55 protein-coding genes and 1 tRNA gene (2 of these 56 cut by a window edge) are annotated in these 55,657 nt (G+C 64.7%); 26 read left to right on the top strand and 30 right to left on the bottom strand.

Features of this window, described 5'->3' with window-relative positions; genetic code table 11:
• From odhB to lpdA, 3 genes are all read left to right on the top strand, one after another.
• On the top strand, window positions 1-168 hold the 3' portion of the coding sequence (gene odhB, locus ACETPF_RS02145) for a 2-oxoglutarate dehydrogenase complex dihydrolipoyllysine-residue succinyltransferase (protein WP_373932618.1). 1,074 nt of this gene lie to the left of the window's left edge; only the last 168 of its 1,242 coding nucleotides appear in the window; the start codon falls outside the window, past its left edge; the stop codon is at window positions 166-168.
• Between the two features lie 71 nt (window positions 169-239).
• Window positions 240-503, top strand: coding sequence for a GIY-YIG nuclease family protein (locus ACETPF_RS02140; RefSeq protein ID WP_373932617.1), 264 nt, complete (start codon window positions 240-242; stop codon window positions 501-503).
• A gap of 49 nt (window positions 504-552) precedes the next feature.
• Window positions 553-1,953 (top strand): dihydrolipoyl dehydrogenase, encoded by a 1,401-nt coding sequence (gene lpdA / locus ACETPF_RS02135; protein ID WP_373932616.1) that lies wholly within the window; start codon window positions 553-555, stop codon window positions 1,951-1,953.
• Window positions 1,954-2,149: 196 nt separating this feature from the next.
• Here the strand turns inward: lpdA and rpoD are convergent, their stop codons facing one another.
• From rpoD to ACETPF_RS02115, 4 genes are read right to left on the bottom strand one after another with little or no spacing between them, the layout of a single operon-like run.
• On the bottom strand, window positions 2,150-4,204 hold the full coding sequence (gene rpoD, locus ACETPF_RS02130) for an RNA polymerase sigma factor RpoD (RefSeq protein ID WP_373932615.1): 2,055 nt from the start codon (window positions 4,202-4,204) through the stop codon (window positions 2,150-2,152).
• Between the two features lie 44 nt (window positions 4,205-4,248).
• The gene (gene dnaG / locus ACETPF_RS02125) at window positions 4,249-6,147 is read right to left on the bottom strand and encodes a DNA primase (protein WP_373932614.1); all 1,899 of its coding nucleotides are present in this window, start codon (window positions 6,145-6,147) and stop codon (window positions 4,249-4,251) included.
• On the bottom strand, window positions 6,144-6,542 hold the full coding sequence (locus ACETPF_RS02120; RefSeq protein ID WP_373932613.1) for an endonuclease domain-containing protein: 399 nt from the start codon (window positions 6,540-6,542) through the stop codon (window positions 6,144-6,146). Before ACETPF_RS02120 ends, dnaG begins: the two co-directional genes overlap by 4 nt.
• A 54-nt stretch (window positions 6,543-6,596) precedes the next feature.
• Complete coding sequence (locus ACETPF_RS02115) at window positions 6,597-7,049, bottom strand: GatB/YqeY domain-containing protein (protein ID WP_373932612.1); 453 nt, start codon at window positions 7,047-7,049, stop codon at window positions 6,597-6,599.
• Between the two features lie 157 nt (window positions 7,050-7,206).
• Between ACETPF_RS02115 and carA the strand changes: the two genes are divergently transcribed.
• From carA to ACETPF_RS02090, 5 genes are all read left to right on the top strand, one after another.
• Complete coding sequence (carA, locus tag ACETPF_RS02110) at window positions 7,207-8,370, top strand: glutamine-hydrolyzing carbamoyl-phosphate synthase small subunit (RefSeq protein ID WP_373932611.1); 1,164 nt, start codon at window positions 7,207-7,209, stop codon at window positions 8,368-8,370.
• 53 nt (window positions 8,371-8,423) lie between these two features.
• Window positions 8,424-8,822, top strand: a complete 399-nt coding sequence (locus tag ACETPF_RS02105; RefSeq protein WP_373932610.1) for a hypothetical protein — start codon at window positions 8,424-8,426, stop codon at window positions 8,820-8,822.
• Window positions 8,823-8,828: 6 nt separating this feature from the next.
• Window positions 8,829-12,164: a carbamoyl-phosphate synthase large subunit gene (gene carB, locus ACETPF_RS02100; protein ID WP_373932609.1), complete on the top strand. Its 3,336-nt coding sequence runs from the start codon at window positions 8,829-8,831 to the stop codon at window positions 12,162-12,164.
• 83 nt (window positions 12,165-12,247) lie between these two features.
• On the top strand, window positions 12,248-12,724 hold the full coding sequence (gene greA / locus ACETPF_RS02095) for a transcription elongation factor GreA (protein WP_373932608.1): 477 nt from the start codon (window positions 12,248-12,250) through the stop codon (window positions 12,722-12,724).
• A gap of 5 nt (window positions 12,725-12,729) precedes the next feature.
• Window positions 12,730-13,395, top strand: coding sequence for a rhomboid family intramembrane serine protease (locus ACETPF_RS02090; protein ID WP_373932607.1), 666 nt, complete (start codon window positions 12,730-12,732; stop codon window positions 13,393-13,395).
• Between the two features lie 43 nt (window positions 13,396-13,438).
• Here the strand turns inward: ACETPF_RS02090 and ACETPF_RS02085 are convergent, their stop codons facing one another.
• The 5 genes from ACETPF_RS02085 to ACETPF_RS02065 all read right to left on the bottom strand — a co-directional run bounded on the left by ACETPF_RS02085 (window position 13,439) and on the right by ACETPF_RS02065 (window position 15,728).
• Window positions 13,439-13,660: a DUF4170 domain-containing protein gene (locus ACETPF_RS02085; protein WP_373932606.1), complete on the bottom strand. Its 222-nt coding sequence runs from the start codon at window positions 13,658-13,660 to the stop codon at window positions 13,439-13,441.
• Window positions 13,661-13,775: 115 nt separating this feature from the next.
• Window positions 13,776-14,351 carry a hypothetical protein gene (locus ACETPF_RS02080; protein WP_373932605.1) on the bottom strand — a complete coding sequence of 192 codons (576 nt, stop codon included), beginning with the start codon at window positions 14,349-14,351 and terminating at the stop codon, window positions 13,776-13,778.
• On the bottom strand, window positions 14,344-14,667 hold the full coding sequence (locus ACETPF_RS02075; RefSeq protein WP_373932604.1) for a hypothetical protein: 324 nt from the start codon (window positions 14,665-14,667) through the stop codon (window positions 14,344-14,346). The genes ACETPF_RS02080 and ACETPF_RS02075 overlap by 8 nt, the downstream gene beginning before the upstream one ends.
• Window positions 14,664-15,071, bottom strand: a complete 408-nt coding sequence (locus tag ACETPF_RS02070) for a phage holin family protein (RefSeq protein WP_373932603.1) — start codon at window positions 15,069-15,071, stop codon at window positions 14,664-14,666. The genes ACETPF_RS02075 and ACETPF_RS02070 overlap by 4 nt, the downstream gene beginning before the upstream one ends.
• A gap of 54 nt (window positions 15,072-15,125) precedes the next feature.
• Window positions 15,126-15,728, bottom strand: a complete 603-nt coding sequence (locus ACETPF_RS02065) for a hypothetical protein (RefSeq protein ID WP_373932602.1) — start codon at window positions 15,726-15,728, stop codon at window positions 15,126-15,128.
• A 224-nt stretch (window positions 15,729-15,952) separates the two neighbouring features.
• Between ACETPF_RS02065 and eno the strand changes: the two genes are divergently transcribed.
• The 4 genes from eno (at window position 15,953) to ACETPF_RS02045 (ending at window position 20,277) form a co-directional block, all read left to right on the top strand.
• Complete coding sequence (gene eno / locus ACETPF_RS02060; RefSeq protein WP_373932601.1) at window positions 15,953-17,227, top strand: phosphopyruvate hydratase; 1,275 nt, start codon at window positions 15,953-15,955, stop codon at window positions 17,225-17,227.
• Window positions 17,228-17,304: 77 nt separating this feature from the next.
• On the top strand, window positions 17,305-17,616 hold the full coding sequence (locus ACETPF_RS02055; RefSeq protein ID WP_373932600.1) for an FtsB family cell division protein: 312 nt from the start codon (window positions 17,305-17,307) through the stop codon (window positions 17,614-17,616).
• Window positions 17,617-17,830: 214 nt separating this feature from the next.
• Window positions 17,831-18,907 carry a pyruvate dehydrogenase (acetyl-transferring) E1 component subunit alpha gene (gene pdhA, locus ACETPF_RS02050; RefSeq protein ID WP_373932599.1) on the top strand — a complete coding sequence of 359 codons (1,077 nt, stop codon included), beginning with the start codon at window positions 17,831-17,833 and terminating at the stop codon, window positions 18,905-18,907.
• A complete protein-coding gene (locus ACETPF_RS02045; protein ID WP_373932598.1) occupies window positions 18,907-20,277 on the top strand; it encodes a pyruvate dehydrogenase complex E1 component subunit beta in 1,371 nt (456 codons plus the stop codon). Before pdhA ends, ACETPF_RS02045 begins: the two co-directional genes overlap by 1 nt.
• A 42-nt stretch (window positions 20,278-20,319) precedes the next feature.
• Here the strand turns inward: ACETPF_RS02045 and ACETPF_RS02040 are convergent, their stop codons facing one another.
• The 3 genes from ACETPF_RS02040 to ACETPF_RS02030 are packed head-to-tail and all read right to left on the bottom strand — an operon-like array spanning window position 20,320 to window position 23,275.
• The gene (locus ACETPF_RS02040; RefSeq protein ID WP_373932597.1) at window positions 20,320-20,955 is read right to left on the bottom strand and encodes a TadE/TadG family type IV pilus assembly protein; all 636 of its coding nucleotides are present in this window, start codon (window positions 20,953-20,955) and stop codon (window positions 20,320-20,322) included.
• Window positions 20,952-21,548, bottom strand: a complete 597-nt coding sequence (locus tag ACETPF_RS02035; protein WP_373932596.1) for a TadE/TadG family type IV pilus assembly protein — start codon at window positions 21,546-21,548, stop codon at window positions 20,952-20,954. Before ACETPF_RS02035 ends, ACETPF_RS02040 begins: the two co-directional genes overlap by 4 nt.
• On the bottom strand, window positions 21,545-23,275 hold the full coding sequence (locus tag ACETPF_RS02030) for a pilus assembly protein TadG-related protein (protein ID WP_373932595.1): 1,731 nt from the start codon (window positions 23,273-23,275) through the stop codon (window positions 21,545-21,547). Before ACETPF_RS02030 ends, ACETPF_RS02035 begins: the two co-directional genes overlap by 4 nt.
• Window positions 23,276-23,361: 86 nt before the next feature.
• Here ACETPF_RS02030 and ACETPF_RS02025 point away from each other — a divergent pair, with 86 nt between their 5' ends.
• Both ACETPF_RS02025 and ACETPF_RS02020 read left to right on the top strand, forming a co-directional pair.
• Window positions 23,362-24,018 (top strand): squalene/phytoene synthase family protein, encoded by a 657-nt coding sequence (locus ACETPF_RS02025; protein WP_373932594.1) that lies wholly within the window; start codon window positions 23,362-23,364, stop codon window positions 24,016-24,018.
• A 37-nt stretch (window positions 24,019-24,055) separates the two neighbouring features.
• Window positions 24,056-24,520 carry an EF-hand domain-containing protein gene (locus tag ACETPF_RS02020; protein ID WP_373932593.1) on the top strand — a complete coding sequence of 155 codons (465 nt, stop codon included), beginning with the start codon at window positions 24,056-24,058 and terminating at the stop codon, window positions 24,518-24,520.
• A gap of 51 nt (window positions 24,521-24,571) precedes the next feature.
• Here the strand turns inward: ACETPF_RS02020 and trmFO are convergent, their stop codons facing one another.
• The 3 genes from trmFO to ACETPF_RS02005 all read right to left on the bottom strand — a co-directional run bounded on the left by trmFO (window position 24,572) and on the right by ACETPF_RS02005 (window position 28,522).
• Complete coding sequence (trmFO, locus tag ACETPF_RS02015) at window positions 24,572-25,915, bottom strand: methylenetetrahydrofolate--tRNA-(uracil(54)-C(5))-methyltransferase (FADH(2)-oxidizing) TrmFO (RefSeq protein ID WP_373932592.1); 1,344 nt, start codon at window positions 25,913-25,915, stop codon at window positions 24,572-24,574.
• Between the two features lie 238 nt (window positions 25,916-26,153).
• Window positions 26,154-27,056: a hypothetical protein gene (locus ACETPF_RS02010; protein ID WP_373932591.1), complete on the bottom strand. Its 903-nt coding sequence runs from the start codon at window positions 27,054-27,056 to the stop codon at window positions 26,154-26,156.
• Window positions 27,057-27,202: 146 nt separating this feature from the next.
• Window positions 27,203-28,522 (bottom strand): dicarboxylate/amino acid:cation symporter, encoded by a 1,320-nt coding sequence (locus ACETPF_RS02005; RefSeq protein ID WP_373932590.1) that lies wholly within the window; start codon window positions 28,520-28,522, stop codon window positions 27,203-27,205.
• A 181-nt stretch (window positions 28,523-28,703) separates the two neighbouring features.
• Here ACETPF_RS02005 and ACETPF_RS02000 point away from each other — a divergent pair, with 181 nt between their 5' ends.
• The 6 genes from ACETPF_RS02000 to ACETPF_RS01975 all read left to right on the top strand — a co-directional run bounded on the left by ACETPF_RS02000 (window position 28,704) and on the right by ACETPF_RS01975 (window position 34,106).
• Window positions 28,704-30,071 (top strand): M20/M25/M40 family metallo-hydrolase, encoded by a 1,368-nt coding sequence (locus ACETPF_RS02000; protein ID WP_373932589.1) that lies wholly within the window; start codon window positions 28,704-28,706, stop codon window positions 30,069-30,071.
• A 106-nt stretch (window positions 30,072-30,177) separates the two neighbouring features.
• Window positions 30,178-30,756 carry an SRPBCC family protein gene (locus ACETPF_RS01995; RefSeq protein ID WP_373932588.1) on the top strand — a complete coding sequence of 193 codons (579 nt, stop codon included), beginning with the start codon at window positions 30,178-30,180 and terminating at the stop codon, window positions 30,754-30,756.
• Entirely contained in the window at window positions 30,756-31,943 is a 1,188-nt protein-coding gene (locus ACETPF_RS01990) for a zinc-dependent alcohol dehydrogenase (RefSeq protein WP_373932587.1), read from the top strand. Before ACETPF_RS01995 ends, ACETPF_RS01990 begins: the two co-directional genes overlap by 1 nt.
• A gap of 10 nt (window positions 31,944-31,953) precedes the next feature.
• Window positions 31,954-32,736: an SDR family NAD(P)-dependent oxidoreductase gene (locus tag ACETPF_RS01985; RefSeq protein ID WP_373932586.1), complete on the top strand. Its 783-nt coding sequence runs from the start codon at window positions 31,954-31,956 to the stop codon at window positions 32,734-32,736.
• Between the two features lie 114 nt (window positions 32,737-32,850).
• Window positions 32,851-33,738 (top strand): iron-containing redox enzyme family protein, encoded by an 888-nt coding sequence (locus ACETPF_RS01980; RefSeq protein ID WP_373932585.1) that lies wholly within the window; start codon window positions 32,851-32,853, stop codon window positions 33,736-33,738.
• Window positions 33,738-34,106, top strand: coding sequence for a response regulator (locus ACETPF_RS01975; protein ID WP_373932584.1), 369 nt, complete (start codon window positions 33,738-33,740; stop codon window positions 34,104-34,106). The genes ACETPF_RS01980 and ACETPF_RS01975 overlap by 1 nt, the downstream gene beginning before the upstream one ends.
• A gap of 221 nt (window positions 34,107-34,327) precedes the next feature.
• On the opposite strand, the gene ACETPF_RS01970 is transcribed toward ACETPF_RS01975, so the two are convergent.
• From ACETPF_RS01970 to ACETPF_RS01945, 6 genes are all read right to left on the bottom strand, one after another.
• On the bottom strand, window positions 34,328-34,639 hold the full coding sequence (locus ACETPF_RS01970; RefSeq protein WP_373932583.1) for a hypothetical protein: 312 nt from the start codon (window positions 34,637-34,639) through the stop codon (window positions 34,328-34,330).
• A gap of 78 nt (window positions 34,640-34,717) precedes the next feature.
• A complete protein-coding gene (gene treY, locus ACETPF_RS01965; protein ID WP_373932582.1) occupies window positions 34,718-37,087 on the bottom strand; it encodes a malto-oligosyltrehalose synthase in 2,370 nt (789 codons plus the stop codon).
• Entirely contained in the window at window positions 37,084-38,796 is a 1,713-nt protein-coding gene (locus ACETPF_RS01960; protein WP_373932581.1) for a 4-alpha-glucanotransferase, read from the bottom strand. Before ACETPF_RS01960 ends, treY begins: the two co-directional genes overlap by 4 nt.
• A complete protein-coding gene (gene treZ / locus ACETPF_RS01955) occupies window positions 38,793-40,493 on the bottom strand; it encodes a malto-oligosyltrehalose trehalohydrolase (protein WP_373932580.1) in 1,701 nt (566 codons plus the stop codon). The genes ACETPF_RS01960 and treZ overlap by 4 nt, the downstream gene beginning before the upstream one ends.
• Window positions 40,490-42,595, bottom strand: coding sequence for a glycogen debranching protein GlgX (glgX, locus tag ACETPF_RS01950; RefSeq protein ID WP_373932579.1), 2,106 nt, complete (start codon window positions 42,593-42,595; stop codon window positions 40,490-40,492). The genes treZ and glgX overlap by 4 nt, the downstream gene beginning before the upstream one ends.
• A 28-nt stretch (window positions 42,596-42,623) precedes the next feature.
• The gene (locus ACETPF_RS01945) at window positions 42,624-42,839 is read right to left on the bottom strand and encodes a DUF2934 domain-containing protein (RefSeq protein WP_373932578.1); all 216 of its coding nucleotides are present in this window, start codon (window positions 42,837-42,839) and stop codon (window positions 42,624-42,626) included.
• 231 nt (window positions 42,840-43,070) lie between these two features.
• Here ACETPF_RS01945 and ACETPF_RS01940 point away from each other — a divergent pair, with 231 nt between their 5' ends.
• Together ACETPF_RS01940 and ACETPF_RS01935 are read left to right on the top strand one after the other, a co-directional pair.
• On the top strand, window positions 43,071-43,589 hold the full coding sequence (locus tag ACETPF_RS01940; RefSeq protein WP_373932577.1) for a CinA family protein: 519 nt from the start codon (window positions 43,071-43,073) through the stop codon (window positions 43,587-43,589).
• Window positions 43,576-45,639: an NAD(+) synthase gene (locus tag ACETPF_RS01935; protein WP_373932576.1), complete on the top strand. Its 2,064-nt coding sequence runs from the start codon at window positions 43,576-43,578 to the stop codon at window positions 45,637-45,639. Before ACETPF_RS01940 ends, ACETPF_RS01935 begins: the two co-directional genes overlap by 14 nt.
• A gap of 6 nt (window positions 45,640-45,645) precedes the next feature.
• Here the strand turns inward: ACETPF_RS01935 and ACETPF_RS01930 are convergent, their stop codons facing one another.
• The gene (locus tag ACETPF_RS01930; RefSeq protein ID WP_373932575.1) at window positions 45,646-46,398 is read right to left on the bottom strand and encodes a Crp/Fnr family transcriptional regulator; all 753 of its coding nucleotides are present in this window, start codon (window positions 46,396-46,398) and stop codon (window positions 45,646-45,648) included.
• Between the two features lie 348 nt (window positions 46,399-46,746).
• Window positions 46,747-47,385: a Crp/Fnr family transcriptional regulator gene (locus ACETPF_RS01925; RefSeq protein WP_373932574.1), complete on the bottom strand. Its 639-nt coding sequence runs from the start codon at window positions 47,383-47,385 to the stop codon at window positions 46,747-46,749.
• 180 nt (window positions 47,386-47,565) lie between these two features.
• Here ACETPF_RS01925 and ACETPF_RS01920 point away from each other — a divergent pair, with 180 nt between their 5' ends.
• Window positions 47,566-47,805: a DUF6894 family protein gene (locus ACETPF_RS01920; RefSeq protein ID WP_373932573.1), complete on the top strand. Its 240-nt coding sequence runs from the start codon at window positions 47,566-47,568 to the stop codon at window positions 47,803-47,805.
• Between the two features lies 1 nt (window position 47,806).
• Window positions 47,807-48,595 carry a Crp/Fnr family transcriptional regulator gene (locus ACETPF_RS01915; protein WP_373932572.1) on the top strand — a complete coding sequence of 263 codons (789 nt, stop codon included), beginning with the start codon at window positions 47,807-47,809 and terminating at the stop codon, window positions 48,593-48,595.
• Between the two features lie 54 nt (window positions 48,596-48,649).
• Here the strand turns inward: ACETPF_RS01915 and ACETPF_RS01910 are convergent.
• The 4 genes from ACETPF_RS01910 to dapB form a co-directional block, all read right to left on the bottom strand.
• Window positions 48,650-48,726, bottom strand: a tRNA-Arg gene (locus ACETPF_RS01910).
• A 75-nt stretch (window positions 48,727-48,801) separates the two neighbouring features.
• Window positions 48,802-49,188: a hypothetical protein gene (locus ACETPF_RS01905; RefSeq protein WP_373932571.1), complete on the bottom strand. Its 387-nt coding sequence runs from the start codon at window positions 49,186-49,188 to the stop codon at window positions 48,802-48,804.
• Window positions 49,189-49,410: 222 nt separating this feature from the next.
• Window positions 49,411-50,085 (bottom strand): endonuclease III, encoded by a 675-nt coding sequence (gene nth, locus ACETPF_RS01900; protein ID WP_373932570.1) that lies wholly within the window; start codon window positions 50,083-50,085, stop codon window positions 49,411-49,413.
• A complete protein-coding gene (gene dapB, locus ACETPF_RS01895; RefSeq protein WP_373932569.1) occupies window positions 50,086-50,850 on the bottom strand; it encodes a 4-hydroxy-tetrahydrodipicolinate reductase in 765 nt (254 codons plus the stop codon).
• 544 nt (window positions 50,851-51,394) lie between these two features.
• Here dapB and ACETPF_RS01890 point away from each other — a divergent pair.
• Window positions 51,395-52,147 (top strand): sulfite exporter TauE/SafE family protein, encoded by a 753-nt coding sequence (locus ACETPF_RS01890; RefSeq protein WP_373932568.1) that lies wholly within the window; start codon window positions 51,395-51,397, stop codon window positions 52,145-52,147.
• Window positions 52,148-52,170: 23 nt separating this feature from the next.
• Here the strand turns inward: ACETPF_RS01890 and purC are convergent, their stop codons facing one another.
• The 3 genes from purC to ACETPF_RS01875 all read right to left on the bottom strand — a co-directional run bounded on the left by purC (window position 52,171) and on the right by ACETPF_RS01875 (window position 54,831).
• Window positions 52,171-52,953 (bottom strand): phosphoribosylaminoimidazolesuccinocarboxamide synthase, encoded by a 783-nt coding sequence (purC, locus tag ACETPF_RS01885; protein ID WP_373932567.1) that lies wholly within the window; start codon window positions 52,951-52,953, stop codon window positions 52,171-52,173.
• Window positions 52,954-53,083: 130 nt separating this feature from the next.
• A complete protein-coding gene (locus tag ACETPF_RS01880) occupies window positions 53,084-53,503 on the bottom strand; it encodes a hypothetical protein (RefSeq protein ID WP_373932566.1) in 420 nt (139 codons plus the stop codon).
• 53 nt (window positions 53,504-53,556) lie between these two features.
• Complete coding sequence (locus ACETPF_RS01875) at window positions 53,557-54,831, bottom strand: aminotransferase class V-fold PLP-dependent enzyme (RefSeq protein WP_373932565.1); 1,275 nt, start codon at window positions 54,829-54,831, stop codon at window positions 53,557-53,559.
• Between the two features lie 110 nt (window positions 54,832-54,941).
• Here ACETPF_RS01875 and ACETPF_RS01870 point away from each other — a divergent pair, with 110 nt between their 5' ends.
• Window positions 54,942-55,657, top strand: partial view of a L,D-transpeptidase family protein gene (locus ACETPF_RS01870; protein ID WP_373932564.1) — the 5' portion only. The gene runs 385 nt beyond the window's last position; only the first 716 of its 1,101 coding nucleotides appear in the window; the start codon lies at window positions 54,942-54,944; its stop codon lies off the right edge, out of view.

Raw genomic sequence — 55,657 nt, 5'->3', positions numbered from 1 at the left:
ATCGAGGACCGCCCGGTCGTCCGCAACGGGCAGGTCGTGGTGCGGCCGATGATGTATCTGGCGCTCAGCTACGACCACCGCCTGATCGATGGACGCGAGGCGGTGACCTTCCTGGTGGCGGTGAAGAACGCGATCGAAGATCCGACGCGGCTGTTGATCGATTTGTGAGGCGCTAGTGCTCCTGCGAAAGTCGGAGCCCAGGCTGGAGACATGCAACGAAAGCCGGCTATGTCTGTCTTATGGCGAACAGGCGCAACGGCACTCTATATCTGGGTGTGACGAGTAACCTGGCTGCGCGAGCCTATCAGCACCGCAACGGGTTGGTCGATGGGTTTACGAAAGAGCATGGCTGCACCATGTTGGTGTGGTTCGAAGCACATGACGACCTGCAGGAAGCAAGACAGCGCGAACTGCGGATGAAGAAATGGAAACGCGCCTGGAAGATCGAGTTGATCGAACGGCAAAATCCGCGCTGGCTGGATTTGTTCGAGACTGTGTTCTGACGACGCCCTGGGTTCCTGCTTTCGCAGGAACACGAGAATGAGGTGAAAGATGGCAGACTTCGACTATGACGTCCTTGTGATCGGCGCTGGTCCCGGTGGCTATGTCGCCGCGATCCGGGCGGCGCAGCTGGGCCTCAGGACCGCGTGCGCCGAAAGCCGTGAGACGCTGGGCGGCACTTGCCTCAATGTGGGGTGCATCCCGTCCAAGGCGATGCTGCACGCGTCGGAACTCTATGACGAGGCCGCCAACGGCACGCTCGCGAAGCTGGGCGTCAAGATCGATGCGATGAGCCTGGACCTGTCCACCATGCAGGGTCAGCGGGTCGATGCGGTGAAGGGCCTGACGGGCGGCATCGAGTTCCTGTTCAAGAAGAACAAGGTGACGTGGCTGAAGGGGCTGGCGACCTTCACCGGCGCCAACACCGTCGAGGTGGCGGGCGAGAAGGTGACGGCGAAGAATATCGTCATCGCGACCGGTTCGTCGGTTGCGCCGCTCCCCGGCGTCGCGGTCGACAATGCCGGCGGCAAAATCGTTGATTCGACCGGCGCGCTGGAGCTGGACAAGGTGCCCGGCCATCTCGTCGTCGTGGGCGGCGGCGTGATCGGCCTCGAACTGGGCAGCGTGTGGCGGCGGCTGGGTGCGAAGGTTACGGTGGTCGAATATCTCGACCAGATCCTGCCCGGCATGGACGGCGAGGTCCGCAAGGAAGCCAACAAGATCTTCAAGAAGCAGGGCTTCGAATATAAGCTGGGCACCAAGGTCACGAGCGCGCAGGTCGTGGGTGAGGGCGTTACGCTGACCGTCGAGCCCGCCGCTGGCGGCGCGGCCGAGACGATCGAGGCCGACGTGGTGCTGGTGTCGATCGGGCGGCGTCCCAACACCGAGGGGCTTGGTCTCGACAAGATCGGGCTGGAAGTGAACCAGCGCGGCCAGATCGAGATCGATCACGACTTCGCCACCAAGGTTCCGGGCGTCTGGGCGATCGGCGATGTGGTGCCCGGCCCGATGCTGGCGCACAAGGCCGAGGACGAGGGCATCGCCGTCGCGGAGAATATCGCGGGCCTGACCGGCATCGTGAACCATGATGTGATCCCGTCGGTCGTTTACACCAAGCCCGAAATCGCGGGCGTCGGCCTCACCGAGGAAGCGGCCAAGGAAAAGGGCGCGGTCAAGGTCGGCAAATTCCCGATGATGGCGAACAGCCGCGCCAAGACCAACCATGAGCCCGAAGGCTTTGTGAAGATCATCGCCGACGCCGAGACCGACAAGGTGCTGGGCGTGTGGATCATCGCGACGCCCGCCGGCACGATGATCGCTCAGGCGGCGCAGGCGATGGAATTCGGCGCGTCGAGCGAGGACATCGCCTATACCTGCCACGCGCACCCGACCCACAGCGAGGCGATCAAGGAAGCGGCGATGGCGGTGACGGGCAAGCCCATCCATATGTGACAGGCGCGGCGATATCGTTGCAAGAAGGGCTGCCGGGAGACTGGCGGCCCTTTTTTGTCATGGGTTGTCAGCAGCGCCGGGTCTGGCGGATCGTCGTCGAGCGTAATGTGCGGCACCGCTACGGCGTGTCACCGACACGCCGTAGGGTATTTCGATGATGGATGCGGGCCGATCCGATGGCCCCCATCGCGCGCCCTCACTGGTCGAGGAAAGAGCGCATCTTCCGTGACCGGCTGGGGTGCTTGAGCTTGCGCAGCGCCTTCGCCTCGATCTGGCGGATGCGTTCGCGGGTCACGCTGAACTGCTGCCCCACTTCCTCCAGAGTATGGTCGGTGTTCATGCCGATGCCGAAACGCATGCGCAGCACGCGCTCCTCGCGCGGGGTGAGGCTGGCGAGGACGCGGGTGACCGTTTCCTTGAGGTTCGCCTGGATCGCGGCGTCGACCGGGATGATCGCGTTCTTGTCCTCGATGAAATCGCCCAGGTGGCTGTCCTCCTCGTCGCCGATCGGCGTTTCGAGGGATATCGGCTCCTTGGCGATCTTCATCACCTTGCGGACCTTCTCCAGAGGCATGGAGAGGCGCTCGGCCATTTCCTCTGGCGTGGGCTCACGGCCCTGCTCGTGCAGGAACTGGCGGCTGGTGCGGACCAGCTTGTTGATCGTTTCGATCATGTGGACCGGGATGCGGATGGTCCGCGCCTGGTCCGCGATCGAGCGGGTGATCGCCTGCCTGATCCACCATGTGGCATAGGTGCTGAACTTGTATCCGCGCCGATATTCGAACTTGTCCACCGCCTTCATCAGGCCGATATTGCCTTCCTGAATAAGATCGAGGAACTGAAGGCCGCGGTTCGTATATTTTTTCGCGATGGAGATGACGAGGCGCAGGTTCGCCTCCACCATTTCCTTCTTTGCGATCCGGGCCTCGCGCTCGCCCTTCTGCACCATGTTGACGATGCGGCGGAACTCGCTGAGCGACATGCCGGTCGCCTGCGCGATCTCGCTCACCTCGTTGCGGATGCGATCGACCGCGCGCCCTTCGGCAGCGGCAAAGGCGGCCCATTTCTTGTCGAGCCCCTGCACCTTGTCGAGCCAGCCATCGTCAAGCTCATGGTTGACATAACGATCCAGGAAATCCTTGCGGCTGACCTTGTGCCGTTCGGCCAGGCGCAGCATCTGCCCGCCCAGCGCGGTCAGGCGCCGATTATAGGCATAAAGCTGATCGACCAGATATTCGATCTTCTGCTGATGGAACTGGACGCTCTCGACCTCGGCGGTCAGGCTCTCACGCAGCGCCTGATAATCGTCCTCGGCCTTCTGTCCCAGCGTGTCGCCATTCGCCATCGCAGTGATGCGGGCTTCCTGCGCCTTGGAAAAGCTGCGGAAAATCTCGGTGATGGTCGCGAACTTCTCCAGCGCCATCGGCTTGAGCGTCTCTTCCATCTGGGCGAGGGAGAGGGTGTTGTCCTCCTCGTCATCCTCTTCCGTCCGGCGAGCGCGGCGCTCGGTCAGCCCGTCCTCGTCCTCGTCGGTGTCGGCAGGTTCCTCCTCGGGCTCCTCCTCTTCCTTGAAGCTGGGGCCGGCGGTCTTTTCGCTGATCTCGCCATCGTCATCCTCGGCGCCTTCCTCCAGGCTTTCCGGGGCAGGGTCCTTCGACAGCATCGCGTCGAGGTCGAGGATCTCGCGCAACTGCATCTCGCCATTGTTGAGCGCGGTCGACCATTCGATGATCGCGTTGAACGTGGTCGGGCTTTCGCACAGCCCCAGAATCATCGTGTCGCGACCCGCCTCGATCCGCTTGGCGATGGCGATCTCGCCCTCGCGGCTGAGCAGCTCCACCGCGCCCATTTCGCGCAGATACATGCGGACGGGATCGTCGGTGCGATCGACCGTTTCCTTCTTCTTTTCGGTGACCAGCTTGGGACCGCCGTCCTCATCGCCGGAATCATCCTCGGCGTCGTCGGCTTCTTCCCGCTCGCGCTGGTCCTCGCCGTCTTCGCTAGCTTCCTCATTCTCGACGATGTTGACGCCCATCTCGTTGAGCGCGGCCATGATGTCCTCGATCTGGTCGGTGGACATCTGATCCTGCGGCAGGGCGTCGTTCAATTCGTCATAGGTCAGATAACCGCGCTTCTTCGCGCGCGCGATCAGCTTCTTGACCGACGCTTCGTTGAGGTCGAGCAGGGGGGCGTCGCCGCCATCCTCCCCATCGCCCGCGCCGTTACTCTTGCTGTTCGCCTTGGTCGCCATCTATTCGCCTTAAATCCGCCGCCCCATGTCGGGGCGGTGCCATGTCATATATTCTCTGCGGGCTGTGCCAGTTCCGCCAGCCGGCGATCGTGATCCGCCTTCAACGCCCGGATGCGTTGTTGTTCGGCGAAATTCTCCTCGCTGAAGTCGCTCTCGAACCGCTTCGTCGCCTCCAACAGCGCCATGTCCAGCTCCGGCCCCTGCGCCATCACCCGAATAGCCTCCTCCAGATCGCGCGCGACGCGATCCGAATCGGCGGTCATCCTGTGTGGGGTGAGTGTGAACGTGTCGGCCCGGAGCATCCCCTTGGCCCTATTATACACTTCACCTTCGCCCAATATGGTAAGGAGGGCCTGCGTTTCAACTGTTTCTTTGTGGAAGGAGCAACGGATCATCGCGGCCAGCAGGTCCGCCAGCACCGGATCGGCGATAGTGAGCCCCGCCAGCATCTCGCGATGGGGCGCGATCTGCTCGGGATGGCGCAGCAGGCTGGCGAGCGTGGCGCGCAGCAACCGTTGTTCCATCCCGCTCTGCCCGATCGCGCGGGCTTCGGTTCCGGCAGGCGGGATGGGCGGCTTCCAGTTGCCGCGTTTGTCGCGCTGCCAGCGCTGGCCCGCGCCGACGTCGCCGCGCCGCGCGGGCGCCGTATCGCGTCGCGCAAAGAAGAGCGCGTCATAGCGTTCCCGAAATTCATGGGCATAGTGGGCGCGCACGTCGGGATGCTGGATCGAATCCGACAGGGCACGGAGCCGCTGCTTGAGCGCAGCCTTCTGCTCGGGCGTGTCGAGCGGCGCGGCGGCGACCTCATGGCTCCAGAGCCGGTCGATCAGCGATTGCGCCGCGCCAAGCACGCTCTCCATCGCCGCTGCGCCCTTCTCCCGAATGAGGTCGTCCGGGTCTTGCCCGGCGGGCAGCGTGGCGAAACAGAGGCTAAAGCCTGGCTGTAACAAGGGAAGCGCCCGAGTCGCGGCGCGAATTGCGGCCTTCTGCCCCGCGCCGTCGCCATCGAAGCAGAGGATCGGCACCTCGACCATCTTCCACAGGCGTTCGATCTGATGTTCGGTCAGCGCCGTGCCGAGCGGGGCCACAGCATCGGCGAAGCCCGCCTGCGCCAGCGCGATCACGTCCATATAGCCTTCGACCACGATCATGCGCCCGGTCTGGCGGCTGGCGGGCGACGCCTTGTCGATATTGTAGAGTGTACGCCCCTTGTCGAAGAGCGGCGTGTCCGGCGAATTCAGATATTTGGGTTCGCCCGACCCCAGGATGCGCCCGCCAAAGGCGATGACGCGCCCGCGGATGTCGCGGATCGGGAGCATGAGGCGGCCCCGGAAGCGGTCGTACGTGTCGCGCCTTTTGCTTTTACCGCCATCCGGTTCGGCGCCATCCGGGTCGATCAGCAGCCCGGCTTCGACCAGCATCGGCTCGCCAAATTCGCCGAGCGCGATTTTGAGCTTGCCGCGCGAGTCAGGCGCATAACCAAAGCCGAAAGCGCGCCGGGTTGCCTCGCTGATCCTGCGCTTCGCCAGATAGGCCCGCGCCTCGCCCCCGTCGATCCCGGCAAGCTGCGCCTCGAAGAAGCCCTGCGCCGCCGCCATGGCGTCTTGCAGCCCCTTTGCCTGCTCGGCCCGCTTCGCCGCGCGCGGATCGGGCGCCGGCACGTCCATGCCGGCGGTCGCCGCCAACTCCTTGACGGCGTCCATGAACGGCAGGCCGCGATGCTCGGTCATCCAGCGGATCGCATCGCCATGCGCGCCGCATCCGAAGCAATGGTAGAAGCCCTTTTCGTCGTTGATCGTGAAGCTGGGCGTCTTCTCGTTGTGGAAGGGGCAGCACGCCTTATATTCGCGCCCGGCTTTCTGCACCTTCACCGACCGCCCGATCAGCGTCGACAGCAATGTGCGCGCGCGCAGTTCGTCCAGCCATTGCGGGGTGAGGCTCATGTCTGATCACGAAGAAAACTCCCCTCCCGCTTGCGGGAGGGGTGGGGGGAGGGCATGTCAGCGATCACGCCGACAATCTGCGCGACGACGCCATCTAAATTGCCCAACACATCGTTGTTCCAAAATCGGATGACGCGAAATCCCTGAGCCTCGATATATCTTGTTCGCTCGGCGTCGACTTCATCGCTATGCTGTCCACCATCCACTTCGATCGCCAGTTTGATGGACCGGGCGACAAAGTCGCAGATGAAAGGGCCGATCGGCACCTGCCGGTTAAATCGAACACCGCCTATTTTTCGGGCACTGATCGCCCGCCATAGAGCGCGTTCGGCGTCCGTCGCATTACTGCGCAGCGCGCGCGCTTTCATGGTGGGGCGGGCATAGCCTTTATCCATCAAACCTGAACATGCCCTCCCCCGACCCCTCCCGCAAGCGGGAGGGGAGAAGCCTTACCCCAGCGCCGCCTTCACGAGCCCGCTCGCCTTGCTCATGTCGATGACGCTGCCGTGGCGTTCCTTCAGCACTGCCATGACCTTGCCCATATCCTTGACGCTGCTCGCGCCGACCTCGGCCTTGATGCCCTCGATCGCGGCCTTCGTCTCCTCCTCGCTCATCTGCGCGGGGAGGAAGCCTTCGATCACGTCCAGTTCGGCCTGCTCCCTGGCGGCCAGCTCGTCGCGCCCGCCGCTCTTGAACATGTCGATCGATTCGCGGCGCTGCTTCGCCATCTTCTGAAGCACGTCGACGACCACCACATCGTCGTCCGGCACATTGGACGCCACGCGCAATTCGATGTCCCGGTCCTTCAGCTTGGCGAGGATCAGGCGCACGGCGGCCAGCCGATCCTTGTCGCCGGCCTTCATGGCGGTGACCTGGGCGCTTTTGATAGCGTCGCGAATCATGAGCGATCGAATCCTGTCTTTGCGGGAAAGAAGCAGATATAGCGGCAAAAGAGATTTTTAACAGACGTTGACCTTGTAGGACCACACGCCTACCTGACCGGCCGTTTAACCCGCTTCAGACGGGCTTTTAGCAAAAGCATAAGAAGGACCGCAGACCATGGCTGACGCCAAGACCCTTACCGTGCCCAAAGGAGCGACAGGGGTCGTGGTTTTCGCCGATGGCAGCGCGGTGTTCGGCCGGGGCTTTGGCGCCGTGGGCGAGGCGGTGGGCGAACTCTGCTTCAACACGTCCATCACCGGCTATCAGGAGATCATGACCGATCCCAGCTATGCCGGGCAGATCATCAACTTCACCTTCCCCCATATCGGCAATGTCGGCACCAACCTGGACGATGTCGAGGCCGATAATCCTTACGCACTCGGCTGCATCGTGCGGCAGGACGTGACCGCGCCCAGCAATTTCCGCAACGTCGAGCCTTTCGATCAGTGGATGCGCGAGAATGGCCGCATCGGCGTCGCGGGCGTGGACACGCGGGCGCTGACGCGCCTGATCCGGGTCAAGGGCGCACCCAATGTCGTCATCGCGCACGATCCCGAGGGCAAGTTCGACCTGGAGGCGCTCGCGGCCAAGGCGGCAGGCTGGCCGGGGCTGGAAGGCATGGACCTCGCCATCGAAGTCACCGGCAAGGAAAGCCGCCTGTGGAAGGACGGCGTCTGGCGGCTGGGCTTTGGCTATGGCGCGGGCGAAGCGACCGACGACAGGCCCCATGTCGTCGCGATCGACTATGGCGCGAAGAACAATATCTTCCGCAACCTGGTGAAGGCCGGCGCGCGCGTCACCGTACTGCCCGCGACAGCCACCTATGAACAGGTGATGGAGCAGAAGCCCGACGGCGTGTTCCTTTCCAACGGCCCCGGCGATCCTGCCGCGACCGGCGCGTACGCCGTCCCGGTGATCGCGGCGCTGCTGACCGAGAATGTGCCCGTGTTCGGCATTTGCCTCGGCCACCAGCTGCTGGGCCTTGCCGTGGGCGCAAAGACGATCAAGATGCATCAGGGCCACAGGGGCGCGAACCATCCGGTCAAGCGCCTGTCGGACGGCCTCGTCGAAATCACCAGCATGAACCACGGCTTCGCCGTCGATGCCGACACGCTGCCCGACAATGTGCGCGCGACCCATGTCTCGCTCTTCGACGGCAGCAATTGCGGCATCGAACTGACCGACAAGAACGCCTTCTCGGTCCAATACCACCCCGAAGCCTCGCCGGGGCCGCAGGACAGCTTCTACCTGTTCAAACGGTTCGTGGAGGGGTTGCGGTGAGCAAAGGTTGGGCCATTGGACTTGGAGTTGGCCTTCTTCTAGCGTCATCCCCATTGAGCGCTTCCATACCTTGGAGCAAAAATTTTGGAGCATGGCAGGTTTCTGGCATCTCCAGCGTTTCAGGGATTGGCGGCGATGCTTCTGTTAGCATTCAGCAACAGCAAGCCGACATCAATCTGTCTGTACGATGGAATGAGGGCGGACCAATTTGGGTTTCGGCTGAGGCTAAATCCTGTGCGCGGGAAAACGATGAATTTAAGATGGCTTATGAGGTTAGTGTCAAAAAATGGCTAGAAAGCCATAGCAAGACTGAGCAGCGCATTCTCGAAGACTTTCATACTTGGATAAATCAAATTGCATTTGTGTGCGGCGATCATAAGGACGTCGCGCGCTTTGATCTCAAGAATTTGAAGCCTGCATTGCGCTTGTTTTCAACGTGGGTGAAAGAGTAAATAAACATGCCCAAACGCACCGACATCTCCTCCATCCTCATCATCGGCGCGGGGCCGATCATCATCGGCCAGGCGTGCGAGTTCGACTATTCGGGCACGCAGGCGGTGAAGGCGCTCAAGGAAGAGGGCTATCGCATCATCCTGGTCAATTCCAACCCGGCCACGATCATGACCGACCCGGAATTTGCCGACGCGACCTATGTCGAGCCGATCACGCCCGAAATCGTGGCGAAGATCATCGAGAAGGAACGGCCGGACGCGGTGCTGCCGACGATGGGCGGGCAGACGGCGCTCAACACCGCGCTCGCGCTGTTCAACGACGGGACGCTCGCCAAATATGGCGTCCAGATGATCGGTGCCGACGCCGAAGCCATCGACAAGGCGGAGGACCGGATCAAGTTCCGCGACGCCATGGACAAGATCGGCCTGGAATCCGCCCGCTCGCGCATCGCCCACACGATGGAGGAGGCGCTGGAGGCTCTGGAGTTCACGGGGCTTCCCGCGATCATCCGCCCCAGTTTCACCATGGGCGGCACCGGCGGCGGCATCGCGTACAACCGCGACGAGTTCGTGACGATCGTGCGCGGCGGGCTCGACGCATCGCCCACCACCGAAGTCCTGATCGAGGAATCGCTCCTCGGCTGGAAAGAATATGAGATGGAGGTCGTGCGGGATCGCAACGACAATTGCATCATCATCTGTTCGATCGAGAATGTCGATCCGATGGGCGTCCATACGGGCGATAGCATCACCGTCGCGCCGGCGCTGACGCTGACCGACAAGGAATATCAGATCATGCGCAACGCATCGATTGCGGTGCTGCGTGAAATCGGCGTGGAAACAGGCGGTTCGAACGTGCAGTTCGCGGTCAATCCGAAGGACGGCCGCCTGATCGTGATCGAGATGAACCCGCGCGTGTCGCGCTCCTCGGCGCTGGCGTCGAAGGCGACCGGCTTCCCCATCGCCAAGGTCGCGGCGAAGCTGGCGGTGGGCTACACGCTGGACGAGATCGAGAATGACATCACCGGCGCCACCCCGGCGTCGTTCGAGCCGACGATCGATTATGTCGTGACGAAGATCCCGCGCTTCGCCTTCGAGAAGTTCAAGGGCGCCGAACCGCTGCTCGGCACCGCGATGAAGTCGGTCGGCGAAGTGATGGCGATCGGCCGCAACATCCATGAATCGATGCAGAAGGCGCTGCGGGGGCTGGAGACGGGCCTGTCCGGCTTCAACGACGTCGATCATCTGGTCGGCGCGCCCAAGGACGACATCGTCGCCGCGCTCGCCCAGCCGACGCCCGACCGCCTGCTGATCGCGGCGCAGGCGCTGCGTGAGGGTCTGACCGTCGCGGAAATACACAGCATCGCGAAGTTCGACCCCTGGTTCCTCGAGCGCCTCAAGGAGATTGTGGACGCCGAGGGCGAAGTGCTGGAAAACGGCCTGCCGCAGGATGCGGACGGGATGCGCCGGCTCAAATCCATGGGCTTTTCCGACAAGCGCCTTGCCTATATCGCGCTCAAGTCCGCCAATCTGCGCGGCATGGAACGCGGCATTGCGCGCGGCTCGGGCCTGATCCACGAAGCGGTCAAGGCGATGACCGGCGGCGTCACCGAAGGCGAAGTGCGGGCGCTGCGCCACAAGCTCGGCGTCCGCCCGGTCTTCAAGCGGATCGACACCTGTGCCGCCGAGTTCGAGGCGAAGACGCCCTATATGTATTCCACCTACGAAGCGCCCTTGTTCGGCGAGGCGGAAAATGAGGCGCAGCCCAGCGACCGCAACAAGGTCGTGATCCTGGGCGGCGGGCCAAACCGGATCGGGCAGGGGATCGAGTTCGACTATTGCTGCGTCCACGCCTGCTTTGCGCTCAGTGAGGCGGGCTATGAGACGATCATGGTCAACTGCAACCCGGAGACGGTCTCGACCGATTACGACACGTCCGACCGCCTCTATTTCGAGCCGCTGACGGCCGAGGACGTGCTCGAAATCCTGAGCGTCGAGATGTCGAGCGGCACGCTGGCCGGCGTTCTGGTGCAGTTCGGGGGGCAGACGCCGCTCAAGCTGGCGCAGGCGCTGGAGGATGCGGGCGTGCCGATCCTGGGCACCTCGCCCGACGCCATCGACCTGGCCGAGGACCGCGAGCGCTTCGCCGCGCTGATCGACAAGCTGAAGCTGCGCCAGCCCGCCAACGGCATCGCCCGCTCGCGCGAGGAAGCGATCGCGGTCGCCAACCGCATCGGCTACCCCGTGCTTATGCGCCCGTCCTATGTGCTGGGCGGCCGCGCCATGGAGATCGTCGACGGTCAGGCGCAGCTTGAGGAATATATCGCCACCGCCGTCCAGGTGTCGGGCGACTCGCCCGTCCTCATCGACCAATATCTGCGCGACGCGGTCGAGGTGGACGTGGACGCTCTGTGCGACGGCGACGATGTCGTGGTGGCGGGCGTGCTCCAGCATATCGAGGAAGCCGGGGTCCATTCCGGCGACAGCGCCTGCTCGCTGCCGCCCTACAGCCTGTCGGCGGAGGTCATCGCGGAAATCGAACGGCAGGCCGATGTCCTCGCACGGGCGCTTTCGGTGCGCGGCCTCATGAACATCCAGTTCGCGGTCAAGGACGAGACGGTCTATCTGATCGAGGTCAACCCGCGCGCCAGCCGGACGGTGCCTTTCGTCGCCAAGGCGATCGGCACCCCCATCGCCAAGATCGCGAGCCGCGTGATGGCGGGCGAGAAGCTCAAGGACTTGCCGACCATCGACCGCAACGCGATTGCGCATGTCGCGGTCAAGGAAGCGGTTTTCCCCTTCGGTCGCTTCCCCGGCGTCGATCCGGTTCTCTCACCCGAAATGAAGAGCACGGGCGAAGTCATGGGAATCGATAGCGATTTTGCCACCGCCTTCGCCAAGGCGCAGATCGGCGCGGGCACCATGCTGCCGACCAGCGGCACCGTGTTCGTCTCGGTCAAGGACAGTGACAAGCCGGTGGTGTTGCCCGCCGTGCAGAAGATCGCGGCCATGGGCTTCACCATCATCGCCACGGGCGGCACAGCCTCCTACCTGGAGGCGGAGGGGATCGCCGTCCAGCGTGTCAACAAGGTCGCCGAAGGTCGCCCGCATATCGTGGACAAGATCACCGATGGCGAGGTGCAGCTGATCTTCAACACCACCGAAGGCTGGCAGTCGTTGAAGGACAGCAAGGCCATCCGCACGTCCGCCCTTCGGGCCAAGATTGCGAGCTTCACGACTGCGGCGGCCAGCGTTGCGGCGGCGGACGCGATCGAGGCGCTGCGGGGCCACGCCCTTGAAGTGCGCTCGCTCCAGTCCTATTATCCCCTGTCGCACGCTTGATCCCCTGCACAGGAATGACGCTGCGGGGCGGCTCCACCCATGGGGCCGCCGAAGGGACGTTTTTGACGAAGGAAGTTTAGGGAATGGCGACCGTCGAGAAGATGCCGATGCTCCAGGCGGGCTATGAGAAGCTCAACGCCCAGTTGCGCGAGCTGAAGGCGGAGCGCCCGCTGATCGTGGACGCGATCGAGGAAGCGCGCGCGCACGGCGACCTCTCCGAAAATGCCGAATATCACGCTGCAAAGGAACGGCAGGGCCAGGTCGAGGCGACGATCGCCGATCTGGAGGACAAGCTCTCCCGCGCGCAGATCATCGATCCGACCACGCTTTCGGGCACCAAGATCGTGTTCGGCGCGACGGTGACCCTGCTGGACGAGGACGACAAGCCGATCCGCTACCAGATCGTGGGGCAGGCCGAAGCCGACGCGAAAGTCGGCATGATCTCCTACAACAGCCCGCTCGGCCGTGCGCTGATCGGCCGCGAAGTCGGTGACGAGGTCGAGGTTTCGGTCCCGTCGGGTGACAAATTCTACCTGGTCGACAAGATCGAGTTCATCTGATCGCCGTGAAGCTGCCCTCCGGCCGCCTGACCGACGGGGTCGCGGCGATCACCATCGCCATTTTCCTGCTGCTGTATCTCTCCGGCCGTATCGATGACGCCGCCATATTGGGCGGCTTCATCCCGGCCCGGTTCGGAGAGCCGGACCTGCTGGAGGGGATGGCTGCCGTTCCGGTGTGGCTGACGCCGATCAGTTGCACCTTCCTTCATGCCGGGTGGATGCATATCGGCTTCAACATGCTGATGCTGCTGTTTTGCGGTCGGCAGGTGGAGCATGTGCTCGGCTGGAGCGGGACGCTCATCCTCTACGGCGTCGGCGCCTATGCGGCCTGTCTTGCCCAATGGGCGGTCGATCCGGCATCGACCAACCCGATGGTGGGCGCAAGCGGGGCGATATCGGCGATCATCGCGACCTATTCGCTGCTCTACAGCCAGCAACAGGTGCGCCGGATCGGCCCGCTTTCGGCCAGCCTCGTGCGGTCGCTCTGGCTGGCGGCGGCCTGGGTCGCGATCCAGCTGATGATCGGGATCGCGACCGCCGGCGGCGGGGGTGGCCTTGGGCAGATCGCCGTGGCCGCGCATATCGGCGGTTTTCTCGCAGGCCTGGCGCTGACCCGTCCGCTGCTGCGCTGGCGCTTCCGCAAGAAGCCGAAGCCGGTGCATCGAACATGACCCGGCCAATTCCTCCCCTGTCTCCCGATTAGGACAGGGAGCCTCATTCCCCCGGCAGGTGCGGCTCCAGCAGCCGGTGCAGATGCACGATGACATAGCGCATCTCCGCATCGTCGACCGTGCGTTGCGCCGCACCACGCCACGCCTTTTCGGCGGAGGCATAATCGGGATAGACGCCGACCAGGTCGACCTTGCTCAGATCCTGAAATTCCAGCGTCTGCGGATTGGTGACGCGACCGCCCATCACCAGATGCATTTTGCTCATGGCGCTATCTATTCTCCTTGGGATGAGCGGCGACACTAGCAGCGCCGCATCGCGTCTCCAAGGGGGCAGGGCGGCCGACCCTATCAGCTTTGGTCGGCCGCCATGAAATTTCCGCTCAATTTTTCGGCAGGCGTGCCTTGATCGCATCGCTCAGCGCATCGACCTTCGCCGCCACCAGCGACGCGACGTCATCGGCCAGCTTCGATGCCTTGGCAGGAAGGTCCGCGCCGACCACGCTGTCCTTGGCGCCGGACGCCGTGTCGGCGGCGGCGTTGATCGCGCTGCTCGCCCCTTGCTTGACGCTCTCCGCGCCCTCGGCCGCGACCGATCGCGCCGCGACCGCCGCTTCGACCAGCTTGGACCCGGCCGTGGCCGCAAAAGCGGGAAGCGCCTTCATGGCGCGGCGGCTCTTTGGGAACATCCAGGCGACGACCGCGCCGATCGCGACCGCGCCCGCCACTGCGGCGATCGGATGTTCCTGCACGATCTGGTTTGCGCGGGCGGCGGCCCGCTGGGTCTTGTCGCGCGCGTCGCCATAGGCTTCGCTCGCCTTGTTGCGGCCGGTCTGGATCAGGTCGCTCGCGCTTTCGCGCGCCTTGCCGGTGCCGTCCTTGATGATATCGGTCGCGCTGATCGCCGCGTCATTGGCGGCTTCGCGGACACGGGTGATTTGCGAGCGGATGTCAGCCATCGTCAGTCTCCGAATGTTCGGGGGAAGTCTCGGCCAAACGAACGTATAGCCGCCGGAAAAGGTTCAGCAGCGGCCGCCGCGCGAGATAAAGGCCGAACGCGGCCACCGCCCCGCCGATCGCATAAGGCCGCTCCCGCGCCTGCGCTGCGCCTTTGGCCACTACGTCCAAGGCCGCACCCTTGACCTTGTCCTTGGCGTCCTGCTTCAGTCGCGCCAGGGAAATCCGCGCCTTGGCCGCCTCTGCACTGTCCTGCAATCGCGCACGGGCGGCGTCCGCGCGAACCACCGCGTCCCGATAGGCCTGCTCCTGCCTCATGGTTTGATCGCCTTCATCATCCGGCTGATGCTTCCCTTCGCGAGCAACCCCAGCAGCAGCACGATCAACAACCCGCCACCAACGACGATCAACGTCGCCCAGAGCGGGTCCATATGCTGCGCGAGCGTCAGGATCAGCCCGCCCAGCAGCGCGATGATGCTGGCGAACGCCAATATCAGCGCCAAGCCGCCGAAGATCGCGGCATTGCGGACCCCGGCTGCGATGATGCCGGCCCGCAGTTTCTGCCGGTCGATCTCGGCGTTCGCATAGGCGCGTCCATCCTCGATCAGGCGCGCCACGGCGCCCTTTACACTTTCGTCGGGTGCGGCGGCGCCATCGGGCGCGCCGTCCCATCGCCCGTCGGTCTGCGGCGTCGCTGCCGTCTCCGCTGGCTCGTCTGTCAATTGCCCCTCCGCCCCGCCGTGCGGGTCCATGCGTCGGTATGGGAAAGCCGGTCGTCAGGCCTTGTCGTCAGATCCTTTGGCAAGCCGCATCAGCACATAGCCGACGACCGCCGCCGCGCCGATCGCCACAGCCGGGCTCTTGCGGACAAAATCGCGCGCTTCGGTCAAAAGCTCCTCGACCTCCTTGCCGTCCAGCGTGTTCGCGGCACCAGCCACCGATTCCGCCGCCTGCCGCGCATAATCGCCATATTGCGGGCCGAGTTTGGCGTCGACGGTTCCCGCAGTGTCGGCGATCAGCTTGGCGAGGCTCTGCATCGCGGTGCCCGTCTTTTCCTTGGCGACACCGGCGGCGGACAAGGCGGTCTTTCCGGCTTGCTCCTTGATCGGATCGATATGGGCCTTCCAATCGACGGTGTTCAGCTTGTCCGCCGCCGCCTTGGCGGCCTTCTCCGCCTGCTCCTTGATGGGTGCGATCTGAGCGGTCCAGCCCTGCGCCGCTGCGCCATTTCCCGCCTTGCGGGTCGTGGCCGTCTCGACCGGAGCGGAGGTGACGGGCGCCGGGGCAGCGCTGCGCTTGACCGGGGTAGCCTTGGCGGGCTTTTCGGCGGCGGGCTTCTTGCCGCGCTTGACGGGCGGCGTTTCGGGTGTGTCGGCCATCGTCCTGATCTCCCTCTTTTCAATCCATTGCCGGCTTTCGCCCGGCAGGTCTTGCCCCCCCAATGCTTCGTGCGGGCCAAGTGTTCCGTTGCCGTTACATTTAGAAGCATCGGCATTTTTCCGCCGCGCGCAAGCCCCGCATTGCCAATCAAAGGGCTGCTGGCTAAGCGGGGCGCGCAAAATCCGGCGTCCGCCGTCGCGAAGGCATATTCCAGGGAGCGATCATGACCGCCATTCTCGATATTCACGCCCGCCAGATTCTCGACAGCCGGGGCAACCCCACGGTCGAGGTCGACGTCATGCTGGAGGATGGCAGCTTCGGCCGCGCGGCCGTGCCGTCGGGCGCGTCAACCGGCGCCTATGAGGCGGTGGAAAAGCGTGACGGGGACAAGGACAAATATCTCGGCAAGGGTGTGCTTCAGGCCGTCGCCGCCGTGAATGACGAGATTGCCGAGCAGATCATCGGCCTCGATGCCGAGGATCAGGCCGAAGTCGACGCGGCGATGATCGCTCTGGACGGCACCGACAACAAGTCGCGGCTGGGCGCGAACGCCATTTTAGGTGTCTCGCTCGCTGTATCGAAAGCCGCCGCCGATGCGCGCGGTCTGCCGCTCTACCGCTATGTCGGCGGCGTATCCGCGCATGTTCTGCCGGTGCCGATGATGAACATCATCAACGGCGGCGAACATGCCGACAATCCGATCGACTTCCAGGAATTCATGATCATGCCGGTCGGCGCGGAAAGCATCGCCGACGCCGTACGGATCGGGTCCGAAATCTTCCATACGCTCAAGAAGGGCCTGCACGACAAGGGCCTTGCCACGTCGGTCGGCGATGAAGGCGGCTTTGCGCCCAACATCGCTTCGACCCGCGACGCGCTCGATTTCATCCTCGCCAGCATCGAGAAGGCGGGATACAAGCCGGGCGACGATGTCGTGCTCGCGCTGGACTGCGCCGCGACGGAATTCTTCAAGAACGGCAAATACGAGATTTCGGGCGAGGGGCTGTCACTCTCCCCGGTCGAAATGGCCGATTATCTTGCCGCGCTCTGCGCCGACTACCCGATCAAGTCGATCGAGGACGGCATGAGCGAGGATGATTTCGAGGGGTGGAAGGCGCTGACCGACAAGATCGGCGGGACGGTGCAACTGGTCGGCGACGACCTGTTCGTCACCAATCCCGCGCGGCTCGCTATGGGCATCGGCAAGGGGCTGGCCAATTCGCTGCTGGTGAAGGTGAACCAGATCGGCACGCTGACCGAGACGCTGGCGGCGGTCGATCTGGCGCACCGATCGCGCTACACCGCCGTCATGTCGCACCGTTCGGGCGAGACCGAGGACGCCACCATCGCGGACCTCGCCGTCGCCACCAACTGCGGCCAGATCAAGACCGGATCGCTCGCCCGGTCCGACCGGCTCGCCAAATATAACCAGCTCATCCGTATCGAGGAAGAGCTTGGCGACATCGCCGTCTATGCGGGGCGCTCGATTTTCCGCTGACACCGTAACGATTCGGCTGGCCGCAAAGACGCGATTTTTCGCTTGCGGCCGGCCGAATCCTGTGATTCATCAGGGCGATGGCGCATATCGCTAAACTTCGCCTCTTGCTCTTCTCGGCCTTCGGTCCGGCGATCGCGCTGCTGCTCCTGCTTTTCTTTGCGGGCTATGTCGTGCTGGGCTCGAACGGCGTGCTGGCCTGGGGTGATTATTCACGCCAACTGCGCGCGGCCCAGGGCGAGCTGCATCGCGTTCAACAGGCGCGCGCCGAACTGAAGAACCGGGTCGATGCGCTCGACCCGCGCCGCGTCGATCCCGATCTTGCCGACGAGTTGATTCGGCGGCAGCTGGGCGTGGTCCATCATGACGAGGTGGTCGTCCCTCTCGACTGACGCCGCATTGCGTAAGCTTGTGTCGTCAGGAAAAGCCGCACCGCAATTTTGATGCACCCGTTCCGGAAGGCTCGATCGGCACTAGCATCAACACCATCAAATTACGGCTCCCACCATAGGAAATGGCGGGTTTGCGGGGTCGGTACGGTTGCAATAACTGCAACCCTGCCGCTATATCGACCTTCCTTCCTACCCACGCAAAAGGACAAGAACCTTGGCGAAACCCACAACGCCGCGTCCGACGCGCGCAAAGGCTGAGGCGGCTGCACCCGCCGCCGGCGCGGACCATAACCGGCCGCGCCCGGACACTCCGGGCGATTACAAGGCGAGCAAGGAAGAATTACTGGAATTTTATCGGCAGATGGTCCTCATCCGCCGCTTCGAGGAAAAAGCGGGGCAGCTTTACGGCCTCGGCCTCATCGGCGGCTTCTGCCATCTCTATATCGGCCAGGAAGCTGTTGCGGTCGGCATCCAGTCGGCGCTTCATCCCGGCAAGGACAGCGTTATCACCGGCTATCGCGACCATGGTCACATGCTCGCATACGGCATCGATCCCAAGGTGATCATGGCCGAACTGACCGGCCGCGAAGCCGGCATTTCGCGCGGCAAGGGCGGGTCGATGCACATGTTCAGCGTCGAGCATAAATTTTATGGCGGCCACGGCATCGTCGGCGCGCAGGTGTCGCTGGGCGCTGGCCTTGGCTTTGCACATAAATATAACGAGGATGGCGGCGTGTGCGTCGCGTATTTCGGCGACGGCGCGGCGAACCAGGGCCAGGTTTACGAGAGCTTCAACATGGCCGAGCTGTGGAAGCTGCCGATCATCTTCGTGATCGAGAACAACCAATATGCCATGGGCACCAGCGTCAACCGATCGTCGGCGGAGGACCAGCTCTACCGGCGCGGCGAAAGCTTCCGCATCCCCGGCATCCAGGTCAACGGCATGGACGTGCTCGCCGTGCGCGGCGCGACCGAAGAGGCGCTCAAATGGGTTCAGGGCGGCAACGGTCCGATCCTGCTGGAAATGAAGACCTACCGCTATCGCGGCCATTCCATGTCGGACCCGGCCAAATATCGCTCGCGCGAGGAAGTGCAGGCGATGCGCGACAAGTCGGACCCGATCGAGGGCGTCAAGAAATATCTGATCGACGCCGGCGTCAGTGAGGACGAGATCAAGACGATCGACCAGGATATCCGCAAGATCGTCGCCGAAGCGGCCGACTTCGCCGAAACCTCGCCCGAGCCGGACATGGCTGAACTCTATACCGACGTGCTGGTGGAGCAATATTGATGGGTATCGAAATCAAGATGCCGGCCCTCTCGCCGACGATGGAAGAGGGCACGCTGGCCAAATGGCTGGTGAAGGAAGGGGACGAGGTGCGGTCGGGCGACATTCTCGCCGAGATCGAGACCGACAAGGCGACGATGGAATTCGAAGCCGTGGACGAAGGCACGATCGGCAAGATCATGGTGCCCGAAGGGTCCGAGGGCGTGAAGGTCGGCACCGTCATCGCCGAAATGGCGGGCGAGGGCAGTGACGCCGCGCCAGCCCCCAAGGCGGAAGAAAGCGCGCCGCCCGCCGCCCCGGAAGCGCCCAAGAAGGCGGAGAGCGGCACGTCAAAGCTCGCCGCCGAGACCAAGGCGTCGGTCAAGGATCCCGCCATCCCCGAAGGCACGGCCTATGTGAAGACCACCGTCCGCGAAGCGTTGCGCGACGCGATGGCGGAGGAGATGCGCAAGGACCAGCGCATCTTCGTCATGGGCGAGGAGGTCGCCGAATATCAGGGCGCGTACAAGGTTACGCAGGGCCTGCTGGACGAATTCGGGGCCAAGCGCGTCATCGACACGCCGATCACCGAATATGGCTTTGCCGGCATCGGCACCGGCGCGGCGATGGGCGGCCTTCGCCCGATCGTCGAGTTCATGACGTTCAACTTCGCCATGCAGGCGATCGACCACATCATCAACTCGGCGGCCAAGACCAATTATATGTCGGGCGGCCAGATGCGCTGTCCGATCGTGTTTCGCGGCCCCAATGGCGCGGCGAGCCGGGTCGCGGCCCAGCACAGCCAGAATTACGGCCCGTGGTACGCGTCGGTCCCCGGCCTCATCGTCATCGCGCCTTATGACGCGGCCGACGCCAAGGGGCTGCTCAAGGCCGCGATCCGATCCGAAGACCCGGTCGTGTTCCTGGAAAACGAACTCGTCTACGGCCGCAGCTTCGACGTGCCGCAGCTTGACGATTATGTCCTGCCCATCGGCAAGGCGCGGATCGTGCGCGAAGGCAAGGACGTGACGCTGGTCAGCTACTCGATCGGGGTCGGCGTCGCGCTGGAAGCGGCCGAGACGCTGGCGGGCGAGGGGATCGACGCGGAAGTCATCGACCTGCGAACGCTGCGCCCGCTCGACACCGACACGGTGCTGGAGAGCCTCAAGAAGACCAACCGCATCGTGGTGGTCGAGGAAGGTTGGCCGACCTGCTCGATCGCGTCGGAAATCGCCGCCGTCGTCATGGAAAAGGGCTTCGACGACCTCGACGCCCCGGTGCTGCGCGTCACCAACGAGGACGTGCCTCTGCCCTATGCCGCGAACCTTGAGAAAGCGGCGCTGATCGATGCCGCGCGGGTGATCGAGGCGGCGAAGAAGGTGACTTACAGGTAAAAGGATATGGGCGGTTCCGGTGGGAGCCGCCCTACACCGAAATCAGGCGTTGTAGCTGCCGGTGCCGCAGGGCGAATTGGTGCCGGAAGCATTGATGTCGTTGTTGGATCGTTCGCGCACACTCATGGCTGCAACCGCAGACATTTGCGGAGTGCCGAAAAAGGCCGCCGATACCAGGGGCCTATATGTGTAATATACCTCCACGAAAATCAGTTCATTGTCCTTGGTTGCCGCGATCTTGCGACCAGTGGCGCCTATGCCCGCCGTGCCCAGATCCGTGTTCACCGCATAGGGAGAGTCTTTAACGAGCGCGCCTGTGCATCGTTGCCAACGTACCCGCTGGTTCGTGACGTTGCCTGAGCTGTCGGTCATGGGACGCACGCTGGACACGATGATGCGGCCACGATTGCGCAGATCGATGGTGTCGCCCAAGATCTTGACGCCGCCCAGTGCATCGGTCACGTCGTTGTTGCTGATGCTGAGGCGGATACGCGACACGCTGTCGGCTGTCAGAGTTGCGATATCGCCCAGTTTCTGGGACGTGTAAGCCATGTTGGCCGCCTCCATGCCATACATGGTAAGGCCAACCAGCACAGGAAGCGCGAGAGCGAACTCGACCGCCGCCATTCCCGTTCGGTCGCGCCGCAGCCGGCCCAATAGGGTATCGCTTGTCATCATGCCTTGCACTTTGGAGTGGGGACTGTCTGAATCTCATAGGGCTGTCGGCGCATCATCGTTGACGCCGTCATCGTCACCGAGTTGCCGATCCCGATGAAACGGAACAGCGGCAAAATTCGGTTGTAGGTCACGGTCGTATTATACCGAACGATGTCGTCCGCGCCGCCAATGCCGTTCAGGCCGGTGCTGGGAACATTGCGCGTCCCACTATTATCGACATCTTCCCAACAGTCGCCGCTGTCGAGTGTGCCATTGCCGTTGGTGTCTTTCGTCAGCCGTTCCAGAACGTTGATATTGCTATACTGAAAATAGCTGCTCTTCGATGTGTTGATTGTGGCATTGGGTGCGATCCGCTTGATCGTCGCTTCTATGTCGGCCTCGACCGCCGTGCTATCGACGGTCTGCACAGTCGACAGCCTGCTCGCCCGTTCAAGCGCGCCCAGCATGATCGAGCGAACGTAGATCTGGTAGCCCATCTCCAGGCCGCCGAACAGAAGCAGCAATAACGGCATGAGAATCAACGCGAATTCCGGCACGGATGCCCCTCGCGCGTCCTCGGCCAGCAGCCGGTGCAGGAGGCGATCCTGCGTCACTGCGAAAGCCTCAGCGACCCGATATTCTCGCCGATATCGCGGAACACGTTGTTCAACTCGGCGCTGTCGTCAGCCTTGTAGGCGAATTCAGGATTGGTCGAGTTCGTGGAGGATGAACAATCAATCAGATCTTGGCTCAAGGTCGAGCCGGAACTGAATGAAATGGTGTATATCTTCGCATCCATGTTTTTTATGGCTGTGCACGTCAGCAGCATCCGTGCGGTGTGATTATCATCGCTCAAATCAGGATCACCGTTAGTCGTGACGCGTCTCCACGTCCATTCTTGAGCATAAGCGCCATAGCCATAAGCCTTCGCGTCCATGTTGCCATCTGTCATGAGGATAACGTAGCGGCTTACCGGGAATGTTCGATAGAGGGTGGGGTTTTCTGATGCCCAGTTTCCGCTACGTGACAACAGTCGTGCTGCCCATAATATTCCAAGATCAAGGTAGGTGCCGCCATTGGCGACAAATCCCTGATTGAAGGCGAAATAATTGTTGAAATCGGTTGTCGTCATCGTTTGCATTTCGCGCATAGGCTTCGGGCAGGCATATTGCGGGCTACCGGTCGATGCATCGGCTCCGACTTTCACCGGGTCGGCCACCGTCCATCGGGTCGCGGTGGAATTTGGCACAGTATTGAAAAGCAGGTCATAGGCGGTGGAGGGTATGGTACTGGACGTCGATGTAATCGAGTTACTGGTACTCTGCTCCTCAATGCATCCGTCCCATGTATTGGCTAACCAAGTCGTGTCATGAGCAACAGAACTGTTTGTCCTGTCCAACGTGCACGTCACAACGCCCCTGCTAGAGAGGCACGTCGTTTCGCGGTAGGTGCCTGTAGTGTTGAACCATCCAGGCTGACGGGCATAAAGCGTGGTGTTCGCGCTTCCTTTGCTAAAGCCTGCATTGACCATTTGTGAGAAGGGAATGATAGCCCAGCGTATACGCTTACGTTTGCTTTCTTCTGTCAGATTAAACTGCGATTCGATCGTCGCCATTTGCGATTGCAAGTTGGCGAGCGCGGTGCGTAGTCCTTGCATGCGCGAGATGTTGACGCCGCCGCTTGTTTCTTCATCAATATAGGTGACGGTCCTGCCATCGACTGTCATCGTCTTTTTTCGACCCGACGTGTTGGCGTAAGACGAACATTGTGAAGCGTCCCGCTCTGGCTTGCACGCCATCGAGCCAGTCACGTCGAGCACCAACACGATGTCGATGTTGGCATAATCGTTCCGCGCGGTGCACGTCGCAGTCGCCGTCATCGTATTTTTGCCGAACAGGCGCATCACCACGGTGGGGACGGTGGTCGTGACGGTCAGTTGCAACGTATCGTTCGCGCCCAGTGTGGGATTGACGCTGGTGGTCGGGCTCAACGCCGATCCAAGATAGGCGTCGGGGAAGTTGAAGCCGACATATTTGCGGACTTCATCGCGCACGGCATCGCTCAGAACACCGCTCGATCCCATAACCTTGCGTCCCGCCAGAACGCCAGCGTCGCACGCCTGCTGGAGACGGGTTTGGGCGAGATAGCCCCGGCTGATGTCGACCGCGCCGCCGACCATACCGGCCAGAGGCACCAGCGCAGCCGCGATGATGGCGATCGTATTCCCCGCCTGGTTCTTCCCCAGCCGCGTCATAATGCCGCAAAAATGTTCGATCGTCTTGCCCATCGCCTTGCAATCACCCATGTCGCGCCCGACACCCCCCAGTTCCGGGTCAGGCAACTTGCCGCCTATGCGGGCGGACCGGTTAGAATCTGTATGAGGAAGATGGTTAAAAGACCGATAACCACCCTGGACGTGGCGCGGCTATGCTGAAGCCGGACGTGCTGCCGCCGCTTGCCGCGTTGCTCTCCGCCCATGCCGGGGGGCGGGCGGAGCGGCATCGGGCGGTCTGGGCGTTCGATGCGCGGTTGGCGCAAGTCGCTCGCACGACCAGCGAACCCCGGATCGGGCAGATGCGGCTCGCGTGGTGGAATGAGGTCATTGACGACCCGACCGGGACCAAAGGGCGGGGCGAGCCGGTGGTCGATGCGTTGCGGGCCAGCGGGGCGATGGCCGCGCCGGGGCTGGCGGCGATGATCGACGGCTGGGAGGTTCTGGTGGTCGAGCCGGAGATCGATGCGGCGGCGCTCAGCGACTATGCCGCCGGGCGGGGCGGGGGGCTGTTCCGGGCGCTGGCCGATGTGGCGGAGGCTCCGGCCTGGCTTGACGCGGCTGGGGCGGTCTGGGCGCTCTGGGATCTGGCGGGGCATGTGGGAGACGCGGCGCTGGCGAAGGCGGCTCTGGCGGCGGCGCGGGACAGGGTGCGGGCGGTCGGACATGCTGGCTGGCCGGGTGAGTGGAGACCGCTGCGGATCGCTTTCACGCTGGCGCGGCAGGATGTGCTGGCCGGGCGCGGGGCGCCGCTGGGCATGCCGCGGTCGCTGGCGTGGCGGTTGCTGCGGATCGCGCTTGTCGGGCGGTAGGGGGTCGGGATAGGCTTGCTCCTTAGGAGGACGAGGCATGGGACGATCTCTGGCGGCGGGCATGGCGGCGTTGTTGCTGGTCGCGGGCGGTTTGTTCTGGTGGCAGGGGCGCGCCAGCCAGCAGCCCATCCCCCAGCTCGCCACCGCGCCGGCGCCGCCGCCTGCCATCGAGCCGCTGCCTGAGGGCGACTCGGACGCGGTCGGGGAAGCGCCGCCGATGCCCGGCGAGGCGAGCCCGCAGAGCCGGGAGGAGAAGCGCTTCGCCCGCTACGATCGCAACCGCGACGGCGTCATCACCCGGATCGAGATGATGGGGAGCCGCACCAAGGCCTTCAAGGCGCTGGACAAGGACGGCGACAACCTCCTGTCCTTTGAGGAGTGGGCGGCGGCGACGGCCGACCGCTTCGGCGGGGCGGATGCCGACAAGGACGGCAAGCTGACCCCGGCGGAGTTCGCGACCACGGCGCCCAAGCGGGCGGCCAAGCAAAGGTGCAAGTGCTGAAGCGTCGCGTCCCGGTTCTCGACAGGCTCGAACCGAACGGGGGTTGGGTGGTCACGCCAGCGCCATTTCCCCCATCCATTCGCCGAAGGAGGCGCGCGCCCGCGCGGTATAGGCTTCCTTGCGGCTCTTTTTCTTGACGTCGGTGAGCGGCGGGAAGAGGCCGAAATTGACGTTCATCGGCTGATAGTCGGCGGTTTCCACATTGCCCGTCACATGGCCGAGCAGCGCGCCGAGCGCCGTGTCGGCGGGGGGCGGCGCGAGCGGTTGGCCCAGCAGTTCCGCCGCGGCGAAGCGTCCGGCGAGGAGGCCGATGGCGGCGCTCTCGACATAGCCTTCGCAGCCCGTCATCTGGCCGGCGAAGCGGATATGGGGCGCGCTTTTGAGGCGCAGCGTGGCGTCGAGCAGCTTGGGGCTCTGGATGAAGGTATTCCTATGCAGCCCGCCCAGACGCGCGAACTCGGCATTTTCAAGGCCGGGGATGGTGCGAAACAGGGCGACCTGCGCGCCATGTTTGAGCTTGGTCTGGAAGCCGACCATGTTCCAGAGCGTGCCGCTGGCATTGTCCTGCCGCAACTGCACCACCGCATAGGGCCAGCGGCCGGTGCGCGGATCGTCGAGGCCCATGGGCTTCATCGGGCCATGGCGCAGCGTTTCGGGACCGCGCGCAGCCATCACCTCGATCGGCATGCAGCCCTCGAAATAGGGGGTGCTGGCCTCCCACTCCTTAAATTCGGTCTTTTCGCCGTCGATCAGCCCCTTGACGAAGGCCTGATACTGGTCCTTCGTCATCGGGCAGTTGATATAATCCTTGCCCTCGCCGCCGCCGGGGCCGACCTTGTCCCAGCGGTTCGCCATCCAGCATTTGTCCATGTCGATGCTGTCGCGGTGGATGACGGGCGCGATCGCGTCGAAGAAGGCGAGATGCTCCATCCCCGCCGCCTGCCCGATGCTGGTGGCGAGCGCCGGGGCGGTGAGCGGGCCGGTGGCGACGATGGTCATTCCCTCGGTCGGCAGCGTGTCGATGCGTTCGCGCACGATCTCCACATTGGGGTGGTCAGCAAGGGCGCGGGTGACGCCTTCGGAAAAGACATGGCGGTCGACGGCGAGGGCGGAGCCGGCGGGCACCTTGGCGGGCTCCGCCTCAGCCATGATGAGCGAGCCCAGCCGCCGCATTTCCTGATGCAGCAGCCCCACGGCATTCTTGTCCGCGTCGTCGGAACGGAAGCTGTTCGAGCAGACCAGTTCGGCAAGCCCGTCGGTCTGGTGCGCGGGGGTCGTGTCGCCGCTGCCGCGCATTTCGGACAGGCGCACGCGCACGCCCGCCTGCGCCAGCTGCCACGCCGCTTCTGTGCCGGCAAGGCCGCCGCCGATGATATGGACCTGATGATGGGGCACGATGATCTTTGGGTCTCTTGACTGTTACCGGGTCCGCGCAGGTGGCGCATCGCGGCGTTCGGGGCAAGACTTAGCGGATCGGCGGCGGGTAGGACAGGGGTGGTTGAGCGGGTTTTGGGTGCTGTGAAGGCTGCGAAGTATACAGTGTGGCAGAGTTTGAAAATGCGTGGGGAAGGGGTTGGCGAGGGGACTTTGCAATAGGAGATTTTTTGCGAAGTGGGAATACGGCGCCGCTGCTTTAGGTCCCTGCCCATCGGGATGGCGGATCATGGATATTTGTTACCGCAATATCCGTTCCAGCTATGTTTATCTTGGGCATGGTCACGATCTGCTTTTGACGACGAGCAATTCGACATGCAATATATCTGGGTTTATCAAGAAAATAAAAGCCTATTAACGCACTCGCATAACGTCCGCCGCTGAGAGACCATAACACTCCAGCTTTATCCATCGCATGTGCGAATTCCGGAGAGATAAAAACAAAGCGATTCCCAAGCAACTGGAAGGCCGCACTTTCTTGATATGGCAAAGCCCGCAATGACGATTTTTCTTTATTATTTACGTAGCTAAACCGTTGCATCGGAGAGCCCGGCAAATCACCTCGGGGATCTTCGACCCAATAGGGTTTTTTCTCGCTCTTCTCCCAATCGACCAAGTCGTAGCGATTATAGATATGCCACAACCAGTGCTGCCCCTCGACTACCGCGCCGCCGCCCAGTCTTTCGGGATCGTCACCATGTGGTCTATCGCGCACGTCGCAGTCGCGCAGCACCATGCCGACCGGGAAAAGCTCGGACTTGGGGATATCAAACGCATCGATCACTTTTTTCATCCGCGGCCCGACGATGAACGCCCCGTAAAGGGTCGAAAGAGCGCCCAGTTCCGGGACGTCCTCCGCCTGCCCAACCGTGGTGTAGGCATAAACCTTATCGGGCATCAGATGGGCGATCGAGCCATGCGCGATTTGATTGAACAACGGCGGCCAGTCGAACTGCTGACTGCCCCATTGTGGCGTCGTGGTGAGGACGCTATTGTCGATCATCGCCTCCTGGCGGCCTACCCCCGCTGTCAGTTCGAGCAGCGCGTCGATCGGCGTTGTGCAGTCGAGCGACGGGATTGCGCCCTTAGTCCGGTCCGTCATCGCGCACTACCCGTTTATGATCCGCCGCCGAGCGGGAGCATATTCCTGGGAAGGCTGAGAGCCAAGCCCTGCCGTCTGAACTGGGCTCCTGCTTTCGCAGGAGCACGTCAGCTTTTGGACTGAATCTCGCGGGAGACAGAGCGCCCTCATTCGGCTGGAACGGTCACGCCCTCCGAGCCGCGCGCCCCATGATAAGCCCCCTCGTCCAAAATCCCCTCGCGCTTTGCGACGATCACGCCGACCAGCACCTGGCCCGCGACGTTCACGGCCGTGCGGCCCATGTCGAGGATGGGGTCGATGGCGAGGAGCAGGCCTGCGCCTTCGAGGGGGAGGCCGAGCGTCGAGAGGGTGAGCGTCAGCATCACGGTCGCGCCGGTGAGGCCCGCTGTCGCCGCCGATCCCAGCACCGAGACAAAGACGATCAGCGCATAGTCGATGGCGTGGAGGGGTATGCCGTAAAAGCCCGCGACGAAGATCGCCGCCAGCGCGGGGTAGATGGACGCGCAGCCGTCCATCTTGGTGGTGGAGGCCAAGGGGATTGCGAAGGCGGCATAGCCTTTCTCCACCCCCAGCCGCTCGGTCACGGCTTCGGTCACGGGCAGGGTGCCGACCGAGGAGCGCGAGACGAAGCCCAGCTGGATCGCCGGCCATGCCTTGGCAAAGAAGGCGGCGGGTTTCAGGCCATTGGCGATCAGCAGCAGCGGATAGACGACCAGCAGCACCAGTGCGAGACCGAGATAGATGGAGGCGGTGAAGCTGCCCAATTGCGCCAGCGCGCTCCAGCCATAGGTGGCGATCGCGGTGCCGATCAGCGCGGCCGACCCGATCGGGGTCAGGCGGATGACCCAGCCCAGGATCGCGCGCACCACGGTCAGCAGGGACCGGACGAAGGCGAGGAACGGCTCGGCCTTCTCGCCCACTTTGAGCGTGGCGAGGCCGACCGCGATCGAGATGACCAGCAGTTGCAGGATGTTGAAGGAGACGGTCGTGGTGATCGCGCCCGTATCGCTGGTCTTGCTGCCGGCGGAGAGGGCGAGGCTGTTGCCGGGGACGAGACCTTTGAGGAAATCGAGCCAGCCGCCGATCGAATCGGGCTGCTTGGCGGAGAGCGCGGCGGTCGAGACACCGACGCCGGGCTGCACGATGACGCCGATCGCGATGCCGATGGCGACCGCGATCAGCGCGGTGATGGCGAACCAGAGCAAGGTCTGCCCGGCGAGCCGCGCGGCATTGTCGAGCGCGCGCAGATTCGCGATCGACGCGACGATGGCGGCGAACACGAGCGGCGGCACGATGGCCTTCAGCAGCGAGACGAAGATCGAGCCGACCGTCTCGAGCGTGGTGGCGAGCCAGTTGAGGTCGCCCTCCGGCCCCGCGCCGATCTGCCGCGCGAGAAGGCCAAGCAGGAGGCCGACGACCATGCCGGCGAGAACCTGAAATCCGAAGCTGCGATAGTTGAGGGCCATGATCTTCTCCGGGCGACCGGGGCATCATATCGGATGCGGGCCGGGCGATTGCGCGCAAGCAATTCTATCAAGGGGTGCAACGCGGATGAGGTGGCCCTCTTTCCAGCGTCCGTCCTGCTGCAAACGCATTGGCGGCGTCAACCCGCTATGCCAGATTGCGGGCAAGACAGGGAGGCGGCGAATGATGATGCGGGGCATAGTGGCGGGCGTGGCGTTGATGGCGGCGCAGGGGCAGGCGCTGGCGGCGGCGGACGCGGGGGAGGCGAAGGCGATCCTGATGCGCTCCATCGCCTATCGCACGGTCGGAGGGGCGGGCGAGGTGCCCAAGCTGGCGGCCTATTATGCCGGGTTGCTGAAGGCGGCGGGCTTTGCCGAGACGGATGTCGTCGTGACGCCGATGGGAGAGACGGCGACGCTGGCCGCCACGATTCCAGGGAGCGATCCCAAGCTCAAGCCCATCGCGCTGATCGGCCATATGGATGTGGTGGCGGCGAACCGCGCCGACTGGACCCGCGATCCCTTCGTGCCGGTGGAGGAGAATGGCTATATCTTCGGGCGCGGGGCGGAGGATAATAAATATGACGTCGCGATGATGGTCGCGACCATGGCGCAGCTGAAGAAGGAGGGATGGAAGCCGCGGCGGAGCGTCATCCTGCTGCTGTCGGGCGACGAGGAAACCGCGATGGTGACGACGCGGGCGCTGGCGAAACAATATAGGGATATCGAATTGCTGCTGAACGGCGATGGCGGGGGCGGCTTGCTGAACGAGGCGGGGGAGCCGGTGCTCTACACGCTTCAGGCGGGCGAGAAGACCTATGCCGATTTTGAGATCGGCTTTACCGATCCGGGCGGGCATAGCAGCACGCCGACGCCGGGCAATCCCATATACCGGCTGGCGAAGGCGATCGACCGGATCGCGGCCTATCAGTTTCCGCCGATGCGGAATGAACTGACGCGGGTGTCGCTGTCGCAATCGGCGGATCGTATCGGGGGTGAAGTGGGGGAGGCGATGCGGCGCTATGCGGCAAGCGGTGATCCGCAATCAGCGGCCCTGCTGTCCGCGCGGTCGGAATTTGTCGGGCAGGTGCGGACCACCTGCGTCGCGACAATGGCGCAGGCGGGCCATGCGCTGAACGCGCTGCCGCAAAGCGCCAAGGTGCAGGTCAATTGCCGCATCTTTCCCGGGGTCAAAATCGAGGATGTGAAAGCGCAGCTGGTGAAGCTGGTCGCCGATCCGGGCGCGACCGTGACGACGCTGGGCGATCCGGTGGCGAGCGACGCTTCCCCGCTGCGGGCTGACGTCATGACGGCGGTGCGCGATGCGGTCGCCGCGCGCGCGCCGGGCATAACGGTCATGCCCGGCATGTCGGCGGGCGCGACCGACAGCCTGCATTTCCGGGCGCTGGGCGTGCCCAGCTATGGCGTCGCCAGCCTGTTCATGAAGGCGGAGGACGGGTTCGCCCATGGCCTCAACGAACGGGTGCCGGTGGCGGGCATCGCCGGCGCGCTTGACCAGTGGGACAGTGTGATCCGGGCGCTCGCCCGGTAGAGGCGCGGACTTACACAGGTTATCGTCGTCGCTCTTTACCGTCGCTCCGCTGGAACGGGCGGCGGCGGGCGATGGTTGCCCCGCCATCCACATCAAGGAGGCAGGCATGGGCGACACCATGACGCCGGCGCGCGACGACGCGCCGGCCAGCACATCCAAGCATCGCGACGAAGCGGCGGCGGTCGCCAGCGGACCGGGCGACAGCGTCACCGCCAAGACCGTGACCATCAACCGGCCGCGGCAGGCGCTGTACGATTATTGGCGCACGCTCGAAAATCTTCCCGCCTTCATGGACAATGTCGAGGAAGTGCGCGCGCTGGGCGGCGGGCGCTATCATTGGGTGGTGAAGGCGCCGGCGGGTGCGACCGTCGAGTGGGTCGCCCGGATCACGCAGGATGTGCCGGGCGAGACGATCGCCTGGGAGTCCGAGGATGGCGCGGACGTGCCCAACAGCGGCCGCGTCGATTTCCGCGATGCGCCGGGCGGGCGCGGCACATGGGTGACGGCGACCATCGCCTATGACCCGCCGGCAGGCGTGATCGGCAAGATCGTCGCCAAGCTGTTCCAGCGCGAACCCGCCATCCAGGCCCGGCGCGACCTGCGCCGCTTCAAGCAACTGATGGAAACCGGCGAGATCGCCACCAGCGCGCGCACGCTGCGCCAATTGGCAGAGGAGATGGACTGATGCGCGCATTGACATGGCATGGAAAGCACGACGTCCGCGTCGACACGGTGGACGACCCTGAGATCGTCAATCCGCGCGACGCGATCATCAAGATCACATCGACCGCGATCTGCGGGTCCGATCTGCACCTCTATGACGGCTATATTCCGACGATGAAGGCGGGCGACATATTGGGCCATGAATTCATGGGCGAAGTGGTGGAGACCGGCCCCGGATCGACGTTGCAGAAAGGGCAGCGGGTCGTCGTGCCCTTCACCATCAGCTGCGGCAGCTGCTTCCATTGTTCCAAGCATCAATATTCGGCATGCGACAACGGCCTGCCCGCCGACAATCAGGATATCGCGCAGGCCGCCTATGGCCAGCCCATGGCGGGTCTGTTCGGATATAGCCACATGACCGGCGGCTATGCCGGCGGCCAGGCCGAATATGTGCGCGTGCCCTTCTCCGACGTGGGGCCGATCGTCATTCCCGACGGGATAGAGGATGACAAGGTGCTGTTCCTGTCCGACATCCTGCCGACCGGCTGGATGGCGGCGGAGAATGCGCAGATCGAGCCGGGCGATACGGTGGCGGTCTGGGGTTGCGGCCCGGTCGGGTTGTTCGCGGTGCAGTCCGCATTCCTGATGGGCGCGGAGCGGGTGATCGCGATCGACCATTTCCCGCACCGGCTGGAGCTGGCGAAGCGGTTCGGCGCGGAGACGATCAATTTCGAGGACAGCAAGACTTACGATGCGCTGATGGAGATGACCGGCGGCATCGGGCCGGACGCGTGCATCGATTGCGTCGGGCTGGAAGCGCACGGCTTTTTCGCCGACAATGTGTGGGACCAGATCAAGGTGTCGACCTTTACAGGCACAGACCGCACCCACTCCATCCGGCAGGCTATCCTGGCGTGCCGCAAGGGCGGGCGGGTTTCCATGCCGGCGGTCTATGGCGGCTTCGTGGACAAGTTTCCGCTCGGCGCGTTCATGGAGAAGGGGCTGACGCTCAAGACCGGGCAGACCCATGTGCAGCATTATATGCCCGGCCTGCTCAACGCGATCATGGAGGACAAGGTCGATACGACCTTCCTCATCAGCCACCGGATGCCGCTGGAGCAGGCGGCAGACGGATACCGGCTGTTCCATGACAAGCAGAATGAATTCACCAAGATCGTGCTGAAGCCCGGCATGGATCTGGCCGCCTGAGGAGAGACATATGGCGAACCCATTCGCGATCGTCACCGGCGCGTCCACCGGCATCGGATTTGAACTGGCGCATCTGGCCGCGCAGGCGGGCTATGACCTGCTGGTCGTGGCGGACGAGCCGCTGATCGAGGCGTCGGCGCAGGCGTTTCGGCGTCATGGCACCATGGTCGAAGCGCTGGAGGCAGACCTTTCCACCATCGACGGCGTCGATCGGCTGCTGGCCGAGACCGGCGGCCGGCCGGTCGATCTGCTCTGCGCCAATGCCGGGCGCGGGGTCGGCCATGGGTTCATCGAGCAGAACCCGGCCGATTGGCGGCGGGTGATCGATACCAATATCACCGGCACCCTCTATCTGCTTCAGCCCGTGCTGCGGCAGATGGTGGCGCGCAACGCCGGCAAGATCCTGATTACCGGATCGATCGCAGGCTTCATCCCCGGCGCGTTCCACGCGGTCTATAACGGCAGCAAGGCGTTCATCGACAGCTTCGCCGACGCCATCCGCAATGAGGTGAAGGATAGCGACGGCGTCACCATCACGACGCTGATGCCCGGCGCGACCGAAACCGAGTTTTTCGAGCGCGCGGATATGCTCGACACCAGCGTCGGCCAGGCCAAAAAGGATGATCCGGCCAAGGTGGCAAAGGATGGCTGGGACGCGCTGATGGCGGGGCAGGCGCATATCGTATCGGGATGGAAGAACAAGCTCCAGGCCGCCGCCGCCCATGTGACGCCCGCCGCCGTGCTGGCGGAACGGCATCGCAAGATGGCGGAACCCGGCACGGCGGACAGTTGAGCGGGGCGCATCCTTGGCCGTGATTTGCCGCGACTAATCTTTGTTAATGCGATTGTGCGGAACGGCCAGGGCGGCTGCCGGATTATCCTGTCAGACATATTGAGAGGTTACCCCGTGGCGACACAGCTGAATTTTGAAGGCTCGCAATTCCTTCGACAGGATTTCCAGGAGGAACTGAGCCGATGGAACCGACAGCGGCTTGGCCCCCAATTCCCCGACGCGCTGACCGCCAAGCGGTTCGAGGCCGACCGGCGGATGCTGCGGCTGGAACATGGGTTCATCGAGGAACTGCGCGCTGTCGTTCGGGCGGAAGCCGCTGCCGCGCCGACGGATGCGGATGGCTTCATCGCCTGGTTCGAGGAGTTGAAGGCCAGCGGTCCGGGGCAGCATGACCGGCTTTTCCCATGGCTCGCCGACCAGGCAAGCCGCGACGAGATACGGTGGTTTCTTTCGCAGGAAGCCGCGGGCGAGGCCGGCTTCGACGATCTGGTCGCCTTCACTCAGGTCAAGCTGCCCAACCGCGCCAAGATGGAGCTGGCGCGCAACTATTGGGACGAAATGGGGCGCGGCAATATCAAGGGGATGCACGGCCCCATGCTGGGGCAGCTGGTCGCGATCCTCGATCTCGACACGCGCATCGAAAACACGGTCTGGGAAAGCCTGGCGCTCGCCAATGCGATGACGGCAATGGCCTCATGCCGCCATTATGCCTGGCACAGCGTCGGCGCGCTCGGCGTCATCGAGCTGACCGCGCCGGGTCGATCGGCGCACACCGCGCGCGCGCTGCGGCGGATTGGCCTGTCCGACAGCGAGCGGCGTTATTTCGACCTTCATGCGGTGCTCGACATCAAGCATAGCCGCGACTGGAACGACGAGGCGATCCGGCCGCTGGTCGAGGAAGACCCGCGCCGGGCGACGGCGATGGCCGAGGGTGCGCTCATCCGCCTGCGCTGCGGCGAACGCTGTTTCGATCGCTATCGCGCGCGGTTCGGGATAGGCTGATGCGCGGGACGCCCCATATTTTACTGGTCGAGGATGACCCCCGGCTCGCCGCGCTGATCGTCGAGTTGCTGGAGGCGGCGGACTATGCCGTCGACGGCCCCTATGCGACTTTGGCGGAGGGTGCTGCCGCGGTGGCGCATCGCTTGCCCGGCGGCGCAGTGCTCGACGTGCGACTGGCGGACGGGGACGCGGGTTTGCTGGCGGACGATCTCGACAGCTACGACATACCGTATCTCTTCTGCTCGGGCGCGGGGGAGCACCCGGTCCTGGCCGACCATCCTGATGCGCCGCTGCTGCTGAAGCCTGCGATCGGAACGCGGTTGGTGACGATGCTGGACGCCGCGTTGGAAAAACGGGCGCTGCACTGACCTGGATCAGTGCGAGCGGCGGAACCTTGCCAACGGCCGCCGCTTATTTTTCGAACATGGACGAGGAGGATGCAGTGTCCGACAGATTGCGTAGTGTCAGGGCTGTGAGCAACAATGATGCCGAGGGCGGCGACGCAACGGCGCTGTTCTGTCGCGAGGAAGCGGCGCGGCGTCGCGCCTGGCTCGGCCTAGACGGCCAAGCCGAGGCGGAGAAGCCTCTGTCAGGCAGCCAGCGCGCTCGGCATTGAAGGCAGGAAGGTCGCGCGGGCGGTCTGGAGACACTGGTCGAGGGACGGCCCGCCGACATGGGCTTCGGTCCCGTCGCTCATACGGACGCTGAGTTCCCAAAGATCGTCGCTTTCGATGCAACGCTGGCGGAGCGCGGCGGTGCCGAACATCACCTGCTCGCCCAGTCGCTCGCGGTGCAGCAGGTGGCGCGCGACGGTGGTGGCGCTTTCCCGATGTGCGTTATGCTGAAAACGGAAGCTTTCGCTATGGACCGAAAGCCAGTCTATGATGCAGCTGTCCCGCACGGATGATCCTCTGGTAAAGTGGGCCGATCGCAACCGATGAGACGCGCCATTTCCCGAGTGGTTCCAAAGATTTGCGCGTTACTCACCTAGATCAATGAAAAAGGGCTGGCCGGTGAAGAGGGTGGCGGCGGACAGCCCCTCCTGCCCACCGATCCGGGTGCCGGCCCACCAGTCCGGGCCGGGCAGTCCGCGCGCCTCCACGATCGCGGCCACGGCGCGCAGCATCACCGCACACAGGAGTCGCTTGCCGCCATGACGGCGCACGAAGGCGAGGACATGCGCGGCGCGGGGGCCGGTGACGGGGAGGGGATGGTAGTCGCCCTGACTGAAAAACAGCGGGTTGGCCCCGCGCAGGGCGAGGGCGTCGCGTATGAGCGCCAGCTTGCGCGCGTCGAACGACCCGTCAGGTGCGCGCAGCAGCGCTTGCCGCCGGGCATAATCGACCGGGCGGCGGTTGTCGGGATCGACAAGGCTGAGGTCCGCCAGTTCCGCGCCCTGATAGAGGTCTGGGATACCGGGCAGCATATATTTGAGCGCGACCTGGACGAGGCTGTTGGCCTGGGCTGCGGGTGCGATCAGAGCGAGGAACGCGCCGAGATCGTCGCGGAAGCCTTTATGCGCCAGCAGGTCGCGGAGTAGCGCCTGCGTGGCGGCTTCATAGTGTGTATCGGGCGCTTCCCAGCTCGACCGGAGCCGGGCCTCGCGCAGCGATTTTTCTTGCCAGGCGGCGATGCGCGTAGCGAAGTCGGGCGCGGGCGCGCCGCTCAGGGGCCAGGCTCCGAACAGCGACTGGAACAGCTGATAGCGGTCGGCGGGATGCACGGCGTGACCGATCGTGTCGGCGATGGCGGACCATCGCGTCACCGCTTCGGTCCAGAGGTCGGGCACGGCGCTCAGCACCGCGAGCCGGGCGCGGACATCCTCGCCGCGCTTGTGGTCGTGGGTCGCTGTGGCGAGCATCGCGTGGAGCGGCCGGGCGGCGGCGCGCTGGTGGAAGTCATCGGGCGAGAGGGCGAATTGTTCGGGGTCGGAACCGACATCATTGGCGGAAAGCAGGGTGGCGTAGCGGTAGAAGGCGGTGTCCTCGACCCCCTTGGCGGCGATGGGGGCGGAAAGCTGCTGAAAGCGGCGGACGGCCTCGGCGGCAAGCGCCGGGTCGCCTTCGCCCGATCCGGCGAGCCGGTCGAGGATGCGGCGCGCGACCGGCGCTTCGCCGGGGGGCAGGTGGCGCTCGACCATGCGCCAGGCCCGGTCGCGCTGGGCAGCATCGGTTTCGGGCGCGGTCGCTCCGTCGCCATAGGTGCGATAGACGGGAAAGACCCAGAGCAGCCGCTCGATCGCGCGGCGGAGCATGGCGGGGGTAATCGCCTCGTCGCCAGCGAACAGCGCGGCCAAGGCGGCGACGCAGGCGGTGAGCTGCGCGTCGAACTGCCAGCTCAGCATGTCGCGGCGGGCATCGAGCACCACCTGCGCGGGATCGGCATGGTCGGGATCGAGCGCGCGCCATAAATCCCGCAAGGGCGCTTCGCCGGCGGGATCGTGGAGCAGGGCGGTGAGGTCGCGCATCGCGTCATAGCCGCTGGTGCCGTCGACGCCCCAGTCCGTCGGCAGCGTTTCGTCCGCGCCCAATATCTTTTCGACGATGATCCACGCGCCGGGCCGGATCGCGTCCAGCTCGCCACGCAGGCGGCGGCAATAGGCGGCGGGGTCGGTCAGCCCGTCGACATGGTCGACCCGCACTCCATCGATCAAGCGCTCACGATAGAGGTCGAGATAGAGGCGGTGGGTGGCGTCGAACACATCGCGGTCTTCCACCCGCAGCGCCGCCAGCTCGTTGATCGCGAAGAAGCGCCGCCAGTTGAGCCGGTCGTTGGCGGTGCGCCAGTGGACGAGGGCGTAATGCTGCGCGTCGAGCAGGTCGCGCAGGGGCAGGTCTGTGGATATATCGGGGCGCAGCGGCAGGCGCTGTTCGCCGTAGAGGAGGAGATGGGGTTCGCCCCCCGGCACCAGCGCGATGTCGCCCGCTTCGATCACCTCGCTCAGCGTCGCGCCCAGGATCGGCAGGATCAGCGGCCCCGCCCCCCAATCGATGTCGAACCAGCGCGCATAGGGACTGTCGCGGCCGAGGCGCAGCACGTCGTTCCAATAAAGGTTCTTGCCCCCTGCCACGCCCATATGGTTGGGCACGATGTCGATGACGATGCCAAGCCCGCGCGCGCGGGCAGCGGCGGCCAGGCTTCTGAATCCTTCTTCCCCGCCCAGTTCCGGGTTGATCCGGGTCGGGTCGGTGACGTCATAGCCATGGGTCGATCCGCCGCGCGCGGTGGTGACGGGCGAGGCATAGATATGGCTGATGCCAAGGTCGGCCAGATAGGGCAGGATCGCCTGTGCCGCCGAAAAGGGAAAGTCGCGGGTCAGTTGCAGGCGGTAGGTGGCGCGGGGGATCATATGTCTCTTTCGCTGTTCAACGCCGCGATGCGGCGTGCGACGTCGGGCCGGGCGAGCAGCTCGTCGATGGGCGCCGGCAGGCGACGACGCCAGTTGGGATGTTCGTCCACCGTGCCGGGAAGGTTGGGCTGTTCGACAAGGCCGAGCAGATCCTCCATTGGCACGATCGCAAGCGGGCAGGGGGTGATGGCGAGGAAGGCGAGGGCGGCGTCCACCACCGGGGCGGGATCATCATCGGCGGGCTGCGGCGCGCCCTTGCCGATGACGCGCCAGAGCGCCGCGCGATCCTCCGACCGTTTGGCCGGCGTGTCGCCGCCACGATCGAGCGCGGCGTTCCAATCGAGGTCGCGGCCGGTCCACCAGCCGGCGATGGTGGCGGTGTCATGCGTGCCGCTCATCGCCACGGCGCTCGCCGGATAGGCGTTTGCTGGCAGGAAATCGCCCTTGCGGTCGCGGGAGAAAGGCAGCACCGCCATGCCGTAGATGGCTGCGTCGGCCAGCGTATCGCTGAAACCGGGCGGCCGGGTGCCCAAATCCTCGGCAATGACGATGGCGTCGGCGCGCCACGCTTCGAGTTTGATGAGGCGCAGAAGGTCGGCGAAAGGATAGGCAAGATAGGCGCCTTCGCTCGCCGGGCGGCCTTCGGGGACGACCCAGAGGCGTTGCAAGCCGAATGCATGGTCGATGCGGATGCCGCCGCCCTGGGGAATATTGGCGCGCAGCATGGCGATGAAGGGTGCGAAACCACGGTCTTTGAGGCCATCGGGACTGTAGCTGGTGAGGCCCCAATCCTGCCCCTGCGGCCCGAGCGGATCGGGCGGCGCGCCGACGCGGAGGCCATGCAGGAACGCGCCCGGATCGTCGCGCACTTCTTCGCCAGCCGGATCGACGCCGACGGCGAGGTCGGCGATGAGGCCGATCGCCATGCCGGCGTCGCGGGCGGCCTGCTGCACGGCGTTCAGCCCGGCGCGGGCGCGGGCTTGAAGGAAGGCGGCGAAATCTTGCTGTTCGTCCTGGGAGGCGAAATGTGCGCGGAGGGCCGCTAATTTGGCGGGGCCCGCGGTCCGCCAGTCGATGAGGTCGGTATCGGGCGCACCGCAGCGCGCGTCGGCCAGCAGACCGTTGAGCGCCAGGCGGCTGGATGGCGAATAGGGCGCGAAGCGGCCGGGTTGGTGGAGCGATTGGGCGTGGGTGGGGCTGAGCGCCACGGCGTCCGCGCCGTTCCGGCCGAGTAGGGTCACGGCCTCTGTCAGCAGGGCGAAATCGCCGAAGGGACGGCCTTCGCCGACCAGCGAGGGAATCTGGATGGCGGCGCCCCAGCCGCGCTTCGGGATGGCGCGGCAGCGGGGCGGCGCGATGGCGAGGATTGCCTCTCCGTCTGAATGGCGCAGGCGGTAATAGCCGGGCCGGGTGAGCGCTTCGGCGGCGACGGTTGCGCCCGCTTCGTCCAGCAGAGCGAAATCGCCCAGACCTTCGGGCAGGGCCAAAGGTGCGCCGAAATCCATTGTTAGCAGCTTAGGCAGCGCTGCATTTCTCGCCTTCATCCGTTTGCGGCTTTCCGCAATGTCGGCGTCGCTCCCGGCAGGCAGGTCGAGCGCCGCGAGGATCGCGCGCAGGCTGTCGTCACTTACCTGCTGTTTAACGCGGTCGGCATCGGTCCAGAGACGCGCTATTCCCGCTTCGTCCGCGAGCGCGTGGAGCGGCGTCATGCCGGCACGAGCCATACGGTGCAGCTTGCTGGCCCGCCCGGTGCGCCGGTGGTGAATAGGGGCGCGCCGCTGTCCGCTGGAACCGGCTCCGTGCCGAGGTTGAGGAGGATGGTCAGAGTCTCCCCACCATCAAGAAGCCAGCGCGCCATTACCGCCTGGTCGGACAGCGCCCGCGCGCCGAGCGGACGGCATCCGTCCAACCCCGGCACGATATGGTCGTGACGCAGGTCGAGCAGGGTGCGATAGAAAAGCCGCCACGCCGTCGCGTCCGCGCCGGGAACGACGCGCGCCTGCTCGAAGGTCGCGATGTCGTTGGGATCGGGGATGTGCGTGCGCGCTTCATCTCTGGCGAAGGCGGCAAAGGCCGCAAATTCGCGCCTGCGCCCTTCGCGCACGATGTCCGCCAGATCATCGTGAAAATCGGTGAAGAAGAGGAAGGGGCTTTGCGCGCCGACCTCCTCGCCCATGAACAGCATCGGGATTTGCGGCATCAGCAGGAGGAGGGCGGTCGCGGCCTTCAGCCGATCGGGATCGGTCAGGCGGATGAGGCGATCGCCCAGCGCGCGGTTGCCGGTCTGGTCATGATTTTGGAGGAAGGCGATGAAGGCCGTGGGGGGCAGGTGGCCGCTCGGGCTGCCGCGCGTCTTGCCCTCCTGGTGGGGCGAGGGATCGCCCTGATAGATGAAGCCTTCGCCAAGGCAGCGGGCCAGCTTTTCGGCGGGGCTGTCGGCGAAATCCCGATAATAAGCGTCGGTCTCGCCGGTCAGCAGGACGTGCAGGACGTTGTGGAAATCGTCGTTCCACTGTGCGTCGTAGCGGTCGGGCGACAGGCGCGCCGCGTCGTTATGCTCATTTTCGAGCATGAGGTGGACATGGCGGCCCGGCGCTACGGCGGCGCGGATGTCGCGCGCGAGCTGGTCCAGGAAAGCGTCGTCGCCGATCGCATGGACCGCATCGAAGCGCAGCCCGTCAAAACCATAGTCGTTGACCCACATCAGCGCATTTTCGCGAAAGAAGGCGGCGACCGCTGGCCGGTCCACCGCGACCGCGCCGCCCCAGGGGGTCTGGCGCTCGGGATGGAAGAAGGACGAAGCATAGGCGCCGAGATAATTTCCGTCCGGCCCGAAATGATTATAGACCACGTCGAGAAAGATCATGAGGCCATGCGCGTGCGCGGCATCCACCAGCGCGCGCAGATCGTCGGGGCTGCCATAGGCTTCGGCGGGGGCGAAGGGCAGGACGCCGTCATAGCCCCAGTTGCGCGATCCGCTGAAGGCGTTGACGGGCATCAGTTCGACGGCAGTGACGCCGATATCCTTGAGCGCGGGCAACTGCGCCGCGACGCCGGCGAAGCCGCCGCACAGGCCGGCGTGGAGTTCGTAGATAACGGTCTCGCGCCAGGGCCGGCCCTGCCACGGCGTGGCAGGGGTGAGGGGCGTGACGACGCTCCAGCCGTGGACGCCGCCCGACTGGCGGCGTGAAGCGGGATCGGGAACGGCGAGGTCGGGATCGATGCGGAAGCGGTAGCGGGTGCCTGCCGCTGCTGGAGCGTCGGCGACGAACCAGCCATCCTCCGCCGCCGTCATCGGCACCGGCTGCTCGCCGTCCCGCTCCAGCGTCACCGCCTCGCGATCGGGTGCCCACAGGCGGAAGCGCCGGCGTCCCTCGCCAAGGTCGGCCGGTCCCCACAGGGTCATGGCGCGGGCTGATCCCCGATCCAGCAGACCAGCACCGCCGAATGCGCCTGCACGCTGTAATCGTCCCCGATCGCAAACGGTTCGCGATCGGGCTGGGCGCTGTCGATCAGCACTTCGCGCCTGGCGGATGGCGGCGGGAGAGTGAAGTCGACGGCCTGGTCGCCCGCATTGAGCAGCAGCGTCAGCGCCTCGACCCGGCCATCCTCGCGCAGCGTCGCGCGGCGCATGGTGAGGGCACGGGCTTCGGGATTATTCCAGTCCTCGGGGCTCAGTTGCTGGCCGCGCTCGTCCCACCATTCGATGTCGTTGACGCCGAAGCCGGGCGAATCCTGCCCGTAGAGGAAGGTCGCGGCGCGCATCACGGGATGCGCCTTGCGCAGGGCAATGAGGCGGGCGGTGAAGTCGAACAGCGCCTTGCCCTCGTCGGTGTCGAGCAGCGACCAGTCGATCCAGCTGATCTCATTATCCTGGCAATAGGCATTGTTGTTGCCGCCCTGGGTCCGGCCGAATTCGTCGCCCGCCACCAGCATCGGCGTGCCCAGTGAGGCGAGCAGGGTGGTGAGCATCGCGCGGCGCACCCGACCCCGCGTTTCGAGGATGCCCTCATCTTCGGTCGGCCCTTCCGCGCCCCAGTTGCGCGAGAGGTTATTGTCGTGGCCGTCGCGATTGTCCTCGCCATTGGCTTCGTTGTGGCGTTCTTCGTAGGACACGAGGTCGGCGAGGGTATAGCCGTCATGGCTGGTGAGGAAGTTGACGCTGGCCCAGGGCCGCCGCGCGCGCCGGTCGAACAGGTCGCCCGATCCGGAGAGACGCGCGGCAAGGTCCGCCCGCTGGCCCGGATCGCCGCGCCAGTAGCGGCGGGTGGTGTCGCGATACTTGTCGTTCCATTCGGCGAAACCGGGCGGGAAGTTGCCGAGCTGATAGCCGCCCATACCGACGTCCCAGGGTTCGGCGATGAGCTTCAGCCGGCCAAGTATGGGGTCTTGCCGCAATACGTCGAAAAGGCCCGCGTTGGGATCGAAGCCATGATCGGTGCGCCCCAGCGTCAGGCCGAGGTCGAAGCGGAAGCCGTCGACGCCGAAGCTGGTCGCCCAGTAGCGCAGCGAATCCGCCACCATCTGGATGACGCGGGCATGGGTCAGCTTGAAGGTGTTGCCGGTGCCGGTGTCGTTGAGGCAGTAACGCGGATCGTCGGGCAGCAGGCGGTAATAGGTGGCATTGTCGATCCCGCGCCAGGAGAGGGTCGGGCCCAGTTCGCTGCCCTCGCAGCTGTGGTTATAGACGACGTCGAGGATGACCTCTATCCCCGCGGCGTGCAGTCGGCGGACGGCGACCCGCAACTCGTCATGGGTGTCGGTCGAGAAATAGCTGGGTTCGGGCGCGAAGAAGCTGAGCGTGTTGTAGCCCCAATAGTTACGCAGCCCCTTTTCCTGGAGGAAGCGATCTTGGGTGAAGGCGTGGATCGGCATCAGTTCGATCGCGGTGATGCCCAAGCGCTTGATATGGTCGATGACCTTGGGATGCGCGAGCGCGGCGAACGTGCCTCGCTCCTGCGGCGGGGCGGCTTCCAGCAGCTTGGTGAGGCCCTTGGCGTGCGCTTCATAGATCACGGTTTCGGACCAGGGGATATTGGGCCGCACGTCGCGCGACCAGTCGAAGCTGTCGTGGGTCACCACCGCCTTGGGCATCGCCGGCGCGCTGTCGCGCTTGTCGAAGCCGAGGTCCGCGCGGCGGCCGCGCACCGGATAGCCGTGCAGCACATCGTTCCAGCGCAAACTGCCAGACAATTTGCGGGCATAGGGGTCCAGCAGCAGCTTGTTGGGATTGAAGCGGTGCCCCTGTTCGGGCGCGTAGGGGCCGTACACGCGATAGCCGTAGAGCAGGCCCGGCCGGGCATTGGGCAGGTAGCCATGCCATACCTCGTCGGTGCATTCGGGCAGGGTGAAGCGGGCGAGTTCGCGCTTGCCCTGCGGATCGAACAGGCACAGCTCGACCTTGTCGGCGTGGGCGGAGAAGAGGGCGAAATTGACGCCCAGCCCGTCGAAGCTGGCGCCCAGAGGATAGGGTGATCCGCTGTCGAGGCGGTCGGGGAAGTGGCTCAAGCGGCCTCCGATAGTGGGAGCGAGGGGGTCAGGCGGCGGACGGGGTCTTGCGCCGGCGCGGCTTTGCGAGCCGCTCAGCCGCCGCGCCGCTCGCCAGCGGGTTGGGCAGTGCGTCAGGGCCTTCCCCTTCGGCCAGTTCAGCCTCGGCCTGCCGCCAATGCGCGTCGGCAAGGCCTTCCGGGTGTCCCTGCGCTTCCCAGATGGCATGCGCCCGATCACGAATCCGCTCTTCTGCGTCGTTCACCCTGTTGCCTCCTCCATGCGCCAGCCGTGGCGAGCCAAGAATGCGCGGGAGGCCGATTGGATGCGGGGTTTAACCCATGTGAGGCGCTTTTTTCGCAAGCGCAACATTCGCGCGGCGGGGCAATCTATGTGAGCCGCGGCCGGAACACTCCATCATTTCCGAGCCTTGAGGGGGCGAGGAGATGATCATGAGGCCACTCAACCGTGCCACGTGCGAAAGCGCCACGACCCTATGAGCGAAGCTGAAACGCTTTCCCCCGTCCTGCCCGACGACGTTGAGACCGCCGCCGCCGATCTGCTGAAAGCGGCGTGCGACATGGATGTACGGCTCGCGACGGCGGAAAGCTGTACCGGCGGGCTGCTCGCCGCGTTGCTGACCGATGTCGAAGGGGCCAGCCATGCATTCGAGCGGGGATTTGCCGTCTATACCGAGGAAGCTAAGGCCGAGATGCTGGGGGTTCCATCCAGTCTGATCGACGCCCATGGCGCGGTGAGCGAGGCGGTGGCGCGGGCGATGGCAGAGGGGGCGGTCGCCCACTCGCGCGCCGATATCGCGCTGGCCATTACCGGCTATGCCTGCGCCGCCCCCGGCGACGAGGAGGATGGCCTCGTCCATTTCGCCTGCGCGCGGCGGGGCGGAGCGATCGAGCATCGCGTCGCGCATTTCGGGGGTATCGGTCGCGGGCCGGTCCGCATATCGTCGCTGCGGATCGCACTGGACATGATGAGGCAGGCCGTTGACCGCAACTGAGGCATTTTCTTCCCTTCACACCCATGGGTTCGTCCGGCTCGCCGCCGCCACCCCGCGCGGGAGCGTGGGCGACGTCGCCGCCAATGCGGCGGCGGTGCTGGCGCTGGCGCGGCAGGCGGGGGGCGAGGGCGCGGATATCGTGCTGTTCCCGGAACTTTGCCTGTCATCCTATGCGATCGACGACCTGCATCTTCAGGAAGCCTTGCTCGATCGGGTGGAGCAGGAAGCGGCCGCGCTGATCGCGGCGAGCGTGGACCTGCCGGTGCTGTTGGTCGGCGCGCCGCTGCGCCGGGCGGGGCGGGTGTATAATTGCGCGCTGGTCATCGGCGGAGGGCGGCTGATCGGCGTCGTGCCCAAGAGTTTCCTGCCCAATTACCGGGAATATTATGAGAAGCGCTGGTTCGCGCCGGGCGCGGGGCTGACGGGGCTGGAGATCGATGTAGGCGGGCACACCGCTCCGTTCGGCACCGACCTGCTGTTTGCCGCCGAGGGCCAGCGCGATTTCATTTTCCATGTCGAAATTTGCGAGGATTACTGGGCGCCGCTGCCGCCCTCGACCTTTGGCGCGATGGCCGGGGCGTTGATCCTGTGCAACCTGTCCGCGTCCAACATCACGATCGGCAAGGCGCGCGACCGGCATCTCCTGTCCGCGTCGCAATCGGCGCGCTGCATCGCCGCCTATGCCTATTCGGCCGCCGGGACGGGGGAGAGCAGCACCGACATGGCCTGGGACGGGCAGGCGATGGTGCATGAAAATGGCGAGTTGCTCGCCGAGTCCGCGCGCTTCGACGACGCGCACGAACTGACCTTTGCCGATATCGACGTGCAGCGGCTGCGGCTGGAGCGGATGCGGAACGGCACCTTCAACGACAGCGCGGTCGCCGCCGGCCATCCCGAAACCCGTTTCCGCACGCTGCCATTCCCCCATGCGCCAGCCACCACCGACCGGGGCCTGCGGCGGGCCGTGCGGCGCTTCCCCTTCGTGCCGGCCGATCCGCTCCAGCTCGACGCCGACTGTTACGAGGCGTTCAACATCCAGGTCGAGGCGCTGGTCAAGCGGTTCCGCTCTACCGCCGGCAAACATCTGGTGATCGGCGTGTCGGGCGGCCTCGATTCCACCCATGCGCTGATCGTTGCTGCCAAGGCGTGCGACCGGATGGGCCTGCCGCGCTCGACCATCCTGGGCTACACCATGCCCGGCTTTGCCACGGGCGAGCATACCAAGGGCAATGCCTGGGCGCTGATGAAGGCGCTGGGCGTGGCGGGCGAAGAGATCGACATCCGCCCCGCCGCGAACCAGATGCTCGCCGACATGGGGCACCCCTTCGCGGCGGGCGAGCCGGTGTATGACGTGACCTTCGAGAATGTGCAGGCCGGCCTTCGCACCGATTATCTGTTCCGCCTCGCCAACCATCATGGCGGCTTCGTCATCGGCACCGGCGATCTCAGCGAACTGGCGCTCGGCTGGTGCACCTATGGCGTGGGCGACCAGATGAGCCATTATGCGGTCAATGCCGGCGTGCCCAAGACGCTGATCCAGTTCCTGATCCGCTGGTGCATCGCGACGGGTCAGTTCGATGCGCCCACCGCGCAGGTCCTGGGCGCGATCCTCGACACCGAAATCTCGCCCGAGCTGGTTCCGGCCGGCGCCGACGGGGCGATCCAGAGCACGGAGTCGCGCGTCGGCCCCTACGCGCTCAACGACTTCTTCCTGCATCATATCGTGCGGCTGGGGCTGCCGCCATCGAAGGTCGCCTTCTTGGCCTGGCACGCCTGGCGCGACGCGGGGCAGGGGGTCTGGCCGTTCGGCTATCCCGAGGACGGCAAGATCGCCTATGATCTGCCGACCATCCGCAAATGGCTCGACAATTTCCTCTACCGCTTCTTCACCATCAGCCAGTTCAAGCGGTCGGCGATCCCCAACGGTCCGAAAATATCGCCGGGGGGCGCGCTGTCGCCGCGTGGCGACTGGCGCGCGCCGTCGGACGGGGTCGCGGGGCCGTGGCTGGACGAGCTGGCGGCTGCGCTTGGCCCGGCGCAGCAGGACTAAGCCCGCTCAGCCGGCGCTCGGTGCGCCGCCGTCCTGCCCCGCCGCCCAACGCGGCCGGTTGAAATCGGCGAGCCGCGCCAGCCGTTGCCGGTCGGAAACGACGATCCTGCGCCGCTCGCGCCGGATATAGCCTTCCATCTCCAGCGCGCGCAGGGTGCGGTTGACGTGGACCGTCGTCATGCCGGTCGCATCGGCCAGCACCGTCTGCGTCAGCGGCGGGCTGATGATCCATTCATCGGCCGCGCCGATCGGGCCGTGACGCAGCGCCAGTTCGCAGAAGAGATGCGCGAGCCGGCCGCGCGCGTCGCGTCGCCCCATATTGGATATCCAGGCGCGCACGGTCGACATCTGCCCGTCCACTTCCGCCCATAGCGCCTGGGCGATGCGGGGATGAGCACGGGCAACGTCCAGCACATTATCGATCGGCACCGCGGCGACCTGCGTCGGGGTGATCGCCTGTACAGCATCCTCGGCGGCCTGCGGCGGCAATATTGGCAGGTTCAATATGTCGCCCGTGCCGTGAATGCCGACGATGTGCCGCACGCCTTCGGTCGAGAAGCGATGCCGATGGCTATAGCCGTCGAGCAGGATGTGACAGGCCGACGCGCATTCGCCCTCCTGTACGACATATCCGCCGACGTCGACCGATCGCACCTGGTGCGGCAGCGCGCAAAGCGCCGCCCGGTCCGCATCGGACAGGTCGATCCGCCCGCCGAGCCGTGCGATCAGCGGGTGGAGGGGATGGGGTGAAGCATTCATGCCGGTTCGGGTCGATCGCGGCGGATGGAAGATCGAATGGCTGCGCGATCGGCGGCGGCCATGGCGTCGCCCGCCAACCGCGCGATCGCTGCCCCCAACGAAACGTGCAGCGCCCCGTTCGCATGCCCTGCTGCGACCGACGGCGTGACGGCCGCCTGTTCGCATTTCCCTGTTCTATCTGTTGTCATGGTCCGTCATTTTGATGGCGATAGGCTGTTATTGCTCCCGCTCCGCACCAGTTTGCGCGACCGAAGGCGGCGCACCTTGCGCCTAAGTCAGAAAAACCAGCGCCAACATATGCTAACTAGGCGGTAATTTTTGTCACATAATTGTCCGCCCGGTTTTCCATCATACCAGCGCGTCGGCGGGCGACATGGCGGCGGCCTGGCGCAATGCGGCCACGTCCGGAATGCGCAACCATTTGGATTGAAGCTCCACCAGTCCCTGGGACCGCATCGTCTGGAGCGTGCGGTTGACGTGAACCGGCGTCAGGCCGGTGAGATCCGCAATGTCCATCTGCGTCAGCGGCAATGCGCATTGCTGGCCGTAAGCGAGACCCGATTGGCGCATCCGCTCGAACAGTTCCAGCAGCAGGTGCGACAGCCGCTCCAGCGCGGTGCGCCGCCCCAGCGTCACCAGCCAGTTCGCCTGCCGCTCGCAGCCGTCCACCAGGCTTTTCCAGAAGCTCGGCTGATGGTCGGCAAGGCTGCCCGAAGGCACCTGACACGGCACCCGTTTCGCGCGGACGTTGGTGAGCGCCACGATCGGTTGCGAGGGCATGCGCCCGAGTGCCCAGTGCGGCTCGCAATAATCGCCCGGCAGATAGAGCGCCGTGATCTGACGCCGCCCGTCGGACAGCATGCGATACCGGCACGCCCAGCCTTCGAGCAACTGATAGAGGCCCGCTGGCGGCTCGCTTTCTCGCGCGATGAATTCATGTGGCCTGAAAAAGACAAGGTCTTCGTCCGGCGCAATCTGGCTCAACATGGAATTTCCCTGTTAAGCCCCCCGCGACTCACTTTAGCAAAACTGGGATAATCCGGATTCACATATGTTCTTTGGGGAAGAATTCCTGGTTCGGCTGGTAGCGGATCGGCAACAGTTTGTCGTAAATGTCTGATTTATGGAGGCGGCGGAACCGATCCGGGGCTGACGGGCTTAATCGCCATGGCCCGCTATCACCTGCACCTTTTCAATGATATAGACATAGTGGACGAAGAAGGTCGGGACTTTCCCGACCTGTCCGCCGCCGAAGCCGAAGCGGTCCGCAGCGCCCGTGACGTGATAGCCGATCATATATTGGGCGGAAGGCCCATCTGTTTGCATCACCGTATGGAAATCACCGATGGGGCCGGCACGCTTCTCAAGGTGATCACCTTTCAAGACGTCGTCCGCTTCGAGCCGTGACATGACCCAAGCCAAGGCTAAACCAGACCCAGAGGAGTTGATGCCCAGCGGCCACCCCGCCTTTCGCCCGTTTCTCCGCCGGCTGCTGCACCGCTCCGTCCTTAACGAGGAGGAGCAGCAGGCGATCCTTGCGCTCAATGGCCGGGAAGTCGAGATCGAGCCACATCGCGACATCGTGCGGCCGGGCGAAGTGACGGACTTTTCCTGCCTGGTCGTGTCGGGCCTCGCCGCGCGCTTCGGCCAGCTCCGCGATGGTCAGCGGCAGATCACCGCCATCCACATCCCCGGCGACATGTGCGACCTCTATTCGCTGATGCTGCCCAAGGTCGAATGGGCGCTTCAGGCGCTGTCGGCGCGGTTGACGGTCGTGAAGGTGCCGCATCGCGACTTGCTGGAGCTGGTGCGGACCTATCCCAGGATCGGCGAAGCCTTCTGGCGGGACACGACCGCCGACGGGTCGATCGTCGCGCAATGGGTGGTAAGCGTCGGCCGTCGCGATGCGCGTATGCGGACCGCGCATCTGTTCTGCGAGATCGGCGTGCGGATGGAGCGCGCGGGCCTTGGCCGCCGCACCGAGTTCGACCTGCCGGCGATCCAGACCCAGCTTGCCGACGCGCTCGGCATGACGCCTGTCCATATGAACCGGATCATCCGCGGGCTACGGCAGGACGGGCTGCTGATCCTGAAGGGGCGCGACGTGCAGATACCCGATTGGGAAGCGCTCGCCATGACCGGCCAGTTCGACGGCGGCTATCTGGAAATGGACATGCCGCCGCTGGGGCGGGTGTAGATCTCAAGCCCCGCCGCCTTCCATCAGTGCGTGTGGCTATCCCGATGGAAGTGGTGGCGCACCCTAGAGGATTCGAACCTCTGGCCTTTGCCTTCGGAGGGCAACGCTCTATCCAGCTGAGCTAAGGGTGCGTGACGCGGGTCAGGAGGGGCGGTTAGCAAAGTCCTTCGCGGCGCGCCAGCATCAAAATCGCGTCACGCCCAATCTTATGTCGCCGGTTTTTCCATCGGCTGGAATTGGCCGAGGCCGCAGCTGGCGCCCGGTTGCAGACCGGGGCCGGTGTTCCAGAGAACGGTGATGATGTCGACCGAGCAGAGCTGCGACAGGCTGGTGCGGTAGGAAAAGCGTTTTTCGAAGCCGAGGCTGGGGCAGCTGTAGGGCAGGGTGTTGCGGTAGATCTTGCGGTTGGTGGTGACGAAATCGATGGTGCGGTCGTCGCGCACGTTGGTCGAGCGGATCGCGCGGATCTGGATGCAGTCGACGGGCTTGCCGGCGGCGACGAATGGGTCCGGGCGATCGGCGGCGAGGACGGGAAGGGCGATGCCGGCGAGAACGAGGCCGGCGATCAGACGGGACGAACGGAAACGAACCATGGCTGCTCTCCTGCACTATGCCGGATAGACGGCGCGCAATTGCTTGATCCGTTGATCCATAGCACGGCCCGCCTGAACCGCGCGATAACGGATCATGGCCTAGGGCGGATCGACATTCAGCCCTGGCGGCCTGCAAATGGTAGCTTTCCGAGCTTCCGGTGCTCACGTACTTTTAGTACGCTGCGCTCCGGGTCTCAGAAATCCACCATTTTCGGCACGCCATCATCTGAATGTCGATCCGCCCTTGGGGCCCTTTGCGGGGGGCGGCGGCGTCTTGGGCTTGTAGCGGCACAGGTCGGCGACGATGCAGCGCCAGCATTCGGGCCGCCGCGCCTTGCATACATAGCGGCCCTGCAGGATCAGCCAGTGATGGGCGTCGCGGCGGAAGGGGGCGGGAACCCGCTTGTCGAGCTTCTGTTCGACCGCCAGCACCGTCTTGCCCGGCGCGAGGCCGGTGCGGTTGCCGACGCGGAAGATGTGCGTGTCCACGGCGAAGGCTTCCTGGCCGAAGGCGGTGTTGACGACGACATTGGCGGTCTTGCGCCCGACGCCCGGCAGGGTGGTCAGCGTGTCGCGATCCTGCGGCACCTCTCCGTGAAAATCGCGGACCAATATTTCGGACAGGGCGATGACATTCTTCGCCTTGGCGTTGAAGAGGCCGATCGTCTTGATGCGCGTTTTGAGCCCTTCTTCGCCCAGGTCGATCATCTGCTGCGGGGTCGTCACATCGCGGAAAAGCGCGCGGGTCGCCTTGTTGACGCCGACATCGGTCGCCTGCGCCGACAGGACGACAGCGACCAGCAGCTGATAGTCGTTGCCGTATTCCAGCTCGGTCTGCGGAGCCGGGTTCGTCTCCGCCAGGCGACTGAAGAAGTCGAAAATCTGCGCCTTGTTCATCTACAGCCCCAGCACTCCCTTCATGTCGTAGCGACCGACGGGCTGGCGGCCGAGCCAGAGCGCGCCCTTCACTGCGCCGCGCGCGAAGATGATGCGGTTTTCGGCGCGGTGGCCGATCTCGATGCGCTCCCCATCGGCGGCGAAGATGACCTGGTGATCGCCGGCGACCGATCCACCCCGCAAGGCGGCAAAGCCGATCGCGCCGGTCGCGCGCGCGCCGGTGATGCCGTCGCGGCCTCGTTCGCTATGGTCGGCGAGCGCGATGCCGCGCCCCCGCGCCGCCGCTTCGCCAAGCAGCAGAGCCGTGCCGGAGGGGGCATCGACCTTGTGCCGATGGTGCATCTCGACGATTTCGATGTCCCAGTCGTCGCCCAGGCTCGCGGCGGCGCGCTCGACCAAGGCGGCCAGGATGTTGACGCCCAATGAGGTGTTGCCGGTCTGGAGCACCGGGATATGCGCGGCGGCGCGATCGATGAGCGCGTGGTGCGTGGCCTCAATCCCCGTGGTGCCGATGAGGATGGGCTTGCGTGCGTCGACACAGGCGTCGAGATGGGCGGAGAGTGCGGAGGGGACGGAGAAGTCGATCAGCACGTCGGCCGCCTGCGCCAGCGCGCGCGGGTCGGCGGTCATGGCGATGCCGGGCGCGATTTCGCCGAGCGGCTCGCGGTCGGTGCCGCCGGCGAGCGGCGTGGCGGTTTCCGTCGCCACCTGCGCGATCGCGCGGCCCATGCGCCCCGCCGCGCCGAAAATGCCGATGCTCGTCATATCTGTTCACCCCGAATGTCGTGGGCCGCGCGATGCCAGAGCGGGGCCGCTTTGTCATCCCCGCCCCGTCCGCCCTGGGTCGCGGGGCCGAAGTATACAGTGTCGTGGGCTGTTCTGGGGGGAAAGCGCCTGCGACGCACCCGCGACGCGCCTGGAACGCGTCTGCCGGGTCATGACCGCGTCACTATCGGGTCACGGGGACGCGCCGGCAAGGTCACGGATAGGTGCCTGTAGCGCATCTGTAGCGCGTCGGTGGCCGTCAGGGCGGCGTAGGATGGGAAGGGTGGCATCGGCCAGTGTAGATCAGATGAAATCCAACATTCGAAGAGGGCATAACCGTTAAATTGGTCGCCCCGGTTCTGCCGACAGGCAGGAGAAGCGTGACACGAGGTCCGATTCCTCACCCGTCAAGAAGCGGGATGCCGGGTCAAGCCCGGCATGACGAAGGCGTTCAAGGCCGCTCTTGTGCCATGGGCCGCTCACCTCACGCCCGTTGCGGCCATTCACCATTTCCCTTCCGTGGTGCTTCCCCTAAGCGGGCGCGATGCAGATCGATCTTCTTTATATCAGCTGCGCCGTCATCGCAGTAGTGATTTCCGGGCTTGCCAAGGGCGGGTTTGCCGGGGTGGGGGCGCTGGCGATGCCGGTCATGGCGCTGGGGGTCGATCCGGTGCGCGGCGCGGCGATCCTGTTGCCGATCCTGATCCTTCAGGATGCGGTGAGCGTCTGGGCGTTTCGCAAAAGTTGGGACGCGGGCATATTGAAGGTCATGCTGCCCGGCGCGGCGGTAGGGATCGCGATCGGCTGGCTGTTCGCGGCGCGGGTCTCGGAGGTCGCGGTGCTGGGCGCGCTTGGGGCGATCTCCGTGCTGTTCGGGCTCCAGCGCCTGTGGGTGGAACGCGGCAAGGCCGTGGTGCTGCCGTCCAATTCGCCCGGCTGGGTCGGCTTTCTGTTCGGCATTGCGAGCGGCTTCACCAGCCAGCTCGCCCATGCCGGGTCGCCGCCCTTCCAGATGTGGGTGCTGCCCAAGAAGCTGCCGCGCGACATGCTGGTGGGCACGACCGCCATCGCCTTTGCCGCGATGAACTGGATGAAAGTGCCGGCCTATGCCGCGCTGGGCCAGTTCACGCGCGCCAATCTGCTGGCGACGGCGATGCTGGTTCCGGTGGCGATAGCGGCGACCTTCGCGGGCGTATGGCTGGTCCGCAGGATCGATGCGGCGCGTTTCTACACGCTCATCTACATCATGATGATCTTGCTGGGGTTGAAGCTGATCACCGATGCGCTGACGGCGTGAGCGGCGGGGCTTTACGCCCCGCGTCAGTCCTTCTCGCGCTTCTTGCGATGGGTGTCGAGGTCGAGGACAGTGGTGTCCAGCCCTTCGGGAAGAAGCCCAAGACGCCGTGCAACTTCCTGATAAGCTTCGACTTCGCCGCCAAGATCGCGGCGGAAGCGATCCTTGTCCAGCTTCTCGCCGGTCGCCATGTCCCACAGGCGGCAACCGTCCGGGCTGATTTCGTCGGCCAGGATGACGCGGCTGTAATCGCCGTCATAGAGCCGGCCGAATTCCAGTTTGAAGTCGACGAGGCGGATGCCGATGCCGGCGAACAGGCCGCACAGGAAATCGTTCACCCGGATCGCCATGTCGGCGATGTCGTGCATTTCCTCCTGCGTGGCCCAGCCGAAGCAGGCGATATGCTCTTCCGACACCATCGGGTCGCCGAGCGCGTCGTCCTTGTAGCAATATTCGATCAGCGTGCGGGGGAGCTGCGTGCCTTCCTCGATGCCGAGCTTCTTGGAAAGCGATCCGGCGGCGACGTTGCGGACCACAACCTCGATCGGAATGATCTCGACCTGGCGGACCAGCTGCTCGCGCATGTTGAGACGGCGGATGAAGTGGGTGGGGACGCCGATCTGGCCGAGCAGGGTGAAGACATGCTCGGAGATGCGGTTGTTGAGAACGCCCTTGCCGGAAATGGTGCCCTTTTTCTGCGCGTTGAAGGCGGTGGCGTCATCCTTGAAATATTGGATGATCGTGCCGGGCTCCGGGCCTTCATAGAGGATCTTTGCCTTGCCTTCGTAGATCTGGCGGCGACGGGCCATGCGCGTTCCTGTCTTTTTCGTCAAAAACAATGCGCCCCGGCAACGCGAATCGGGAGGGATCAGCGGGTGCCGGGGCTGTCAGCGCGGCCCATAGAACAAAGCGGCATCGGGTGCAATTGCAGTGGACGGGCTAGGGCGAGCGTCGCTCGCGCAGCCAGCGGACGAAATGTTCCAGCCCTACCAGCGTGCCACCGCCAAGAGCGGCGAGAAAACCCAGATAAAGGCCGAAAAATGGGGCCGCCAAGGGTGCGGTGGATCGGCTCGTGAAGTCCCCGGTCATCAAAAAACGGCACAGGATTGCCAGCATCACAACCGATGCACTCAAAAGCACCGTTTTGACGACGATATGCCGCGCGAGATATATACACCCCGCAAGCGCAAGCTGTGCTGCGCCGAGAAATGGCGTCAGGAGCAGAAATCCGAGGGGGGCCATAATAAGTTCACCCCAAGCCGAAAAATCACCTAAAATGGCGAAACACATGCCTGTGCTAAGGAACGAAAGCGCAACGGCGAGGACCAATATTTTCTTCTCGATCGCGCGCCTGAGCATCCGCCGATCTTCGCACATTTCCGGCGAATTTCAATCAGTCATGCGTTTGCAAGCTACACTCCCTTCATCTTCCGATACTCGTCATACAGGCCGAGGAAGCGGTCGATGTCGGCCTTGCTCATGAAATAGGGGGTGGCGAGGCGGAGTTTGCTGGGGTTGCCGCCGCGGATGCGGACCTTGTGGTTGGTCCAGAGCCAGTCTTGCAATTCCATGCGCTGCACCGGAGGGATATTCACCGTGGCGATGGCACCGCGCAGATAGGGGTCTGGCGAGGTCCAGCTTTCCGCGCCGCGCTTCATCATCTCACCATGGATATAGTCGGCAAGGCTGCGCCCGCGCGCCTCGATCCGGTCCATGCCGATCTGATTGGCGAGCGCGATGGCGGCGTTGAGGCCCATCAGCGTCGGGATGCAGGACGATCCGATCTGCATGTAGCGATCGGCCATCCGCGTGGGATCGTCATAGCCGCCGGTGGCGATGGTGTTCCACACCCGGTCCATGACGCTCCGGTCGCGCAGGTAGAGGAAGCCGGTGCCCTTGGTCGCGAAGAGCCATTTGTGCATGGAGCCCGTGTAAAGGTCGCAGCCCATGTCGTTCAAATCGACCTTGATCATGCCGGGCGCGTGGGCGCCGTCGAATGCCGATAGGATACCCTTCGACCGGGCCAGAGCCGCGATCTCCTTGGCGGGCAGGACGACGCCGGTGGCGGTGCTGATATGGCTGACGAAGATGATGCGGGTCTTGGGTGTGATGGCGTCGTTGATGCGGTTGAGAATCTCCGCCGCGTTCTTGGGCGGCTTGGGCATGGCGAATTTCTTGACCACCACGCCATAGCGGCGGGAGCGCAGCATCCAGGGCATTTCGCCCGATCCATGTTCCTCGTCGCTGATGAGGACTTCGTCGCCCGGCTTCATGTCGAAGCCGTTGGCGACATAGCTGTTCGCCTCCGTGCAGTTGCGTAGGATCGCCATCTGTTCGGTCCGCGCACCCATGAAATCGGCGAAGGGCTTGCGATATTCCTCCCACGGACCGTAGCCCCAGATCGGGTAATCCTCCGACGCTGCCTGGGTCATCTGCTCGGTCTGCTCGAAGCCTTCGAAGATCGCCTTCAGCACCGGGCGGGGGGAGGAGCCGACGGTCCCGACGTTGAGGTTCACGACGTCGGCGGGGATGAGGAATTGCTGGCGCAGCGCCTGCCAATAGGCGTCCTGGTCGCGGCCGTAGAGGTTGGCGGCGGGCAGGGGGACGCGCTTGAGCGCCTGCGCGCTCGCAGGGCCGGCGAGCGACAGGCCCGCGGCGCTGCCCAGGAAGGAACGGCGGTCGAACATTCGGCACCTCATTCGTGTCTTGTGTAAAGGGAAAACGAGCCGGACGCGCAAATCCGCCGCAGCTTTCCGCCATCCCATGCGTTGGGTGCGTAACGACCATCGGAGGACGGATGCGCAAGACGAGCCTGCTGATCGCCACGCTGCTGTGCGGGGCGTGCAATGTAACCGTGACGGATGCCAATGACAGCGCGCCCGCCGCCAACGAGGCCCAGGCCGCGCCGTCCCAGGCCGGGCCTTCGGCGGCACGGCCGAGCGACGGCGATTATGCGTTTCAGGTGGTGGAGGACAGCCGGCCCTATCAGCCCAATCGCATCCTTCAGGCGCAGGTGGCGCTCGACAGCCGGGGCTTTTCGCCCGGCGTGCTCGATGGGAAGGACGGGATGAGTTTCAAGGCGGCGTTGCGCGGCTTCCAGGAGTCCAACAAACTGCCGGTGACGGGCGAATATGACGAGCGGACGGCCGCGGCGCTGATGGAGGGCGAGGCGCGGCCGGCGACATGGCTGGTGACGATTCCCGAGGGTTTCGCGCGCGGGCCGTTCTTCAACGTGCCGCGCGACCTTAATGAACAGGCGAAACTGCCGGCGCTGACCTACCGCAACCTGCTGGAGAAACTGGCGGAGCGCTTCCATACCACGCCCGAGGCGCTGGTGGCGCTTAATGGGCCAGGGACGAAGGTGGCGGCGGGGGCGACGATCCGGGTGCCGGCGGTGGAGAACCAGCCGATCGCGCGGATCGAGGGCGACCAGCGCGGCTGGGGCCAGACGCTCGCGAGCCTGGGGGTTGCGAAGGAGCAGCCACAGGCGGACCATCTCGTCGTCGACAAGTC

This window comes from Sphingobium agrisoli (genome assembly GCF_041877245.1).
Classification (GTDB): Bacteria; Pseudomonadota; Alphaproteobacteria; order Sphingomonadales; family Sphingomonadaceae; genus Sphingobium.
Note: the sequence above shows the minus strand (reverse complement) of the source record. Positions and strands in the feature narration are given on the sequence as shown.

Bases quoted from the DNA above. Each gene is read 5' to 3' on its own strand.
- ACETPF_RS01940 (WP_373932577.1), top strand. From the start codon at position 43,071: ATGAGCGAAGCTGAAACGCTTTCCCCCGTCCTGCCCGACGACGTTGAG.
- carA (WP_373932611.1), top strand. From the start codon at position 7,207: ATGGCTGACGCCAAGACCCTTACCGTGCCCAAAGGAGCGACAGGGGTC.
- ACETPF_RS02025 (WP_373932594.1), top strand. From the start codon at position 23,362: ATGCTGAAGCCGGACGTGCTGCCGCCGCTTGCCGCGTTGCTCTCCGCC.
- treZ (WP_373932580.1), bottom strand. From the start codon at position 40,493: ATGACCCTGTGGGGACCGGCCGACCTTGGCGAGGGACGCCGGCGCTTC.
- rpoD (WP_373932615.1), bottom strand. From the start codon at position 4,204: ATGGCGACCAAGGCGAACAGCAAGAGTAACGGCGCGGGCGATGGGGAG.
- carB (WP_373932609.1), top strand. From the start codon at position 8,829: ATGCCCAAACGCACCGACATCTCCTCCATCCTCATCATCGGCGCGGGG.
- ACETPF_RS02055 (WP_373932600.1), top strand. From the start codon at position 17,305: ATGGCGCATATCGCTAAACTTCGCCTCTTGCTCTTCTCGGCCTTCGGT.
- ACETPF_RS01975 (WP_373932584.1), top strand. From the start codon at position 33,738: ATGCGCGGGACGCCCCATATTTTACTGGTCGAGGATGACCCCCGGCTC.
- dnaG (WP_373932614.1), bottom strand. From the start codon at position 6,147: ATGAGCCTCACCCCGCAATGGCTGGACGAACTGCGCGCGCGCACATTG.
- ACETPF_RS01920 (WP_373932573.1), top strand. From the start codon at position 47,566: ATGGCCCGCTATCACCTGCACCTTTTCAATGATATAGACATAGTGGAC.
- ACETPF_RS01915 (WP_373932572.1), top strand. From the start codon at position 47,807: ATGACCCAAGCCAAGGCTAAACCAGACCCAGAGGAGTTGATGCCCAGC.
- dapB (WP_373932569.1), bottom strand. From the start codon at position 50,850: ATGACGAGCATCGGCATTTTCGGCGCGGCGGGGCGCATGGGCCGCGCG.
- ACETPF_RS01985 (WP_373932586.1), top strand. From the start codon at position 31,954: ATGGCGAACCCATTCGCGATCGTCACCGGCGCGTCCACCGGCATCGGA.
- ACETPF_RS02080 (WP_373932605.1), bottom strand. From the start codon at position 14,351: ATGGCTGACATCCGCTCGCAAATCACCCGTGTCCGCGAAGCCGCCAAT.
- ACETPF_RS01995 (WP_373932588.1), top strand. From the start codon at position 30,178: ATGGGCGACACCATGACGCCGGCGCGCGACGACGCGCCGGCCAGCACA.
- ACETPF_RS01905 (WP_373932571.1), bottom strand. From the start codon at position 49,188: ATGGTTCGTTTCCGTTCGTCCCGTCTGATCGCCGGCCTCGTTCTCGCC.
- ACETPF_RS01875 (WP_373932565.1), bottom strand. From the start codon at position 54,831: ATGTTCGACCGCCGTTCCTTCCTGGGCAGCGCCGCGGGCCTGTCGCTC.
- treY (WP_373932582.1), bottom strand. From the start codon at position 37,087: ATGATCCCCCGCGCCACCTACCGCCTGCAACTGACCCGCGACTTTCCC.
- ACETPF_RS01925 (WP_373932574.1), bottom strand. From the start codon at position 47,385: ATGTTGAGCCAGATTGCGCCGGACGAAGACCTTGTCTTTTTCAGGCCA.
- ACETPF_RS02045 (WP_373932598.1), top strand. From the start codon at position 18,907: ATGGGTATCGAAATCAAGATGCCGGCCCTCTCGCCGACGATGGAAGAG.
- ACETPF_RS02075 (WP_373932604.1), bottom strand. From the start codon at position 14,667: ATGAGGCAGGAGCAGGCCTATCGGGACGCGGTGGTTCGCGCGGACGCC.
- ACETPF_RS02020 (WP_373932593.1), top strand. From the start codon at position 24,056: ATGGGACGATCTCTGGCGGCGGGCATGGCGGCGTTGTTGCTGGTCGCG.
- nth (WP_373932570.1), bottom strand. From the start codon at position 50,085: ATGAACAAGGCGCAGATTTTCGACTTCTTCAGTCGCCTGGCGGAGACG.
- ACETPF_RS02010 (WP_373932591.1), bottom strand. From the start codon at position 27,056: ATGACGGACCGGACTAAGGGCGCAATCCCGTCGCTCGACTGCACAACG.
- ACETPF_RS02120 (WP_373932613.1), bottom strand. From the start codon at position 6,542: ATGGATAAAGGCTATGCCCGCCCCACCATGAAAGCGCGCGCGCTGCGC.
- ACETPF_RS02140 (WP_373932617.1), top strand. From the start codon at position 240: ATGGCGAACAGGCGCAACGGCACTCTATATCTGGGTGTGACGAGTAAC.
- ACETPF_RS02000 (WP_373932589.1), top strand. From the start codon at position 28,704: ATGATGATGCGGGGCATAGTGGCGGGCGTGGCGTTGATGGCGGCGCAG.
- ACETPF_RS02040 (WP_373932597.1), bottom strand. From the start codon at position 20,955: ATGATGACAAGCGATACCCTATTGGGCCGGCTGCGGCGCGACCGAACG.
- lpdA (WP_373932616.1), top strand. From the start codon at position 553: ATGGCAGACTTCGACTATGACGTCCTTGTGATCGGCGCTGGTCCCGGT.
- ACETPF_RS01880 (WP_373932566.1), bottom strand. From the start codon at position 53,503: ATGCTCAGGCGCGCGATCGAGAAGAAAATATTGGTCCTCGCCGTTGCG.
- ACETPF_RS01960 (WP_373932581.1), bottom strand. From the start codon at position 38,796: ATGACGCCGCTCCACGCGCTCGCGGACGAAGCGGGAATAGCGCGTCTC.
- ACETPF_RS01990 (WP_373932587.1), top strand. From the start codon at position 30,756: ATGCGCGCATTGACATGGCATGGAAAGCACGACGTCCGCGTCGACACG.
- ACETPF_RS01890 (WP_373932568.1), top strand. From the start codon at position 51,395: ATGCAGATCGATCTTCTTTATATCAGCTGCGCCGTCATCGCAGTAGTG.
- ACETPF_RS02115 (WP_373932612.1), bottom strand. From the start codon at position 7,049: ATGATTCGCGACGCTATCAAAAGCGCCCAGGTCACCGCCATGAAGGCC.
- eno (WP_373932601.1), top strand. From the start codon at position 15,953: ATGACCGCCATTCTCGATATTCACGCCCGCCAGATTCTCGACAGCCGG.
- purC (WP_373932567.1), bottom strand. From the start codon at position 52,953: ATGGCCCGTCGCCGCCAGATCTACGAAGGCAAGGCAAAGATCCTCTAT.
- greA (WP_373932608.1), top strand. From the start codon at position 12,248: ATGGCGACCGTCGAGAAGATGCCGATGCTCCAGGCGGGCTATGAGAAG.
- ACETPF_RS02005 (WP_373932590.1), bottom strand. From the start codon at position 28,522: ATGGCCCTCAACTATCGCAGCTTCGGATTTCAGGTTCTCGCCGGCATG.
- ACETPF_RS01930 (WP_373932575.1), bottom strand. From the start codon at position 46,398: ATGAATGCTTCACCCCATCCCCTCCACCCGCTGATCGCACGGCTCGGC.
- ACETPF_RS02065 (WP_373932602.1), bottom strand. From the start codon at position 15,728: ATGGCCGACACACCCGAAACGCCGCCCGTCAAGCGCGGCAAGAAGCCC.
- ACETPF_RS02085 (WP_373932606.1), bottom strand. From the start codon at position 13,660: ATGAGCAAAATGCATCTGGTGATGGGCGGTCGCGTCACCAATCCGCAG.